Source organism: Streptomyces sp. NPDC043996 (assembly GCF_056435225.1).
This window is the reverse complement of sequence record NZ_JBWKEY010000010.1, coordinates 55716-106142: the sequence shown is the minus strand read 5'-3', so window position 1 is coordinate 106142 and position 50427 is coordinate 55716. Positions and strand designations below refer to the sequence as shown.

Genomic DNA, 50427 nt, shown 5'->3' with positions numbered 1-50427 from the left:
CCCCACCGTCCGCTCGGGTCCTCGCTGTCCGCCGAGCCGTCGGTGACCGCATCCGGTCCATCCGCATGCACGCGAACCTCACGCAGGAGACGCTGGCCGAGCGCGCGGGTCTAGACCGTCAGGCCATCGGAAAGATCGAATCGGCGCAGGCCAGCCCGCGGCTGGACAACCTCATCCGCATCGCTGACGCCCTCGGCGTCCCTCTCGCCGACCTCGTCCGCTGACGAGGCCGCGGGGTCTCTACTGCGGGCACGCTCCGGTGTGCATGTAGCTGATCTCCGGCCCGCGCGCGCTCTGCCAGAGATGCGGCCGCCACACCTCAAGGGGCGTCATCGTGTTCAGGCAGTGCAGGCACCACACCTTCGGCCGCCCGGCCCGGCGCCGCGCCTCCACGTGCGCCGCGCGCAGCGCGGCCGGGAAGGGGCAGGGCTTGTCCTCGCGGCATTCCGGGCAGCGGAGGAGGTGGTCGTTCCAGTCGGTGTACGTCGCCATGGCCCGGGTGTGGGCGGTGTGGCAGGCCCGGCAGGCGCGGGGGCACCAGTAGGGGTCGCCGCCGAGGCTGACGGCGTCGCCGCTGTGCAGCGCTCGTGGGCACCAGACGCAGGCGTTGCCCTGGGCTTGCGTGATGGTCAGGGCGGGGCCGCGCGCTACGACGGTCAGGAGCAGGCTCGCGACGACGGCGGGGTCGCTCACCGGGCCGCCCGGCCCGTGCGGCGGTCGAGGAGTGCGGCCTTTCGGGCGGCGCGCAGGTCGCGGCGCAGGTAGTGGGCCCCGCGGCAGGGTGGCGGCCCTGTCCATCCCGTGCCGCATGAGGGGCAGGTGCGCAGGTGGTCCAGCAGCCTGAGGTACGCGCGCTCGGCGCGGGCCTCCAGCGGGGACAGTCCGGCGGTCATCATCGGCCCACCACCCGCAGAGAGGTGGCCAGCGCGAGCAGGGTGCGCAGGTGCCGGACGTCGCACACGTTGCCCGGAGCCTTCGGGTGGACGATCCAGCCCGTGCTGCGCGGGACGCTGACCAGGCACGGGACACCGAGGTAGGCGCCCTCTCCCAGCCTCTCTTCCGGGCCGCTGTCCCAGGCGGCGCCGGGCGCGATGAGGACGTAGTACGGGCCGAGCGGGCTGCGAAGGTCCCGGATCACCGGGCCTTCGAGCCAAGCGTGCAGTGCTGTGGCCACGACCTCCGGCTGGTCGCTGCCGACGGCGGCGTGGATGCGCTCGGCCGGGACGCGCACCACGTCGAAGTGGCGGCCGAGCGGGAGCAGGGCGAAGCCCTGTTCTGCCCAACCTGCCCACACGCTGGCCGGGTTGGGGTCGGCCTCGGCGAGCCACGCGGCGATGGCGGCACGGTAAGAGTTGGATGTGACGGGCGTCATATGTTGAACGCTAGAGAGCGGGCGTGCGCCTCCTCAATGAGAGTTTGGCCCGCGCCCGCCCCGAAGTACCACACACCGTGACGCAGTGATCACACAAGAACGCCCATGCGGTCCGCCAGCTCCCGCATCTCAGGCGTCAACGTACGACGCCGCTCCACCACACGCCCCACGATGTCATGGGCATATCGCTGCGCCCCCAGCCACTCCGGCGCCGCCGCCCCGATGTCATGGAGCGTGGCAACGCACTGGCTCTCATCCCGCAGCCTCAGGTGGGCATCAGCGACATCGAGCAGGTGGCGGTACCGCCCCGATCGGCCGCCGCCGGTCACCGGCGTCCACTGCCGCACTGCCTTGTGCAACTGCAGGACTCGTTCCGGGCGCCGCTGGATCGCCGCGTGCTCGGCGCGCTGCTGCGTCACCGTCGCAGGGCCGAAGTGCCGCAGGTGGTCCGGGCCCGTGAGGACCTCCCGGCCGAGCGCCACGGCAGCGACCCGCGCCAAACGCAGCGCATCTTTCGCTTCCGGCTTGCGGTTGTCGCGTACCGACGCCGCGCCGATACGCAGATGCAGCCCGCCCCACACCGCCAGCTCCTCCGGCCGGGCCTGGGAGATACGCGGCTCGACGTCGCTAGCCCATCGCGTCGCCAGCTCGGCCACCACATGCAACTGCCCTTGCCGGAGCAGTTGCTGGCAGCGCGCAACCACAGCAGCGCCGCCGTCCAACTCGTCGGTCGCCGCGTCGAGGGCGTACTGCGCGGCGTCCGCAGCAGCGCCGTACTGCCGCACCTGGCCCAGATAGGACACGCACAGGCTCATGACCTGGTAGCGCAGGCGGCGGCCGCTCGGGGCATCGTCCAGCGCGGAGACGTCCCGGACCAGCGCGGGGAGCAGGTGCCCGAGACTGTCGTACTGCTCGGTCGCAAACAGCGCGCGCCCGCCTGCGAGAGCGCCGTGGACCCCGTCCAGGGTCGGTGGTTCCGGTAGCTGAGCGGGTGCCGCCTTGAGGGCTGCGACGACTGCCTGCCAGGTGGTCGACGACAGCGGAGGCTGCCACGCCGGGGTCTCCTGGGGGATGAGGTGGCTCGTCGTGATACCGAGTGCACGCGCCAGTGCGTGCGCGGTTTCCAGGCGGATGTCGGTGCGTTCTCCCTGCTCTACCTTCTGGATGAGGGACGCGGACAGGCCTGCGGCTGTGGCGAGCTCGCGCTGTGAGAGGCCTGCGATTTTCCGGGCGCGGCGCAGACGGCCGCGGAGGGTGTCAGGGTTCTCGGGCATACTGGGCTCCGTTCTGACGTAGACACTCAGGACGGTACCCCCACTGGACCGGGCGTCACGTGGGGCCCGCGGCCCCTTTCCCCCTGCGGGGGAGGGGCCGTTGACCGTCAGGAGAGCAGGGCTGGCGGTGTCGGCGCGGACCCGTACGCTTGTCGCATGTCCCCCACCCCCAGCCCTCGGGCCGCCGTGCGCCCTGCTGCGGCCGTGAACGAGGACATCCGCGCACTCTGGCGCCGCCACGACCCCCGCGTCCGACTCACCACCGCCCAACGAGCCCTATACGAACGCCTCCTCGGCGAATGGACCGCCGCCGTCCACGCCGACATCGCCACCGCCGCCTGACCCCAGACACGACGAAACGCCCCAGCCCCCGCACAAGGCGGAGACCGGGGCATCGATCACGCGTACTGGCGTCGAGAAGGATCGAGCGCCGCCTGGGGGCCACGACGCTCGGGACTGGGGTCGGGACTGGGGGCGCCGTCGCGGCGGCACACCAGCGCATCCGGATCATCAGGCGGCGGCTGCAGGCTGTACCCGTCCGGGCACGTCTGCCCATCCCGGCCATCCTCACCGGCTGGTCCTTGCTCCCCCTGAGGACCCGCAGGCCCCGGCTCACCCTGCGGCCCCTCCGGACCAGGCGGACCCGCCGCGCCGTCCGCCCCATCCGAGCCGTCGGCACCCGGCTCTCCCGGAACCCCGGCCGCGCCGCTCGGGCCCGGCTCCCCGGCGTTCCCATCCCGGCCCGCAGCCCCATCGCTCCCATCCCGGCCGTCGCCGCCCGGCCGCCCCGACGCCCCCTGCCTGCCCGGCTCACCCGCAGGACCCCGCGGCCCCGGAATCGGCACCGGCACCTCCGCCCGCTCCGGCAAATCCTCCACCGCCCGCGTCGGATCTGGCGCCACCGGCGTCTTCCCCTCGGCCTTGACCTGCTCCCGCAGCGCCCGCACGTCACCCGCCAGCGTGCTCACCGCCTCGCCTCGGAGGTTCGCCTCGGAGATGGCCTCCTCCCGCGCGCTCGTCTCGCGGTGGATGAGCACCAGCGACAGCAGCACGCCGCCGCCGATGATGAGGAGCGCGGCGGTGATCCACAGCAGCGTCCTCCGGCGATACAGGATGCTCTCCGCGCGCGTCACGGCGTCCCCCCGAGCTGCTGCACGAGAAGCCGAAGCCGCGCCGACTCCAGCTTCTCCGCAGCCAGATCCGTACGCAGAGCCGCGACCTCGGCCCGCAGCTCCGTCCGCTCCTCCTGGAGCTGGTCCGTCAGGCTGTTGAACCCGTTCACCGCGTTGCCCTCCCGAGCCGCCCGGTTAGCGCCGCGCTGGCCGTACATGGCGGCCGCCGCAGCCACCGGCCCCGCCACCAGGGCAGCTATGGCCGTGACCATGGCGGCGTCCATGCCACCTCCCCGACGCTCGCATGGGGCAGGATCAGGCTCCCTGGACAGTGCCGCCGCGCGGGCCGAGCGGGCCCTTCTCCTCCGACGGCAGCGACCGCACCGGCGCCGTCACCTCACGGTGCTCGAACAGCGCCAGCACCGCGGCGACGAACGACATCCAGCCCGCCTGCTCCTCGGCGGACAGGTCCAGGCCGAAGCCGAGGAACAGCGCCAGCAGCGCGGAAGCGAGCTGGAGGATCGCCGCGCCGACGGCGCCGTTCCTCAGCACGACTGCCGAGGCCACCGCCACGGCGCAGGCCAGCACGGCGTTGATCAGGGTCTGCTGCTCCTCGCTGACGTCGAGGCCGTACGCGGCGCCGAGCTTGAGGCCGATTGCGACGATGGCGAGGATGTACACGGGCTCTCTGCCGAAGATCTTCATGGCGTTCTCCTTGGTGATTTGGGCTACGCGCCGACCGCGAAGCCGTACTTGGCACCGAGCCGACGCAGCGAGTTCGAGCCCGGTATTCCGTCGGCGGCCGCCCCTGAGTAGCCGCACAGCTTCTGCCAGCGCGCGTACGCAGTGAGCGTCGCCGTGCCCCAGTGACCGTCTGAGCGAGCCTTCGCGAGCAGTCCGGCGTCGACGAGCGCGGTCTCCACGACCGCCACCCCGCGGTACGTCACCGGTGCGCCCGACTTCGCCGGGTCTGTCTTGGCCGCCTTGATCAGCTTCGACAGCGACACCTCCGGCGGCCGCGGCGCCGGCAGCGACGGCCCCGGCCCCGTCCCCTCCAGCCGGTCCGCCACCCGAGCCCGCATGTACGCCATCCCGAACCCGCGCGGGTCGATCTTCCCCGGCTGCCACTCCAGGTGCCCGACCACCGAGCGCGCCGACCAGCCGTGATGACGGCATATCGCCGCGGCCACCCGCTCGATCGCGAGCAACTGCGGCGCGGGCCACGGGTCCGAGCCGTTACCGAGGTTCTCGCACTCGAAGCCGTAGAAGTGCCGGTTCCCGTCGACGCTGGCCTCGTTGTCCGCGGGCAGCGCGCGCTCGTCGATGACCGCGCGCAGCACGTCGTCGTCACCCAGGCCCGCATGATTCGCCCGGCCGTAGCCGACCAGGTGCACGCGGCCGTCCTTGGCTATGACGCCGTGGCACAGCGGGCCCGGCAGCGCCGAGTGCCCGGTGCGGCAGAGCTGCACGGTGCGGTCGGTGCCGTACGTGACGGTGTGGTGGATCATCACCCCGTGCACGGGCCCCCAGGGGCCCTTGTGGTTGCGGTTGTGGTGCTCCCAGTCGCCGACCTCGACGACGGTGACGCCCTCGTCTTGGAGCACGTCGGCGAACTGCGCGGGGGTCATCGGCTTGGCCATCTCACGGCCTCCTCGGTCGTGCTGGTGGGGCAGGAGCGCGGCGCGCGGGTCATGGCGAGACCACCACCCACCGGGTCCCGTACGCGGCCGCAGGCCCGTACCAGACCAGCGAGCGGCCCGAGTCCCGCACGACCCAGCCGTTCAGCGGGATCGTCTTGCGGGACCCCTCGCCGTCCCGAAGGACGAGCGCGCTCCCGTCGTCGGCGAACACGGTGTAGCCGTCGAGGAACTCGGTCGCCAGCGACGCGCCGTTGGTGCCGTCGTACTGCGCGCTCTCCCGGCGCTCGGTCACGATGGGCATAGGGGCCTCCTCAGGCGATCCGCTGGAACGTCAGCCAGCTGTCGGTGTAGAGCGTGGTCGCGGTCGCGTTCGAGGTGTTCTGAGCCCACTGGAGCGCGATGTTCCCCGCAGTCGAGGCCATCCGGAACAGGCCACTGACCGGGGTGAAGTGCGTGCTGTCGCTGGTGCCGTAGCCGGTCCGGAACGCCGCGACGTCGTTGGTCTCGGTGCGGATCGAGTAGCCCCCCGTCCCGCTCGCACCGGTGCCGGAGCCGGGCATGAGCCACGCCCACTCGCCGAGGCAGCCCGACGGCACCGCGAACTGGATCTTGATATCCGGGGTGGGGTCCGTGAAGTACTTGATCCAGCCCACCATCGTGTAGACGGCGGCGGCCTCGGCGGGGAAGACCAAGTGCGTGTCGTCAGCGAACGTCGTCGTCGCTGACCTGCTCTCATCCGCGGTCTTCCGCACGGTCTGCGGCTGCATCGACCGAATCAGCGACGCCCTGATCCGCTGGCCAGCGAGCGGTGTCGGATAGGACTCAGGCACAGTGCAGCCTCCTTACAGGGCGAGGATCGTCGGGTTGGCCAAGCGCACGTCCGCGCCCGCGCTGTGGGCCTTGACGACGCCGTTGATGGACCGGGTCACGGTGAACGTCTGCGGATTCACGATCCGCGCGTTCTGGTAGCGGATCACTGGGTTGACGTTGGTGTTCGAGGACGACGAGATCGACCGCACCCCGGCGTACGTGGTCGTCGTGATCGACCCGTCCGTCACAGAGACCTGCCATCCGGGCATCTCCACGAGGTCCGTCGCAGGCCAGGCCTTGGCCATCAGCGACGCGCCGCGCGCCTGGAAACGCACCCGGTAGTACGTGCCCGCGACGTACGTGTCCGGCAGGGTGTAGGAGCCCAGCGCCGTCTCCACCGCGCCGACGCGCTTCCGGATTGTCAGGATGATCGTGTTCGACGTAGTGAACTCGACACGCGCCATGTACAGGTTGTCGCTGTCGATGTACCGGCCCGTCGGCCCGCCCGACAGGAAACCGCCCGTCGCCAACGCGCTGCTGGCGACGTCGACGTAGTAGTCGAAGTCCGTGAAGACCACCTCGGTGAAGCTGCGGCGCGACGCGTTCACCGTGGCCAGAGTGTGCGACCCCACATTGCTGCCGACGGCGTAGTCCGCCGCGGTCCCGCCGCCCGTCGACCACGCCTGCCCCGTGTCCGCGCTGCCCCAGCTGTTCGACACCGTCCGGTTGAACGTGTCCGACAGCCACGGCGACACCGCCGTCACGCGCATGACCTCGCCGCCCACCCGGATATCCCACGGCCCCTCAGCCGCGTCCGTCGTCCACAGCGTCGACTCCCCAGCCGACGGCACCACCACCAGCGACGTCGCCCCCGATGACACGGCCGACAGCAGCTCCGAGCCGTCGGTGTCGATGCGGGAGTCGGGGCTGTCGAGGTAGCCCACCGTGTACGGCGAGGCAGGCGCGCACGTGAAGGTCAGTCGGTGCTCGAAGTGGGTGATCGTCTCCTCGGCGCCGAGGATGAGCTGGTCGATCGTGTCCGGCGGCAGCCACGACGGCGGATTCTGGACCTGCACGCGGTCGCCCTGCCGCAGCGCGAGCACGGCCTGCTTCAGCGCCGGGTTCGCGACGAACGAGGCATGCGAGAGGTTCACCGAGATCTGCGGATGCCGGGCCTCGTCCACCGTGCCCAAGTGCACCCGCCACGCCGCCTGATCCCGCAGTACAGCAACGTCCGTGCTGCTCAGGTTCAGCTGGACGTCCGTCCCGTACACACCCACGCCCGCAGGCGGCAGCGCCGTCGACAGGGCGCCCTCGGTCTCCTCGTACGTCTGCGAGACCCCGTTCACCGTCACCGTGACGCGGTTCTGGGTCCGCTGGTCGTCCTCCACCGGTACCGGCACCTGAGCGAGCTGATACGCCGAGTAATCCAGCACCAGCGCCGGGTCCTGCGAGTAGAGCGACGCCCTGGTCCTGTAGCCCAAGCCGAGCACGGCCTGGTTCTCGTAGAGCATCCCGCCGTCGGCCTCGACGCACTCTCGCATCAGCGTCAACGGGTTGCTCCGGCCCTGCGCGCCCATCTCCACTGTGTCGTCCAGGTCCCCGACCCAGTCGACCGGGATGGCCTCCTCGCCGCACAGCCGCTGAATTCGGCGCCCCGCGGTCTCGCCGATCGGGTTCAGGCGCACGCCGAGCGCCGTTGTGGCGGTGATCGCGGTCTCGACGGTGACGTGCCCGATCGCCACGCCCGGCAGATACGCGCTGACGCCGACGTTCCACCGGCTGGCCAGCCCGAAGCTCACCCGCGTCACCCGGGACACCTGCGTCACGAACGCCGTGTCCGTGACGCTGTACACCGTCCCCGAAGCCACGTCCGTCAGCCGCAGCGCCCGCAGCACGTCCGCCCCCGACTCCGCCAGCTCGATCGACACGTACAGCTGCCGCCCCCGCACGTCGAACGTGTGCGGCAGAGACACACCGAGCACCAGGCCGTCGGAATCGAGCTGCGTCAGCTCCACGCTCTTCGTGCTCGCGATGTACGCCAGCTCCCAGGCCTGCGCCGAGCCCGGGCTGTAGTCGAACTGGTCGATCGTGCAGATGACCTTGCCGTCCGAGAGGCCATCCGCGGGGATCGACACCAGGAAGCGCACCTGCGTCGCCGTCGGCTCGTCGTAGCGGGCCACACCACCGGACAGCGACCCCGCCGTCAGATCCGGGAGCGGGTCGCTGGCCTTGATGCCGTCGTACACCGCGGGTGCCGGCGTGCCGGTCCACCGCATCGGCGACCCAGAGACGAGCGCCGATGCGAGCTGCGTCGACTCCGCCGGGTCCTCGCACGGCCAGTACGCCACCACCCGCGACGAGAGCGGGTCCGTGACCGCGTTGTAGATCACCGAGCGCTCCGGCGCCGGGCCCTGCGCGAGGCGCCGGATGATGCCGCTCACCTCGACGTCCGTCCACACGTCGTTGCCGCTGGTGTCCCAGCCCTGCGCCCAGTTGGAGACCTCGCCCCAGATTCGGTAGCCCTTGCCGCCGAGCCCGTCCGGCACTGAGACCCGCATCGGCGTGTTGCGCCCGATCAGCCCGTAGTACGGGCCCGCAGGGTTCCGCGGGGAGAACCGGCCATCGGTGTTCTTCAACTGGAGCTGCGCGATGGCGTGCTCCGTCTGTGATCCCTCATCCCGAATTCCACGCGTGATCCGGATCTGACCGCCGTCGTCGCGCACCAGGACGTGGCCCGTGACGGTGATGTCCACCCACTCGCCGCTCACCCACAGCTCGACCTGCACCGGCTCGCCATTCGACGCCTCCCCAGACGACCGCGCGGGCCCGGGCAGACTGACGAGACGACGCTTGAACGCCGCGACGAGCGGGGCAACAGGCACCGGTCAGCCCACCTCCTGGAAGATCACCCAGGAGCGCATGTCCACGCCCGCCGTCGGCGTCGTGGCCCGCACCCGCAGGAACTTGCTCACCGCGACGATCGGCCTGGTGTCCGGCATCCACTGGCGGGTGTACGTCAGAGGGGACTCACCCGACGTCGACGACAGCGCAACCGAGTCGAACACCCGGGAGGCGGTCGTCGTCCCCTCGGCCGAGGCGGTGTAGCCCGTCGCCGAAGTACCGAGCGTCAGCAGGCTGGCCGCGCCGTTGGGATCCAGGTTCTGCACCCCAGCAGCCACGTGCGCGGTCACGGTCGCCGCTACGTCCGTCTGGAGCAGCTCGATCACGCCGTCCGCGCCGGGCACATCGTCGAGGGTGAACCCCCATTCCAGCAGCATGATCTGCCGAGTTGACGGTGTGGCCAGCTGAAGCATCGTCTTGATGGCCGTGCCAGTCGACACTGCTGCCTGCGCGGCAGTGGTCGGGGCGGGCCCATTCCAGGTGATGAACGGCAATTCGGCTCCCTAGGCTGTGCGTCCGGCGAGGACGAGTTGGACGTCGTTGCCGCGCGTCTTGATGGCACGGCGCAAGACCTTCAGAAGGAACTCGTCGATGTCATTTCCGCTCGACCGCAGCTCCAGAACGATCGGCCCCTGACGCCCGCCCGACGCGGCGGCCAGGCGGCGCGAGTCCGGGTTCGAGCGCACCCGCGAGCCCACCGGCAGGTCCAGCAGCTCCGGACCCTCCTCGCCCACCCACGTCAGACCGCCACGCACACCTCCCGACGCGGCGGCGCCCACGATGCCCCCGGCGGCTTTCCGGCCCCGCAGCCCGCGCGCGATCGTCTTCTCCAATGCCTTCGCCAGCCGGGCCATGGTCTTCTCCAGCTTGTCCTGCTGCTTCTGAAGGCCCTTGACCAGCCGCTCCTGCGCCTTGATCGCCGCCCCGTAGAACGCGTCCGCCGCGGTCTTCCCGGAGGCCAGTGCTGCCTTCGCGATCTGAGCTTGCAGCGCGTTCATCGACTTGATCTCCGAGGGCGACGCCCGTAGCAGCGCCCCGGCCGTGTCCAGGCCGCCGCCCTCGATCCCGGCCTCCGCGATCTGCCGCAGCAGACCCTTGTCCAAGCCGCGCTTCTTCAACGCCGACAGGGCCCCGGCGAACGCGGTCGCCTTGTCGCGGCTCTGGACCAGGCCGCCCATGATGGACGCCGTCGTGATCGGCTTCCCATCCTGCTGCCCGCCCCCGCGGACGATGCCCGCCGACGAGAGCACCCCGGAGCGTACGGACTCCCGGAGCTGGGAGGCACTCGACCGCAGGTCGTTGAGCTTGTCCTTCGCCTTGTCCAGCGATGCGTTGACCTTCGTCAGCGCCTTCTCGTGCTTGATCAGGCCCTTGCCCGCCGAGTCCAGCGCCCGCAGCAGCCGCCGCTCCGTCCCGCCCTCCGTCGCCCTCTTGATCGTGCCCCGCGCCTGATTCAGCGACGACACCAAGCTGCCCAAGTCAGATGGTGCACCGAGGGCCTTTTCAAATGGATCCCGCTGGTATCCAGCTTTCCGACCGAAATGCGAGATCCCGAACTGATCCCAGAGCTGACCCCGCGCCTCACGCCGAACCCGCGCGGCCTCGCGCGCACGCTCCGCCCGCTGGGCCTTCGTGAGCCCGCCCTTCCGCAGGCCCGCGATCTTCAACCGGCCTTCATTCAGGGCGTCGAGGAGCTTGACCCCGTACTTCTGCACGGCGCGCGCCTGGATGACGTACTCGCTCGTCGACACGCCCGCCGCCGCACCGGACCCGAAGGTCGCAAAGATCGAATCCGACGTCGGAGTACCAGGACCCTCGACGAGACCACCACTGGGGAAGTGCTGGATCTCGCCCCCGCCCGCGTAGCCGCGCACCGGCCCGCCGCGGGCCCGGAAGCTGTCCGCCTGTCGCTTCACCGCGTCCGCCGTCGTGCGAATCTCCTTGCGGACGTGCTCGGAGATCGTCAACCGGCGCGTCGTGATCGTGATCGACTTCGACGACAGCCGGTCCCGCGCGCCCTGCACCTCACGGATGTTGGACAGCGCAGAGCCCGTCTGTGCAGTCACGGACAGGCGTCCGTCAGGGAGTCGGCGGACCTTGAAACCGACCGACTCCAACGCCTTGATCGCAGACGCGGACAACGTCTTGACCGTCACCGACTTGCTGCCCGGCGTTGCCTTGATCTTCCGGATCACCGAGTTCAGGCCCGCGATCGCGTCCTCGCGCTCCATCTGGATCTTCATCTTCTTGGATCCCGGAATGCGCATCATCGTCTTCGCGAGCGAACGAGCTTGCCCCTCTGACAGCCCCATCGCCTGCGCAGCCTTGATGAACTCCCCACGGCCCCGCGAATAGATCGCATTGACCCGCGACCACGGCTCACCCGCCTCACGCGCCGCCGACGTCGCCGCATCCGTGTTCTGCGCGAGCCCACGCAGCGCGGCCTCAGCGGCACGGGCCTGCTTCGAGTTGAGGTCCAGGTGGCCGCCGACCATCCGCAGCGCACCGCCGTTCTCCCCGGCCGCCTTCGCCGCATCGTCGATGGACTGCTCGAACGCCGCCATCGCACCCGAAGCGCCCCGCTGCACGTCGTTGAGAGCTTGGATGCTCTGTCGCAGGCCATCGGCGCTCTGCTTCTGCGCGTTCAGCTTCTCCTGCACAGCCAGCGCCTGCTGCCCGAACAGGCCCATCGACTGAGCCGCCAACTGCTGCTCGAACGCCTGATCCTCCAGGGCACCCCGGTAGCCTTCGAGCTTCTCCTTGAGATCAGCGACGTCTCCGCCGCCCTCGCGGTACTTCTTCTTCAGAATGTCGAACGCAGCCGCAGCCTGTTCCGCCTTGCCGCCCCGGACCAAGTTCGTCAGTGCCTCGTCGATCGCGGAGAGCTTCTCCTTAGCCTCCTCAACCGGCGTCGAATCCTTCATCCCCAGTGTGAAGAGCTTGACCAAGCCCTGCTGCACCGTGTCGATCAGGGCCGGGTCACTCACCGAGCGGATCGAGTCGTAGAGGCCATCCAGATCCGCCCCAAAGAGGCGGGCAGCCTCCCCACCGATCTTGCCCGAATTCCCCAGCTTGCCAAGAGATGTCGTGAGTCGATCCACATTGGGCGGCGCCTCACGGCCCAGGCTGGACAGCTTGTTCACCGCCACGACGACCGCCGCAATACCCGCCACAACCACCGAAGCACGCGCCGCCGCACCCAGCGACAGGAACGCCGCACGCAACCCCGCCGCACCACCGCCCGCGGCCACAAAAGCAGCCTGAAGGACCCCAACCCGCGCCGCCAGGCTGCCCGCAGCAACACCCGTGGCAGCGAGACCCGCACCAACCAGTGTGATCAACTTGAACGCGGCGTACACCTGCAGCAGCGTGCCGATCACCTCCGGTGGCACCGCTGCCACCATGCTCGCCAGCGCGTTCACCACCGTCAGCAGCCCCGGCCCCGCCTCCGCCGCACCCTGCGCCAGATTCCCGGCCGCCTGCGCCACGCTCGACAGCAACTCCCGGACCGCAGGACCCTGCTCGCGCGCGTACTCGAAGAACTGCGCCACCGGCCCGGACGCGTCGCCCTCCGACATCACCCGCATCAGGTGAATCGCCCGATCCGTCGCGTCCCGCAGGGCCGTGTTCGAGAACGCGGACACCTTCTCCGACAGCGCGTCGAACGCCGCGGTGTTCACGCCACCGCCAGCCACTGTGACCAGCCGGTCCAACTCCGTCGACGCGCCCTTGACCATCGGCGTCAGCTTCGGCACCACCTGACCCAGCACCGCGAACGACTTCTCGACCGGCGCCATCGTGAAACGCGCCATGTCGTCCGACCAGGCCCGCGTCTCCTCCCGCAACATCCCGTAGGCGACCGCCGCGCGCTGCGTCTCCTTCGGCATCGACCGCAGCGTCTGCGCGACCGCGTGCTGCGCCTCCATCGCCTGCTTGGACTGCTTGCCGTACTGGTCGACCGCGTCCGTGTACTTGTCCTGAGCCTGCGCCACATCCTGGAGATTCGAGATCTGCGGCTTCAGCGCCGCGCCGAACGCCACCAGCGCCAGCCCCGCCGCGCCCGTCTTCGCCGCGATCGGCGCCATCGCCGCCGCCACCGGCACCGCAGCAGGAGCCAGCGACAGCATCGACGCCTTCACATCCACGAGCGCCCGAGAGATGCCCGACGACGACCGCCGAATCCCGCCGGCCGCCGTGGCGAACCGCCCATCCAGCGTCCTGATCCGCCCGTTGATGTCGCGGAACCCGGCCGCAGTCTGGTCACCGACACGGACTGTGATCGTGACGTCGTCAGACATCCTCTACCTCCCCTCCGCGCTCATCGCGGCCGCCGAGTTCGTCGAGCGCCAGCAGGCGCAGCAGGTCGGAGTCCTCCTCGTACAGCTGGCTGGGCAGACACTTGAACCGGGTGCACAGATCCAGGACCCAGCGCGCGTGCTTCAGCTCGCGAGGCTCGGTGACAGTGCTTCCATCGGGACGGACTCCACCAGGGACGGCTCGCCAGAGGGCGAGCTCTCCGGCAAAGGGTCGGCCTTATGCACCCCCGCCAGCGCGTCCACGTAGGCGTTGGCGAGTGCGAGGACTAGCTCGTGGTCTTGCTCCTGCACGGCCGCGGGTGTGGCTGGCACCGGCGCGCCATCTTCGTCTTCGAGGTTCCAGGACACGAGGTGGTCGCCGAACCGGCCGATGAGCCCAGCGACGGTCTCGCCGTCGCCGCCGTCGTACCCGGTGAACTGGAGGTACTCGCCGATGCTCATGCCGCTCAGACGTACCTCCAGACCGTGCAGGTCGTGGCCTGCCTCGAACTGGAGGTTGATCGTCTTGCGCTTCGCCTTGTAGCCCATGCCGTACGCCCCTCAGGCCCAGGTCGGTACGGTGCCGTCGGCAAGTGCACCGGGCGCGGACCAGGTGAGTTCGCCGGAGTCGGCGCGGGTGATCTGGTAGTCGGAGAACAGCAGCTCACCGGCGAGAGTGACGCCGTTGACGGTGTTCGTGCAGGTCCGCGCCACGCTCGTGGACGGCACGGTCTTGAACACATCGTGCTGCCGGTTTGCCGAGGGGTTGAAGACGCCGTTGTACGTGACAGACATGTCCGCGAGGAGCAGCAGCCGCTCGTTCGCGCTCTTGTCGACGCCCGTGGTGTCCTGCACCCCGCGCGGTGTGGCCATCTGCCAGTTCGTGATGTCGTTACGGATGTCGCGCGCGGTGCCGCCCGCGTCATCGACCGAGAGTGTCGTCTGGCCCAATCCGGAGCTTTTCGCCAAAGCTACTGCCCTCCTTGATGAATGGAGGGCAGTTCCTTGCGCCCTCCGTTAAGGAACTCTGTTCTTGCGGTGGCGAAGCAGATAGCTGATCGCTTTCCGCATGAGCACCGGATCGTCTCCAAGGAGTCCGATCGCCCGGTTGCATTTCTGGCAAAGCAAGCCGCGCACTTCACCACTCTTGTGGCAATGGTCCACGGCCAGGCGGAACTGCTTCCCGGTCCGGCCGTGAGACTTCGGCTCGCCCTTACCGCAAACGGCGCATACGCCGCCCTGACTCTTGAGGAGGGCGTCGTAGTCCGCGACTGTGAGGCCGTAGTTCGCGGCCAGGTTCGCCTTACGCTTGGTCGCTTGGGCCCGTCCTGGGTTATCCCGGAACCACTGCTTCGTGCGCTCCGAGCAGCACACCTTGCAGTCACTGCGGTAGACGTCGTTCGTGGTCTCTGTGGCTTTTCGGGACAGGCTGAAATCGGCCAGAGGCTTTTCGGCGTCGCACTTTCGGCACTGCTTGAGCGCGGCCGGATCGAGGGGTGGCCGCCGGGGCTTTCGCCTACCGTCAGGGCGAGGCCCGGCTGCTTCGACGATCGCTCGATGCCGTACAGCATCGCATCCCTTGCAGGACGACTTGCGCCCGTGTAGCCCGCGGGGGGCTTTGGAGAATTCGAGCAGCGATTTGACGACGCTGCACTTAGAGCAGCGCTTCGACTCGGACGGCATGGCTCAATTCTATTGAGTTGCTTAGCCACTTGGACTCGCCTCCTCTCAATCCCCTTGTGGTGCTGGACACGTTCGCGCTTAGCCCTTTCCGACTTCTTCGGCGAGCCGCTGCTGGTGTTCGGCGAAGTCCTCGATCCAGTGCTCTGGCCGCTGGTGCAGCCGGGCCTTCGTGCCGCGCGGGTTCCCGCGGTGGTCGCCGTCGCGGACGAGGTACAGCGGCGGCCGGTCGACGCGTACGCGGTGCTGCGAAGCGCGGAAGCAGGCCTGTCCCGGTTCGAACACGAGGTAGGTGTGGCCCTCGGCGACGTGCTCTTCGCGGTACCGGCGGCCCGACGCGCGCGCGGCCCGGAGCAGGTCGGGCGTGAGCGCTTCGATATGTACGCGCCAGCCGTTGATGAAGTGCGGGCACTCGGCCTCCGCACACGTCCCGTGCCGGAAGTGGCTGGAGAGCGGGGAGCGCATCTCGTACGTCTTGTAGGCCTGCGGCGGCATGAGCGGCTCGGGCCGGAACAGTTCGGCGCTCATCAGAAGACCACTCCCGCTACCTCATTCTTGATCACGTTCACGGCGAAGGAGAGCGACGAGAACCCGCCGGTGGTCACCGTGACGGCGCGCACGTAGCGGCGGATCGTCGCCGTGTTGGAGAGCGCGATCCGCTCAGTCGTCGGCCCCGCAGTGATCTGCGTGAAGGCGAACGACGCGACGTCAGCGAACGACGCATCGTCCGCCGAGTCCTGGATCTTCACCGTGGCGTCCGTGCCCGTGAACCCGAACACCTGGAGATACGCCTGGCCCCCGAACGCGGCGGACGCGGCCGTGTCGATACTGGCGCCGTTGGTCGCGCCGGTGTCCGTCCGCACGCCTGCGGTCAGCTGGCGCCCCCACTCGATGCCGTAGCCGTTGGCCTGGGCTGACACCCCGAAAGTGAGCATGCCGTCGTCGCCGCGCGTCGGGTCATAGTTGACCTGCTTCCCGACGAGCGAGGCGGCCGGATCGCCGAGTGTCGTGCCCCGGCAGTAGGTGAGGATCACGTCCGTACGCGGCAGCGCCGACAGCGTCTCGTGTGTGGCCGGGGAGACCGAGTCGTGGTTGAAGAAGGTGGTCATCTCGAACGCGCCGTCGCGGAGACCGCCCTTGCGCTCGTACGCGCTCTTGTCGATGCCGGTGAAGTTGAGCAGGGCCGGGCCGCCGCCGATCCGGCCGAGCTGCTGGATGTCGCCGGAGGCGTTGTGCCCGGCGATGTACAGGTTGTCGCCCAACCCGCTGGACTTGGCCACCTATGCCACCTCTTCCCACAGGTCGTTGATGATCAGGGGCACGGTGAGTGTGGCCACCCGGTATGTCGCACCGCCGGTGAAGCTCGTGTAGCCGAACCGCGCCCGCAGGCCCGCGCCGTGCATGCCGAGCAGGTCGACGTTCTTGACGTTGCCGCCGAACTCGAAGTCCCCTGCGTACGCGGCAAAGAGCGCCGACACCGCCCCGGTCACGGCCGTATCCACCTCGCCCTGAGGCTCGGCGTCCGCCGGATGCAGGACCCGGCCCATCAACTCCAGGCGCCCCGAGAGCGCGTCCAGACCGGAGGCCGCCGCGACCGGGGCCACGTCGGACACCCACATCGCGTACGTCAGCCCGTTGCCCGGCTGGGACGTGGGCTCGTGGTCGAGGACGTTGCCGAACAGTCCGCTCGCCATGGCGTGGCTCAGAGCCCGGTCGCGGTAGGTGAGGAAGTCGAAGGTGGCCATGGGCGATCACATCCGCCCCGTGTACCGGCGCAGCAGCCGCTCGCCGATGCCGACCTTGCGCTGGTTCAGCTTGTCCCGGGTGATGGTCCAGTGGTCGTACCCCTTGAACCGGGTCACCGGGAAGTTCCTGCTGCCCACCCCGGCCAGCCAGGGCCCGTACACGACCCGGCTGTCCGTGATCCGGCGCCCGTCCTCGACCCGGCACCGGGACTCGTAGTAGCCCGTCGGGTTCCGGAACACGCGGTGCATCTCGCCGCGGAGGATGTTCAGGCCCTCCTCGGCGAGATGCCGCTCCAGGTGATCCACATACCGGTTCGCGAGGGCCCGCGCACGGCCGTCGAAGAGCGGCCCGGTCGCGCGCGTGGATACGTCGAGCAGCATCACACGCTCCTGACCCGGGCTTTGCGCCCGTGGCTGACGTACACGCGCTCCCGCAAGTCCTTGAGCCCGCGGGCGGTGGTCTCGCGCTCGTACTCCCCGCTCCCGGCCGTCCGCGCGTACCCGGAGCGGCCCTGGAGGAGGCTGGTGAGGGCCTCGGCCACGCAGAGCTGGCGGACGGGCCCGGGTGGGTCCCACCGCAGGACGCTCGCGGCGGTGGAGTGTGTGGAGGCGGTGGTGCCGAGCGCGCCGCGCTCCACAGTCAGGGTGCGCGGCGCGTAGATCGCGGCCCCGACGGTGTGGGCGGCGATGGTGGAGCCGTCCCAGGCCCGGGTCACGACGAGGCTGTTGCCTGCGATGTCGTCGACGCGCATGCGTTCGGCGTCGATGAGGATCGTCTCCCCGGCCGCGAACGCGGCGCCAGAGGCGACGGTGACGGCCACGGCGCTGTTCTGGTTGGTCAGGCCCGCGCCGCCGAGGGTCTGGCCGGTGTCGAGGTTCGCGCGGCCGGTGACGATGACACGCTCGCTGTCGATACGCAGCAGCGAGCCGACGCCGACCGCGGCCGAGGTGGCGGCGTCCACATCGATGCCCGTCTCCGACGCGTCGAGAGCCTCGACGATGGCCCCCGTTTGCGTCTCAGCGAGAGGGCAGCCTGCCCACACGCCGCTGATGCCGACGTCCCGCTGGTGAGTGTCCCCGCCGCCGAGCGCCGCGCTGGAAGCGAGGTCGATCTCGATCCGGTTGTACGGCGGCCCGTAGACGTTGGGTTCCAGGAAGTAGTCGGTCGGCAGGATCGTGACGCCGCCGGAGACGAGGGTGGTGACGGAGAGGATCTCACTGGCATCCAGCCACAGCCGCCACGACGTACCGGACTGGCTGTTGGGCCAGTCGAAGTAGCGGGTGGCCACGACCGGGTAGAAGATCCGGTGGCACAGGCCGTGTATGGCCTCGGTCGAGTCTGCGAGAACGCGGTCGATCCGGGCGTTGCTGCGCGCGGTCTCCCGCACGTCCAACTCCGCCTTGACCTCCTCGCGGGTGGCGTACCAGGGCTGCATCGTCACCACCTCCCCGTCAGGAGAGGGTCGACCTGACCGACCCGGCGGCCGCCCGCGGCCCACATCGAGCCGTCGAACCGGCAGTACAGCTCTCCGCGCGGGCCCGTATGCAGGGGCTCCCCGCAGTCGAGGCATGCTTCGGGCAGGCGATCGAGCTCCTCGCGGTACTGCCGCGCGCCCTCCCTCAGGATGTCGAGCAGCCCGTACCAAGACCCCGACCCCGGGACGGCCGGGACCCCGCCGCTGGCCGTCCCGGTGAGCGCGCCGAACTCGGCGCTGGCGGCGCCAGCAACGTGGGAGGGAGAGACCGCCGTGGCAGACATGCCTCCGAACTGCGCAGCCGCAGAGCCGACCACCTTGCGAAGACCAGCCGACACCCCACCAAGCGCGCCGAAGGCCGACAAGGCTGCACCCCGCACCGTGCGCGTCCCAGCCGCGGCGCCAGCGAGCGCGCCGAACGCACTGGCCGCGCTGCCGCTGACGGTGCGCACGCCTGCGACGGTGGCGCCGAGGCCGCCGAATGCCGCGAGGCCGCTGCCGGTGACGTTGGTCGTGAGCGGTGGATTGTCCTCGGTGGACACCGCCGTCGTGCCAGCGCTGAGGTTGCGGCCGTTGCCGGAGTGGTCGGTCAGATCGGTGGAGTCGGTCAGCGGCCAGTTGGCCCACAGGCCCGCGGTGCGGACGGGGGTGGTGCTCGCCCACTCGGCTTCGATGTCCGCCTGCGTCAGCTCGGCCGTCCACACCCGGACGTAGGCGAGGCGCCCGTTGAACGACTCGCCTGAGTCTCCTGGCGCGCGGCCGCCGAGGGTGATCCCGTCTGCTGTGCCGACGCCCACCGTGCCGGAGTCGGCCTCGGTCGCGCCGCCGACGGTGGCGATGTAGATCTTTCCGGTGGTCCCGGCGCACGAGATGGCGATCTTCCGCCACGCGCCGACCGCCATGCCGGTGGCGTTGGAGACCGTGCCTCCACCGGTGAAGTAGTTCGGGCCGCCTAGACCGTCACTGCTCGTCGCCCACGTCACGATCGTCGAGGCGCCCGATGAAGCGTGCAGGCGGCTGATCGTGGCGAAGTCGTTCGTGTCGACCGACACGTAGGCCCACGCGGTGATGGTGACCCCGGACCCGACCGCGAACATCGTTCCTGCGTAGGAGATGCGGTCGCTCGCGGCGTCGAATCGTGTGGACAAGGGTTCACCTCCTTCTCGTGCGGGGCTGCTGGCTGGTTACGAGGCGACGGGCAGGGTGAGGTCGAGGTCTCCGGCAGGGATCGTGAACGTGTCGGCCGCCGTGACCGCGTTCGCCGTCACCGTTCCGGACCCGCCGAAGTTCCCGGCGGTCGACGCGGACCAGAGCGAGAAGTGCGTGTAGTCCTCCGAGCCAGCGACGTTCGTCCAGACCAGGTCAGCGGTCGTCGTCTTCGCGGCCCCGGACGCGGAGCCCCACGTCGCCTGCTTACGGGTCGTCTCGACGGCGGCGTTCGCGGTGCCCGCAGCGCCGGGGTCCCCGACGTGCAACTTGACCCACGGGTAAGAGGTGCCCTGGTTGTCCAGGTGCGTGTTCGCCGCCGCGGTGGAGAATCCGACGGTCATGATCTACTCCGTGTCCTGCGCTGACGTGGAGGAGACGTCGGCGGCTGCGCGTGCGTCGTCGTCCTCAAGGAGCCGGAGCACGAGGTCGTCTCGCCTGCCCGCCTTCGAGAGGTTGCGCTCGCCGAGTTCCGTCTTGAGCTGCTCGACGGTCCAGGCCTCGCAGTACGGCGCCGGCGCCAACTCGGGCTGCTCGGGCGCCGACGAGGCGCTGTCCTCAGGTGACGGTTCCTCACTTCGCTCCTGCTCTGCCGCAGGAGCTGCGGACTCCTCCGCGGACTTCACAGGCCCGCTCTCTACCTCGGCGTCCTCAGGCTCCGGGGCAGTTTCGGCGCCCGCGACACTGGCCCCCGCGCTACGGCTGATCTTCGGCACGGCTTCGGCTCCGTCCTCGTGGAAGTCCTTCGAACTGCAGTGGGGACACCGCTTCAGCCCGACCGCGAACCGGGCCGTGCACCCCATGCACCTGTTGAGCGCCATCTCCAGCCCCTCGTTCGAGCCGCAGCGAGGGCACCGGGACAGCCGCGCGCCATACCGCGCGGAGCAGCCCCGGCACCTCCACTGCGCCATGGCTAAGCCGCCGCCAGCGTCGCGCCGTCGTCGAGCGGCACCCAGTTGACGACCCACGTGATCTCGCCGTCCGTGCCCGCAGACACGGACTCCACCTGGCCCACGGCCAGCACGATCGGAGCGCGGAGTGTCTCGACGGAGCCGCCACGGGTGACCGTGGCGTTGGCGGCACCGGTGAAGCCGAGGAGGTCACCGGCGGGGGTGTCGGTGGTGCCGATGTCGGTGGCGGCGCATAGGTCCACGGTGGTGCCGGTGGTGGGGTTGTGCTGGAGCTTGTAGCTGTTGGCGACGGTGATCGCGGTGCCGACGACGCCGTAGACCGCGGTGATGGCGACGCGCCCGCCTGCCACGGTGAACAGGGGCACCGTGCTCGCGGCGAGCGTGCCGGTGCTCTTGGAGGCGCGCTGCCCGAGGTTGATCAGCCGGAGCTGGTTCGCCTGAATCAGAACAGACATGTGTCGAGGCTCCTCAGGTGAGCAGGGCAGGGAGGTTGTGGGGGGCGCGCCCGACGTTCAGGTCGCGCATGAAGTACAGGACGGAGAGGGTCTTGTCGCCCGTGCCGAGGTCGGGGACGTTGACGCTGATCCACTCGTAGCCGTCGGACAGCTCGGTGGAGTCCACCTCGAAGACGAGGATGTTCTGCTCGATGTCGGTGGTCTCCGACGCAGCGACGGCGATCTCGGACGCGGCGGCCTGCGTGTACTTCGTCCACGTCTCGCTGTTGTCGATCGCGACAGCCGACTTCAGCCAGTACTCGGTGATCGTGTCGAGGTCGGCGGGGGTGCCGCCGGAGGCGACGGTGTGCTGCTGAAGGTCGACCTGGAGGTCGTCGCCGCCGGTGGCGACGCCGCCGACGAGGACGACGGTGACGCCGCCGCAGTTGCGGAGGTGGACGCGCTTGCCGGTGACGAGGCCGTTGGTGGCGGCCGGGGGCGCGCCGAGGCCGATGTCGAACAGCCTGCCGAGTGCCTGCATGATGTGCCCTCCTGGAGGGGGTTGATTGCCTCTTGGGATGTGGCCCGGGCGGGGGCGTTACTGCCCGCCCGGGCTGGCGGGTCAGGCGCGGGCGGCCAGCTGCACGAAGGGGCTGAGCGTCGGGCCGTTGTTCTGGGGGGTGACGGCGGACTGGAGCCAGGGGCGGCCGTCGACGCGCTGGATGATGCGGTAGGCCGTCTGATCGTTCTGGAACTTGAAGTGCGGGCTGCTCATGGCGGACATGACCTGGCGGTCGCCGATGAGGTAGAAGCCGAAGTCCACGAACGAGATGTCGCCGAGGTCACCGAGCAGGCCAGGAGCCTTCTCGGTGAAGATCACGGGGCGGCCGAGGATGGTCATCGGCGGCCCCTGCACGCCGTTGTTGAGCCAGATCGCCGACCCGCCGGTGCCCACGGACAGCGCCATGGTGGCCAGCTCGGGGAACGTGTCGATGCTGCAGACCCACACCGCGCGGTCCAGCGAGCTGGGCAGCATGCGGGCGTACATCTTGACGATGTTCTCCCACACGATCGTGTCCGCCGCCTGCCCGGATTCCTTGGGGACGGAGATGGTCGCGGCGTTGTTGGCGTCGAGGGCGCCGAGGGGCTCGCCGACGCCGGAGCCCTTGAGGAAGGCGAGGTCCTCGTAGAAGGACAGAGCCTCGGGGAAGATCTGGTCGAGGAACGCCTGGAAGCTGATGGCGCTGTCCGAGATCAGCTCGTTGGGGACCTCGGTGTACGCCGTGAGCTTCTTCGCGTCCAGGACGATCCGGGAGAACGCCGCCTGCGACGCGGTGAGCGCCGCGCCTTCCTCGGTCCAGTAGCCGACCACACCGCCGTACACCGAGCTGACGTTGCTGGTGGAGTCGATCGCGGGGAACGGCACGCGCAGCGTCTCCATCGGGATGACGCGGGCCCGTTGACGGACGACCGAGGACTCCAGGGCGACCGCGAGCATCTCCGAGCGGAGCGTCTCCGGGATCAGGAACCCGCCCTCCGACGGCACCGTCGACGAGAACGCGTTGCGAACCCGGGACAGCTTCGCCTGCATGTCCGCGGTGCGGTTCGCGTTGTGCCAGATCGTCTGGAAGTACTCCGCGCTGTTCTTGAACTCGCGGTCCAGGACGGCGCCCATCGCCTTCGGGTTGTGCAGGTGATTGCGGGCGTTCCCGGTCTTCACCACGGCCTGCGGGGTGAGGTCGATCCGCTCGACGCCCTCGGGATGGTTCTCCCGCAGCCAGTTCGCGAGGATCTGCTCCGTCTGCTCCTTGACCTGCGTCGCGATGGACAGGTCCCGGTTGTGCACCGCCCTGGCGTAGTTGGTGATGAACTCACCGAACGCCCCGTTCTTGTCCGCGAAGACGCGCTGCATCTGCGCGGAGTCGGTGAGCATCGCCTCCAGCTCCGCCTGCCCGGTCGGGATGGCGAGCCGCTCGGGGTCCATGCCGCCGGCCGGGGCGGGCGGCTCCGCCAGGCGGTTGTAGGCCTTGCCGACCGCGCTGGGGTCGAGTCCGGCTCGCAGGATCATGCGCTGGCGCATGGCGGACCGGATGGTCTCGCGCTGCCCCGGGATGGTTGCTGTGCTCACAGTCGTGCCTCCTTGAGGCTGCGTTCGAACGCGGGTCTGTCGATCGCTGGGACCGGCTCGGCGGGTGCCGGGTCGGGTGCCGCAGCCGGTTCGGGGGCGGCAAGGTTCGTGGCGGCGTTGGCCAGGAGGGTGCGGAAGTAGTCGACGGCGACGTCGCTGTCGGACCGCGGGGGCTCCGGGGCGGGCGCGGCGGGCGCGTGCGTGGCGGCCGGGCCCGGGCGGGACGGTGCCGGAGTGGCGGGGGCGTCGGCGGCGACTCCGGCCATGAGACCGCGGAGCCGGTCGGGGTCGTAGTCGGGCATCGGGTCGAAGGCGGCGCGCGCGGCCGTCCGGAACGCGGCCGGGTCGAAGGCGGGCATCACGACCGCGGGTGCCGCAGGAGCAGGCTCCGGCTCGGCTGCGGATTCCGGCTCCGCTGGGAGGGCCGCGGGTGGACGCTGCTCGGGAGGCGCCGGAGCTGTGTTGGCGACGCTGCCCATGAGGTCGCGGAACTGGCCGCCCTCGAAGTGCGGCATGGGGCCCGGGTCGTGGGCGGCGGCGATGGCCGCGGTGAACGTGGCGCCGTTGAAGGTGAGCGTCGGGCCCGTCGGGCTGGCGGCGGGCGGCTCGGAGTCCGCCGGGGGTGTGGCTGCGGCGGGGATTTCCGGGGCGGGCGCCTCGTCGCGGCTGGTGTGTGCGTAGTTGTACACGCTCAGGTCCCACGCCGCCGCGAGGGCCCGGTCGTCCGGCTCTTCTTCGTCCGGCGCCCGCTGCGGCACGGTGACCTCGTCCGCGAGCCCGGCCTCCACGGCCTCGTCGGCGAAGTACCAGGTCTCGGCCTGCATCCGCTTGCGCCACTGCAGCTTCGTGCCGCCCGCGCGCTCGGCGTAGACCGCGGCAATGTTGTCGGACTGCCGGTCCAGGAAGTCGGCGTACTCGCGCAGCTCCTCCGGGCTGCCGCAGGACACGCCCTGCGCGTCGTGGATCATCATCTGCGAGTGCGGGGACATCACGATCCGGTCCCCGGCCATCGCGATCACCGAGGCGATCGACGCGGCGAGGGAATCGACCTGCACCATGACCCGCGCCCGGTGGGAACGAAGCGCGTTGTGGATGGCCAGCCCGTCGAAGACCTCCCCGCCGGGGGAGTTGATGAACAGGTGGATCTCGGCGGCGTCGACCGCCTTCAGCTCCTCCACGAACGCAGCCGCAGTGATGCCCCAGGACCCGATGTCCCCATAGATGTGCACCTGCGCGAGCGGCTCGCCGCTGGGCTCGTCCACCGCGTTGGTGATCCGGTACCAGGTCTCCTCGCCCCCGGGCGCGGGCAGTGCGGGCCGCATGGCGCGGCCGCGGGCGGCGATCTGCTCGGGGCTCGCGGTGTTCCAGCAGCGTCGCGTGCGGCCCATCGAGGCCTCCTCCGTGGTGTCCCAGACCGCTGTGACCGTGCCGCGGCAGCGGATTCCGCCCTCGCACTCCTGGTAGCCGCCCGCCCCGTACACGGCGCGCACGGCGTCGAGGTCCTCGAACTCCATGCCGTCGACCTCGTGGCACGGGCCGCAGGTATTCGTGTCGAGCCGCTCGCTGGCGAAGTACCGGGCCACCGGGGCGGCTTGCAGCGTTGCCACGCGCCCGGCGTTCTGTGCCCGGTGCAGGGCGCCGCCGAGTTGGTCGCGGCGGAACCAGTTCTTCAGCCCACGCAGGAACCCGCCGACCTTCTCCGCGACACTCGCCCCGGAGGCGCCCGGCACGAGCAGGCGCAGCGCCTCACGGCCCGCCGCCGCGGCCACGTCTGCAGCGAGGAGACCGGCGGTCGCGGCGGCGATCTCCACCAGCTCTGAACCGAACGCGTTGCGCAGGCCCTTGTCGAGCTTCGGCGGGCGGACCTTCACGCCCTGCTCGGCGGCCTCGGAGGCCATCTGCGCGGCTGCGGTCTCGGCCATGTCGGCGAGCGCCGCACGCAGGACGCGGGCTGCTTCGTCGGACGCTACTGACAGACCAGCCAGTTTGTCCGGGGCGTCGGAATCGACGGCTTCCTCGATCTGCCGCTCCAGCTCCGCGTACTGCTCCTCGGCGACCGGCTCCCACGCCTCCAGCAGGGCGCCGAGCGCGTCCTCGAACTGCTCGCGCACCGAGCCGAGATCCTGCTCGGCGGCTGCCGCGCGCGGCAGCGGGCGGGGCCGGGCCAGCACGGTGTTGTACGAGGGCAGGTGACGGGACGCAGGGGCGAACGGCACATGGTGGTGCAGGTCCAGACGCGCTGCGGCAGCGGGCGCCTGAGGGGCAGGCTCGGGAGCCGCGGGGGTGGGCTGCTCGGGCACGTCGAAGCCGAGCATCTTCAGGACCATCGGGCCGAGCTGCGCCGGGGCGCCCTTCAGCACCTCGATGAGCAGTTCGCGGTCCGGGTCGGCGTTGGGCTGACCGAACGCCATATCCGGCAGGCCCAGGGCCTCGCGGACGTCGGGCGCGTAGAAGCCGGCGTCGACGAGTTCCCGGGCGGCCGTGGCCTTCGCGGTGAGCTCCGCGTTTCTGGCCTCGGCGTCAACCGGTACCGGGTCGTCGTAGTCGAACTCCAGCATGCGGGCGGCGTCTGCCCCGTACAGCGGGAGGAGGTCGTTGTTCAGCGCCTGCTTGAAGCGCTCCAGGCGCGGGACCGTCAGCTGCTCGGCGAACAGGACCTTCGAGGCCTCGGCGGTGGCGCGGTTGACGTCGCCGACCTCGCCGAGGACGAACGCTGGCGCGCCGAACGCTTCGCGGATGACGTCACGCGAGATGGTGCGGAGTTCGGCGAACTGCATGTCGCGCTGGGTGTACTTGCGGTCCTTCCAGGTGCCGTGTTCCAGGAAGGCGACCCTGTGGGCGTTGGCGACGCCCTTGTGCTGCTCGGCCCACCGCGCTTGGAGCTGATCCCACTCGGGGTCCGAAAGGACGGTGGGAAGCTCGATGATCCCGCCAGGCTCGGCCGAGTTGAGGAAGAAGTTGCGGTTCCACTCGGCGGAGTACTTCGCCGCGTCGATCTCCGTCAGCACGCTCTGCACGGGCCCCATGCCCCGGTAGGGGTCCAGCGGGTTCGGCATGCGGATCTGGATGACGTCCTCGACCCGCAGCGCGATCTCCTGCCCGTCCGGGCCCGTGTACATGTAGCCGGAGATGAAGTCCACCGGATGCGGGACTGGCGCGATGCGGTCCGGGCGGACGGGCCACAGTTCCAGCGGGATCGGGGATCGGGGACTGCGGGCGATGACCAGCCAGCCCTCACCGGTCAGGTCGATGTGCTGCTGCTCGGACTCCACCAGCTCCTGGCGGGTGAAGAACTTGTTGGGCTTGTTCCACAGGTCGAGGGCCGCGTGCTGTGCGACCTCGGTGCGGTCCTCCGGCAGCCCGGACGGGGCCTTGCGGTACAGGCGCCAGTTGACCTGCGCGGTCGCGTTCGACGTGCGGTTGACGATGGCGAACAGCGTGCCCACCATGCCCATCGCCCGCATCTGCGCTTCAGCACCGGTGGGCTGCCGCCACGGAATGCTGATGTTGGAGCGGCTTGAGTACGGGACGGGGGCGCGGTTGCGGAGCTGCCGGGTGCTGGCGGCGAGGGAGCCGAGGAAGCTTCTGCCCACGGTTCCCTCCCTTGCATCAGTCCGGCCGGCTCAGGTGCCACTCGTAGGCGATCGCGCAGAGTCCGGCGGCGAGCAGGCCTGTCCAGAGACCGAAGCGCATGCCGAGCCCAGTTGAGACGAGTGTAAATCCTCCTGTCAACAAGCATCCTGAGAGGAGTTTCTTAATCTGTGGTGCGAGATGTGACCACTTCACCGCAAGACCTCCTGTTTTCATAGCCAGCGCACTCTCGGCCTGCCTACCAGATCCCGCGCCGCGACCATGTACCGCAGCGCGTCCATCCCGTGATCGTGCTCCTTCGCCGGCTCCTCCTTCAGCCCGCCGGCGTTCCCGGGCTTCACCGCCCACACATAGCCCGTGACCTCCTCCTCCGTGCACGCGGGCTTCTTCAGCGCATCCAGCTCCGGATCCCGCTCCACCAGCGCGCCGCGCACGATGAACAGCCGCGGCCGCCCATCACCCGCCGGCTTCAGGCGCGACTGCACGGCCTGGATACCTGGGCTCACGGACTTCTCCGCGGCCTGCGTGCCGAGCTGGAGATGCTTCTCCAGCGTGGCCCGGCCCTCGGCGTCGTGGTCGCAGATCACCCCGCGCGGCTGCGGCTCCCGCCACTGCCCCGACGGGTAGATCATCAAAGAGCGGGCCTGTCGGGCATGCTCCTCGACGAGGCGGCGGGTGCGGTAGATCTCGCGGTACAGGAACAGCCGCCCGTCGTCGTCCTCGGCCCACCACTGCATGACGAACGGGTTGGTGAACCCGAAGTCCACAGTGATCCACCGCGTCCACGTCGCGGGGATCTTGAACTGGTCGATGAGGTGGGCACTCTCGTCCCACTCCTCGTAGATCAGGCCCTCAGCGGCCGCCCACATGCCGTCACGCAGCCGCAGGCGCCGCACCCCGGTGAGGGCGTCGAGCTTCGCGAAGTAGTCGCGGCCCTGATCGGTGAGGGTGTCGTCGGCGTTGACGTACGCGGGGTTGTCGCGGTGCCGCGAGAGGAGCATCGTGGCCTGGCCCTGGTCGCACCGCTGCTTGATCCAGTGCGAGGGGTGGGCGGGGTTGCAGGCGCCCATCTGCTGCTGCCAGGACAGCACGCCGTTGCGCAGCCGGGTTCCGACGGACTCCCAGTCGGTGAGGGTGAGTTCCGTGGCCTCGTCGCCGAACACGAGGTCGTACTCCGCCGACATGATCTTCTCGGGCTTGTCCATGCCCGCGACGTCGATCTTCGAGCCGTTGGAGTACCGGTACCCGGGCGCCTCGCGCGGACTGCCGCCGAACCAGCGGACGATGCCGCGGGCAATCGCGTCGGCCGCGACCTTCTTCTCCCACGTGACCAGCGTCGTCGCACCCAGCGACACTGCGGTCTTCCGGAAAATCAGAAAGCGGGCGCCCGGGTTGTGCAGGGCCGTCAGGTGCATCCGGAACAAGCACGCCAGGCTCTTCCCCGTGCCCGCCGGCCCGGCCATGAAGACCTCGGAGTCGCGCGTCTTGAACAGCTCCCGCGCCGCGCCGCGGGGCTCGTACCGGACGATGGCGTCCTGGTCGAGCGCGGTCGTCACGTGAGGTCCGCGGGGTCGACGCCGACGACCTCGTAGCGGACGGCGCCGGAGACGGTGACCTGGGTGGGCTGGTCGAGGCCGTACAGCTTGCGGTAGGACTCGCGGAGCATGCGCATTTCGCGGATTGCGGCCAGTTTGGGGCCGTCGTCCTTCAGCGGCTGGCCGTCCTCGCTGCAGACGATCTTTCCGTGTGACACGACGATGTGGTCTCGCTCCAGGACTTCGAGTGCGGCGACGAACAGGTCGTCGAGCTGCGCGGCCTCGGAGGCGATGAGTTCGGCGCCTGCGGACTGGAGTACGGCTTGGCGGCACTTTTGCACCGCACGCCAGGCGTCGCCCTTGTTGCTGTAGCCGACGGCGTCCGCGATCTGTTGGTAGGTCATTTTCGGGTTGTCGGCGCGGAGTCGGGCGGCGTGGGCGGCGCGTTGGTCGTGGTCGATGGTGGTGGTCATGCGGCCTTTGGCGTCCCGGGCTTGGCCGGGTACGGGTGTGGGCCCGTCCGTGGGTGGGGCGTTACCGGTTGCCATGGTTTGATGGTAATGAGGTGCGCAACTGGCGGACGGTGGCGTGCAGCGCGGAGGCCCGCTCCCGGGCGGCGGGGGCGGGCCTGTGGCGGTCTGCGGGTGGTCAGTCGGAGGACCAGCCCGCCCACTCCGGCTCGATGAACGCGACGACACCGGACGTGTAGCGGACCAGGTCACCGTGCTTGTGCAGGTAGTGCACCGCGCCCCGGTCGTCCGTTACTCGCCATGCCGACCCCAGCGGGTCCTCGATGACGGCGATCGTCCGGCCGTCGGGCAGCGGGGCGTTGGGGGCGATGGCGAGACGGTCGTAACCCAGGAGGCACCCGTTGGCGGGCACGGTTTCCAGGATCTCCGGCGTTGGGGCGGGAGCGTCCGTCACCGGGATGACGGAGATGTCGATGCCGCCGAGGAACGTGGAGGTGGGGTCGGTGGTACGGACGATGCGCAGTGGGTTGCCGTCGCGGTCGGTCACGTTCCACTCGTCGATCGCGTGGCCCTGGGTGCGGGCCTGTGTGATGTCGGCCTCGGCCTTGGTGGCGGTGTCGTAGCCCCACAGGGTCCCGTAGTGGTCGTAGTTGGCGACGGCGGCAGGTTCGGTGACGGGTTCCGGGGTGGGCTCGGAGGGCGGGGTGGTGAGGTTGCGGAGGGGTTGGGGGTCGATGGGGGCGAGGACGGCGGCGGTTCCGGCCGCGACGATGGCGGCGAGTTCGATGGTGCGCAACGGGGGGCTCCGTTCCGGGGCGTGGTGCGTTGAGGTGCGGTCAGGCGGCGAGGGCGTCGGCGAGGAGGTCGACGCGGGCGAGGGCGGGGAGGTCGACGGGGTAGAGCACGGTGATGGTGGCGAGGCCGCGCGGGGAGCGGGGCTCGTCGCTGGCCGGGCGGGCGACGACGTACACGGTCCTGTGGATCGTGTAGGCCGCGATGCGATCCAGCCGCCACGACCGGGCTTCGCCGGTCTCGCGGTCCATGGCGCGGAGGACGATGTCGCCCGCCGCGCTCACGGTGATGTCGTAGAGCTCGATGGTGCGGACCGTCTCGGATCCGTCCGCCTTGATGTAGGTGATCGTGACGGGCTGTTTGGCGTCGAGGGCCTTGATGAGGCGAGTGAGGGTGGTGGTGCTGGTCTCGCGTGCGGTGTGCCTCATGGTGCCCCCTTGGCGCTCTGTGTATATACACAGCCTAGAGTGGCGTGTATATACACGTCAAGCCTCTCGGTGGACTCCATGCATATACACGCCTAGAGTTGCCGCCATGGCCAAGCAGCGCACCGAGGGGCATACACCCCTCCGTCAACTCCGTATCCCCGAGGAAGAGTGGAAGCCCTTCGGTGAGGCTGCGGGCGACCGCGAGCGCACCAGGGTCGTACGGGAGTTCATCCGCTGGTACGTGGGCAAGGAGGGCGCCGACCTGCCAGAGCGCCCGGTGAGCAGCGAGGAGAAGACCGCATGAGCGAGCCCCGGTTCTGGTTCCAACCCTTCCCCTCACGCCCGATCGGGCGCGCGCTGAGGCCATCTCGCACGGCTGGTCCGTGCTCCCGCACGACAACGGCGGCTTCTTCGCCCAACGCGGCCAGCACCGCATGATCGTGACCTTCGCCGAGGACGGCGCGTTCCGGCATGCTTCCGTGAGTGAAGGCCGCAGCGGGGTCGATGAGTCGTTGATGGAGGAGGGCGTGCTTCTCACGCTCGCGACCTACGGCGTGGGCCCGGTGCGCCCGGACGAGGAGCCCACACCATGAGCCTGACAGCGCTTCTCCGTCGCGTCTTCCGCCGCAGGGGCGGCACGATGCCCGAACCGCCACCGCTCGCGCCCGACGAGGAGCGCGTCATCCTGTCGCCAGGCTGGAACGGGCCAACGATGGAGACCTCGGCGAACTACACCGGGCGCGGCCTGAACGCCTACCGCAAGCCCACCGCATGACGAAGGCCCCGCCCGGACAACCGGAGCGGGGCCGCTGCGCGCTCGGCTACGGAAGGCCACCCAGCGCCTCGCGGTTGATCGCGTTGCGCTTCTGCAAGCCCTCCATGTACCGGTCCAGTTGATCGTCCTCCGGCAGGCCGTCGCACGCCTCAGGCTCCTGCTCCAACTCCGCGTCCTCGTCCTCCAGGAGGACGTCCGCCCACGCATCCACGCAGGCCCCCCGCTGCTCGGCGGCCGAGAGCTTGGGCGTCTTCGTGACGGTCGCGGTGGCCTTCGGGCGGTCGCTGTCGTCAGAGCTGGAGCAGCCGGCCAATGTGAGTGCGGCGGCTGCGAGTACGGCGATGCTGGTGCGGCGCATGGGTCCCCCCGAGGACGGTGTGGCCCCGGAGCGTAGCGGCGCACGTCCCGTGATCGTGCAGGAACGGTGAAGGCCCCGCCGCAACGAGGGACGCACGGCGGGGCCAGGATGCTCTGGATCAGGTGGAGGCGCGGCCGTTGGCCATCTCGGCGAACCGTGAGGCCGTGGGAGAGATGCGAGCGAGCACGGCCGGAGCGTTGAGGCACATCCGGAGCCGCGCTTCGGTGAAGGGCTGCATCGCTTGGCGGGCGCGTTCCAGGGTGGCGTTGGCTTCCCTGGCCAGCCGGAGCTGGAACTCGGAGGGCGGTGGCGCCGGGTAGTGGCGGTCGATCTGCCTCAGCGCCCGGTCGGGGTCGGGGTAGGGGCGGTAGCTCATGGGGCCAGTCTCGCAGCGGAAGGTAGTGGTAGGTGGGCAATCGGCGGTTCTGTCACCCTCATGTCAACTTCGCGGGCCTTGCCGGGGTGTGCCGGGTACGGGCTGGGGCTCGGTCGGGTAGTAGCCGCCTCGGCTGGCTTGGTAGTCGGTGGCGAAGTCCGGCTCGGGATCGGTGCCGTCGGGCGGCCGGATGGGCATGTCCTGGGGCAGCGGTGCCACGATGGTGCTCCTGTCTCGCGTGCGGGGCGGGTGGTCCGGGGCGGCCGGTTCTGCTGGCAGGCGGGCGGCTGCCCCGGGGTCTGGTTCGGTCAGCCGGTGCCGATGGCGTTGCCGGGGGCCATGCGGATGACGCCGTCCTCGGTGTCGGCGGCCACCCAGTCGTGGTGCGGGCGGCAGTAGTAGAGGCCGCGGGCTTTCGGTTCGGCGCAGTAGGAGGCGCGGCTGTCCCAGCTGTTGGTGGAGAGCTGGTAGCCGCAGGTCTGGCTGTTGCGGGCGGGTTCGGTGGGAACGGTTTTCATGGGTGATCTCCTTCAGTGGCCGACGCCTGCGCAGTCGGCGAGGACGAGGGCGAGCAGGATGAGCGCGGCGAGGCAACTCCCGGACGGCAGGAGGCCGTCGCCGCGTGCGGCGTGGTGGACGCGGTCGATGCGGTCGCCGTCGGCCGGGGCGTGGCCGCCGTGGGCGGCAGCTCGGTGCTCGTCGCGGTCGGCCTCGGCGTCCTCCAGGTGGTCGCGTCTGGCCAGGCCGAGGGTGTGGCACTGGAAGCACCGGTACAGGTACGGCATCACGCGCTCCCGCTCGGCGGGATGCGGTGGTAGCGGTGGGCGTCAGCAGGGTCCTTGATGATCGACATCCCCTCTCGGACGTGGACCACGGGCGTGTTGTTGGCGTTGGCGTTGGCGCTCTCATCTGCGGCAACACCCCCAACAGGAGGCCCGGGTGGGACAGCGGGGAGGGGCGGCAGATCGTCGCGGTGGACGCCGGGCCCGTTCCCGGCCCGCGTGCGCACCCCCTCGCGGACCGGGATGCCGGCCTCAGCGAGGGCCTCCCGCACGGCCCGGGTGGAGGGCTTGCCGAGGCGGTCACGGAGCACTGTGAGGAGGGCGCCGCGGTCGTCTCCGACGGCCTCTCGTGCGGCGGTCGGGATGTCCGCTCTGGTGTCCTCGGCGGGGGCCTCTTCGCGGGCCTCGTCGGTCTCGTCGGCGGGCAGGGGAGCGCGCTCGCGCGGCGGCCGGGCCGCGAGGTCCGCGGCGGCCTTGGCGGGGGCGTGCATCCACGCCGCTGCACACCACGGGACGGCGATGGCAGGGGCAGCCCAGGGCCGGTAGTACACGGCGGCCCACAGCACCACGGCGGCAGACCACCAGGTGGCCGCAGTGCCGATGCGCGCGTTGATGCGGGCCAGGAGAGTGCGCGATCCGACGATTAGCAGGCCGATCAAACCGGAGGGTTCATTCGGTGTGCGTCGCTCCCCTGCCTTTACGATCTTGCGGAGCTTCATCAGGACACGCCTGTGCGGACGTTGGCGATCGCATCGGCCACGTAGGACCAGCTGCCGCCTGCGCCTGAGGCGATGTACCAGAAGATGATGCCCAGGACCCCGACCTGCTTGGTAGTCAGCTTTCGCCAGAGGATGACGATGGCCAGGCAGAGCGCGAGCGCGGGCATCTGGAGGCCGGGGAGGATTTGGCGGGTGGTTGCGACCAAGCTGCCCACGAGATCCGGCACGATCTTGAAGATGCCGCCCGCAGCCGCGTACGAGGACCCGGCGAGCATGGAGAAGAAGAGGGTCCACCACCAGCCGAGGGGCTTGAGCTGGCCGCCGCCGGGGATGCCGACGAGCAGCAGGACGGTGAGGACCGCGGCGAGACCGACGGGGCCCAGGTTGCCGAAGATGGTCATGGTGGGGTCCTAGGTGGGGTTGCCGTAGAGGAGCACGCCGACGACGGCGGAGGACACGGGCACGGCGCCGAGCCAGGCCGCGGGGACCCACCAGCGCTGCGTGTTGCGGTACGTGCACACGCACGCGAAGCCGACGGCCAGCCAGAACACGGACTGCGCGTCGAGCAGACCGTGATCAGCGATCCAGGCGGCGACGTCGGTGGAGAAGCCGACGAGGCCGAGTTCCCAGCCGAGGTAGGCGGCGCTGGCGTGGTAGCCGAGCCACTTCAGGCGGGGCGGGACGCCTTCCCATGCTTCGATGAGGGAACGGCGGGGGCTGGCGATCGGCGGGGCGATGGGGGCCTGGTCGGTCGTACGGGCTGCCCGCCGACGGCCCGGCTTGCGGGGGGGCAGGGCGGCGGGCCGGGCCCGCGGCGCCTGTTCGGCCTCGACGGGGGGCGGGGGCTCCGGTGGGGCGGGTGGCGCCGGGGAGGGATCCATGCGGCCGTCGGTGACGTCGTCGAGCCAGTCCCGGGGGCGTTTGGCCGCGGGCTGGTCGGGGGCGGGAGCTTCGGCGTCCGTGCCGACGCCGAGGCGGCGCAGGATGCCGCGGACGCGGAGCTCGTCGGGCCCCGGCGCGGGCGGTGTGGGCATCGTGGGGTCCTAGTGGATGAGGTGGGCGGCGAGCGTGCTGGCGGTAGTGGCCGCGGTGAGGGTGGCGGCCGGGCGGTGGTGGCCGTGAGCCAGGGCCGCGGCGGCGAGGAGGAGGGCTGTGGCTTCGGTGAGGATTGCGGCGGTGGGGCTGGTGAGGCCGGTGATGACGGCGAGGTGCCAGGCGTCGGCTGCGTCCTTGAGGAGGCTGGTCTCGGTCATGGCAGTACCGACAGGAGGAAGGCTGCGGTGAGGCACAGGGCGGCCAGGGCGAGGCCGGTGGCGCGGGCGATGGTGAGGAGCCGGTGGGGGTGGCGCTCGCCCCAGGCCGCAGCGGTGGAAGTGAGAGTGAGGCCGAGCACGGCGACAGCAACGAGGACGAGGTCCACGGGCATCGCGATCACCCGACCGCGGCTGCGGACGGCAGCGTCTCAGGGTCGTACATCGCGCCCCGCTGCGGGTCGACGAACGCGGGCTGGATGCGGCCTCGGTCCTTCCACGTGCGGACCGTTGAGACGGCGACTCCGTGGCGCGCAGCTACCTCGCTCGTGGTGAGGAACCGGTGCGTCTCAAGGCTGGTCTTGGCCGTCTCAGCGTGCGGCGCAGGCACCAGCGCGAGCAGGCGGGCTCCGAGGGGTGGGGTGATCGGCCACGACGCGTGGGAAGGAGGGTTGGCGTGGGTGTCTCGCGGTGTCTCGTGGGTGGCCGGCGGGACGATGGGGAGCATCCGGGCGTGAGCAGGGACTGCCTGCGCCCAGACAGCTTTGGCAGTGGGCGTCGCGCGCGGCGAGACGGACCGGGCGGGGCGCGCAACGGGCGTTGCGGCGAGGTGGAGCAGGTGCCCGAACACCAGCGGTGGGACGCATGAGACGACCACTACGAGCTGCCACGGAGCCCGTGGGGTGGCGGACAGCCAGCCGGTGACAAACAGGTGTGAGACGGGCTGAGCTGCCATCGCCGCGCCGAGTGAGACGAACGCGCCGACGACGGCGGAGATCTTGCCGGGCGAGCCCTTGGGGCGGTTGCTGGCGACGGAGGCGGCGATGCCTGCGTAGGCGGCGAGGACGGCGGCCATGCCCCAGGCGAGACGGGTGTCCCATCCGGCGAGGACGGCGAGGTGGTGTTCGCCGGGGGCGCACATGATCAGGACGACGATGGCGACGAGGGGGCGGCCGCCGTTGGTGAACCAGCGGACCCACCATGGGACGTGGTGAGACGGGGGGTGAGACGGGCGTCCCGGCCGTGGGACGCGGTGGATGAGGCGGCGGAGACGGGTCTTCACGGTGTGGCTCCGGGTGGAGGGGCCGGGCCCGCGCGGTGAGGGCCCGGCCGGTCGGTGCGTCAGGGGCGGGGCAGCGCGCGGCACTTCTCGGCGTGGCCTTGGGCCCACGCGGTGGCCCCTTGCTTGACCCACGTCTCCATGCGGTGGCCGCTGCATGAGGGGTCGTAGTGGAAGCTGTTCGGCCACGTCTCCTCAGGGCATCCGGAGCAGGTGCCGGTGATCCAGTTCGGGCCGTCGATGAGTTCGACGGTGGCGCCTGCGACGGTGAGGTAGCGGGCGATGACGCCGTCGGGCCAGGGCTCGGCGAAGGTGGTGGTCACCTGGTGCCTCCGGGGGTGGTGGCCTGTTCGGCGCCGTGGGCGCGGGCGAGGGCGAGTTGGTCGCGTGCGGCGGCCTGGGTGGCGGGGTCGTGCGCGTGGGCGTAGTCCCTGGCGGCTGCCTGCTGGAGGGCGGCGATGCGCTCGGCTTCGGTGGGCTGCTGGTTCATCGGAGCCCCCTTGCGGCGCCGCGGAGGACTTGGGCCTGGACGTGGTGCGTGTTGCCCTCGACGCCTGCGGGGATCGCCTCCCACACGCGCTTCACGACCGCGTTGACGACGGCGGTGGGGAGGCGGTGGAGGCGGGCGGCGACGGCGACCGTCAAGGCGCGGCGCAGCGTGCGCTCGGTGGTGAGGGTGGAGGCGCCCATGCGCTCCAGCTCGGCGGCCGCGGTCGTGAGGACCTGCGCGGCGTACGACGGCGTGGGCGGGGCGGGCAGCGGGGCTTCAGGAGGCGCGGTGTGGTGGATACGATCCACGGCTAGGACCTGCCATTTCGTCGCTGTTGTGGTGGGTCCGCCCCCGGCCCATATGGCGTTCCAGCGCCGGGCCGGGGGCTTATTCGTTGGGCACGAGACCGAAGGGAGCGCGGCCTCACCGCACAAACCCTAGGGCTTGCCTTGCTTCAATGGCAAGCCCTAGGGTTGGGGTGTTCCGGTCGCGCTCTCAGGCAGGAGGGAGAGCGGACGTGGCAGAGACACCCAAGGAGGTGAAGAGGCTGTTGGATGCCATCGAGGCGTTCGAAGCCATCGAGGACCCGGTGCAGCGAACGTCTGCCGTGTCCGAGGCTCTGAGGGAGTGGCCGGACTATCACGCGCGTCTGCGCCAGATCCGAGAGAAGAGCGTCCAGACGCTACGTGACGAGCACAAGAAGACGTGGCCAGAGATCGCCAGCATCATCGGCAAGGTCACGCCTGAGCGCGCGCAGCAGATCAGCAAGGGGCTGAGCGGGGCGCAGCGCAAGAAGAACAAGGCCGAGGCCGACAAGGCCAAGCCGAACGAATGAGAGAAGCCCGAGCGGTGTCGAGACCGCCCGGGCCGTAAGCGCCGAAACCCAAGCAAGGAAGGCACTGCCTTGACAGTACCAACCGCTGCTGCGCCGGAACGCCGGGCGGCCGTGTACCGCCTGTTCGCCGATGACGGCACGCTGCTCTACATCGGGTCGGCGTACGACCCCAAGGGTCGGGCGAAGAAGCATCGTGCAAAGCCGTGGTGGCCGCAGGTCGCCCGCCGCGAGGACGAGTGGCACCCGAGTCGCGAGGCCGCTTACGTTGCAGAGACCGAAGCGATCGAGCAAGCCCGTCCGCTCGGCAACAGGATCAGCGGGCCGGGGGCAGTGGCTGTTCCCGAGCCGAAGCCGAGGGCGAGCGTGGAGGCGAACCCGCTGTTCGCCCTCGCCGAGCTGGATGCCTTCTTCGATGCGTTGGAGGCCGAGCCGCCCGCAGTCCGCTTCCGCAAGCTGACCGAGATGATGGATGCCATGGAGGCGGCGTACCGGTCCGAGCGCAAGGAGATCTTCCGGCGAATGCGGGCCGACGGCATGACCTACAGGGATATCGGTAAGGTGGTGGGGATCAGCTTCGGGCGGGTCCGGCAGATCCTTGCCGAGGACCTCGGGCAGGACCTGGAGGCCTAGCGGCTCCCGCAGGCCGCGCGATCGGCCCCGGCGTACCGGCCGGGGCTTTCGCGTGCCCCTCGGCGCGCGCGGCTGGCGTGGTGTGCGTGGCGGCTTAGGATCTGGCCACGTGGCTGATAGAGATCTCCCCGATGACCTGATCATGCTGGAACGTTCCTCCGAGGAGGCCCGAGCCAAGCTGGCCGGACTCGAAGGCGAGGCGTACGACGCGCAGTGGCGCGCCTGGCGGGACGCCGCCGAGCGCTTCCAGGCCGCAGTCACCGAGCACGCCGCCCGCGAGGACGTGGCCATGTCGCGATACGAGCTGGAGCAGGCGGTCAAGGCCGCGGTGCGCCACGCGGAGGAGGACCCGGCCGAGTAAGGCTCGGCGTGCCGGAGCGCCCGGTCCGGCGCACGCTGGAGGTATGACCGCTGCCCCGATCGTCGTGCACCCGCCGTCACCGACGGGCGGCCGGCGGGTGACGGCGCGCGGGGAGATCCTCGGCCTGGCGTTCAGCGTGCGCGATGTCGCCGCGTTCATGCAGGAGGCCGGGCTCCAGGGGTGGGACGAGATGGACGTGGTCCGCTCCCCGCTGATCGAGTGGCGCGGCGGCGGACCCGAAGTCTGGACGCACTGACCAGGGCGGGCGTACGGTCGTGTCGCGTCACTGTGAGGGGGGCACTCACACCTGGGCCCGCTGTTCCCGTTGGGAGCGGCGGGCCGTGTGCTGTCAGGCTGCGGTGAGCCGGTCGCCGGTCGCGCCGGGCTGGTAGTGCCGGAGGGCGAGCCACCGGTCTGGGGTGTACACGCACAGACACCACTCGCACTGCACCGTCCGGTCCGGGTAGGCGTACAGCGGGCGCCCGCACACTCCGGATGGGCTCTCGGCGACGCACCGGCCGAGGTACTGCGGTTCGTCGGGGTCGCGGCCGGGCTGGATGACGCCGTACGCCCGCCCGACGAGTTCGCGGACGCCGCTCGCGAGGTCGGGGCCGGCGTACCAGCGGGCGATCCACGGGAGGTGTCCGTCGAGAGCGGTGGCGGCGATGGTCACGCGGTGCTCGATGCCGACGGCGCGGGTGGGCGGGGCCATGCCGCGGGCGTCGTGGACGGCGGCGCGCCAGTCTTCGAGGACGGCGACGATGCCGCCCTCGGCGCGCAGATCCAGGACCTCCTCCCGGAGAGGCAGCGGGGCTTCGGCGCGCGGGGTGCGGCCGCTGATGAACGGGGTGGTGGGGCTCGGTGCGAGGAACGCGGCGAGTGCGGACCACAGGGCGGGGAGCTGGGTGAGTCGGCGGCTGGTGGTGTGGATGCAGGGGTCGCAGAGGAACCCGCCGTGGTCGAGGTCGCGGTCGGTGCAGTGCGGGCAGGTGGTCATCGGTCGCCGCCTTTCTCGACGTCCCAGTTGCGGTCGGCGGTGGAGCATTCGCGGACGCTCGGGCCCTCGTCGTGGGTGGGCCGGGGCGGCGGGACGATCGTGACGGGTGTGCCGGTGGCCATGGCGTGGTCGATGTCGGCCTCGCTCATGTCTGTGTCGTCGGGCTCGGTCGCTTCGGTCGCTGCCGGGCCGGTCTCGGCGTGCTCCTCGGACACGTGCCGGTCACGGGCGCGCTCGGCGGATTGCTGGCTGAAGTGGTCGAGGGACAGCCAGCCGTCGCAGGTGTCGGTGCCCCAGCAGCGGAAGCACCAGGCGATCTCGCCCCGGTCGGTGCGGTAGCGGTCGATGATGAGGCCAGTGTGAGGCTCGGACGTTGCCGGGCCGGGCTGCTCATCGAGGGCGGCCTCGGTCGCTTCGACTGCTCCCGGGCCCGGCCTGTCGAGAGCGCTGCGCAGGATCCGAGCCCAGTGCCGAGCACCGGTGATCCGCTCCATCTCGTCGACAACGTCGCGGATCCGGGCGACGATCACCCACGCCTTGCGGTCATCCCTGAGCCGCGTGTCGTGTTCCATGAGGAAGCACTCGCTGCCCCGCTGTACCTCGCGTCGCATGTCACCGATGGCTTCCAGGCGTCGGGCGGGGTCGAGCCGGTTGAAGCCGTATAGCCACTGGCCGTTGCTCGGCTCGACGCGCGGGTCCTCGTAGGGTTCCTCGCCCTCGTGGAGGCGGGCGGCCGCGGCCTCGGCGTGCTCGACGCGGGCGTTGTGGTGGGCCAGCCACTCCCTGATCCGAGGTGCGATGTCGGGGCCGATCTCGGTCCAGTCGAAGTACCCGTCCCGAGCCAGGGCCTCGCGGGCGAGGCGGAGGCAGGCCTCGGCGGTCTCGGCTCGGGCGTGTAGGGCGTCGAGGGCGTCGTCGGTGAGATCGTCGAGGCGGATGCGTTTGGTCACAGCTGCTCCAGCACGTAGCCGGTGCGGCGGGGCTTGCCATCGCGGGTGAGCGGGCTGTCGTGCAACTGTCGGACGAGGATCTGCCGGGGCCGTTTGCCGGTGGTGGCGTCGACGACGTGGGCGCGCCCGGCGCCGGGGCGGTAGGCCTCGATGCGGAGGCGGATGGAGTCGCGGGGGTTGCAGGAGCGGTAGGTCTGGCCGGGCTTGATCATGCTGCGAGGTCCTTTCGGGTGCAGTGCGCCCCGTCGTGCTCGGCCCCGCGGGACAGCCACGCGGGCAGGCAGCAGGCGGTGGTGAGCTCGTCCCAGCCGCGGTGGATGTCGGCGATGAGCTCGGGGCCGAGCGGGGGCGCAGGGCTGGGGCGGGCAGCGAGGCATTCGCGCTGCGCCTCGACGCGTGCGCGCCGGTCGACCGCAGCCTCCCGGCGGCCGCACCACGCCAGGAGCACGGCGCCGTAGGTGCAGCCGAGGACGGGCAGTACCTCGTGGTGGTGGCCGGTGTACGCGGCGCCCGCGGCGCAGAGGAGGGCGCCGGCGCGGCAGGCGAGCGCGACGCGGCGGTGGCCCGTCATGGCTGACTCCCGTTGATCGCGCGAGCCACGGCGAGGGGGAGACGGCCGTACGTTTCCTGGTCTTCGGGCTTGTGGTCGGAGATGATCACTTCGGAGTCGCGGAGCCAGTGGGCCAGGGCGCGCGCTGCCTCAGGCGGGAACAGTCCGGCGAGCTTCCCGGCAGAGCCGCCGACTGCGTTCGCGATGCCGTTCGAGTACCAGTGTGGGCGCGGCACGAGCTGGGAGTGCCAGTAGGTGTTGATCTCGATCTCGTGGCTGGTCTCGTCGGCGGTGTCGAGGAGGGTCTGGGCTGCGGTGCGGATCTCTTCGGCGGGGCTGCTCATGGGTGGACCTCGATCTCTGCGAGCGGTCGGCGGGCGGCGAGTTGGGTGTGGAGCTGGCGGATGCGGGTCGTGGCGTTCCGGTCGAGGTGGCAGAGGGCGTGTCGGGTTTGGTGGGGGAGTTGGTTCCAGCAGGTCCAGCAGAGGTATTCGCCGGGGCCGCGGGCGCTGTGGCAGCGGGGGTTGGGGCAGGGGGTGCTTAGGGTCATGGCTGGTCTCCGCGTGGGTGGATGTCGGTGGGGTTGAGGAGGCCGGTGGTGAGGGCGAGTGCGACGGCGTGGGTGCGGTCGCGGGCGCCGAGATGCTTGCGGATCGCGGCGAGGTGCTTGCTGATGCAGTCCTCGGAGACGCCGAAGTGGCGTCCGACCTGGGCGTTGGTGTGCCCGTTGGCGACGAGGGTGAGGGCTTCGCGCTGGCGGGTGGTGAGGCGGGGGCGGGTCATCGGTGGTGGGCCTTTCGTGGTACAGGAGGACGTAGAGGGGCTGTGTGGCCGTCTGGGGCTCGCGTGTGACGCCGGGCGTGGATTCGGGCGCGGAGGCGTCCGCGAGCCCAGGACGGGCCCCTGGGGCGGCTCCTGACGGCATCCCAGGCCCACGAGGCGAGCTTCGAGACGAGAGCGGTGGCGGCGGCCGTGAGGAGCGCGGCCGTGGCGGCGCCGAGGATCACCCAGACCGCGAGGGCTCGGAGCAGGAGGAACGCCGTGCTCAGGGCCTCGCCGATCACGACGGCCCCTTTGGTGCCTGAAACGTCCACCAGCCGTCGAACCCGTCAGGTATCGCGGGGTAGTTCGCGAGCATCGGCCGGAGGATCGCGAGGTGCCGCTGCTGGATGTCCAGCGTGACGTTGCCCCAGTAGGACTCGCCGTCCCACCGGCCGTGGCAGTCGCCGCCGTACCGGCCGTCGTCGTGCTGTTCCAGGAACTCGCGGCCGTCGGCAGGCTCTGGGTGCTGGAGGTCCCACAGCTCGCCGACACAGGCGACCGTCACGCCTTTGCGGCGCCGGAACCAGACGGCGCAGATCCGGCCGTCGAAGTAGTACTCGTTGCGCCCTTGCGGTGTCTGGGTGCGGCTGCCGCGCAGGCTGCCGAGGTCGACGGCGAACGGCTTGCGGGAGATCAGGAACTTGTCATCGCGGATCACCGGCTGTCTCCTGCCTGCTGCGCCTCGTCGGCCGTGCGGCGGAGCTCGTCCTCGATGAGGCGGGCACCACGGATCGCCCCGAGGAAGTCGGCTGACTCGCGGGGCGTCCGGCGCAGGAAGCGCGCGGCGTCTCGCCAGCCCTCGGCGGGGGTCCCGAAGGGCTCCATGCCGCAGGCGTCGCAGAAACCGCACTGGGCCGCGCAGACCAGTTCCGCTCCCTCGCGGTCGAGTTCTGCCAGTTCCTCGGCGTCTCGCAACGCGGCAGCCCGGTCGGCGGGCGCGGGGAGGACGGCCAGGACGGCGTCGGCGGCCTTGCGGTACTCGGCGTGGATCTCTTTGGGCTGTGAGTCCCAGGCGACGCCAGGGAAGCGCTCGTGTTGCAGCGCCTGCGCCGCCCTCTCGCGGAGGTCGGGCTCGACCTGCTCGTCGGCGGCGAGCGCGGCGGAGGGCAGCGGGGTGACGTTCAGGGCGGGGTGGGTCTCGATCTCGGCGGCGCCCGGCAACGTCTCGGCCCGGTCGGCGGGCGGCTGCACGGCGGCGCCACCGACGGACACCACCTCGGGCACGGCCGTGGCCTCGGCGAGCATCCCGGCAACCACCCGGCACACCCGCTCGTGCTGCTGCGGGAACGACGGCCCCGGGGCGCCGGGAATCGCGACAGCGTCCCAGAGGGCGTCGGTCTGCTGCACGGACAGGCCGAGCGCCGCGTCGGCAGGCAGCTGCACGGCTGAGGGCGCAGCGCCGTCGAGGGCGCGCACCGTGGCGCACGGCCACGCACCACAGCCCGCCGTGCAGCTGGCGCCCGGCTGGTCGGGGTAGGCGTCGCGGTGCAGAGCGCGGGCGCGGGCTATGGCTGCTCGGGCGGCGAGGTAGGCGTCGAAGTCCTGGACGGCCTGGCGGTCGCCGTCGGCGAGGTGGGCATTGGGGTTGTTGCCGCAGGCGAGGCCGGTCGGCGTCTCGTGCATGGCCAACTCCGTTCGGTTCGTGATGAAGTGGGTGGTGCGCTCGCCCGTGGCTCCAACACGGGCGGGCGTCCTGTCAGACATGCCGGAACGTCAGCTCCGCCAGCTCGGCGCGCGCGTCGGCGAGCGTGGTGCGGCCGTTCGCGAGGTCGTAGATCAGGCCGACGGCGTGGTGCTCGCCGCTGTCGGTGGCGTCGCGGAGACGGCTGGCGATCTCGGAGATCAGCTCGAACACGTCGCTGTCCGAGTCGCTGCCGTCGCCCGGAGCGAGCTCGTCGAGCGCGGCGTCCGCCTCGGCAAGCGCTTGGCCGAGGCCCTCGACGAGATCGGTGCGGATCTCGTCCGGCATGTCGGGCGAGAACGCGAAGTGCACGCGGGCGACGGGACGGTGGCCGCCGTTGATGGTGATCCCGTGTACGTCGGACGGCTCCAAGCCGTCGGCGGCGAGGTGGACGGCCCATGCGGACACGTTGGCCGCGCCGGAGACGAGCTCGACGACGGACTCGCGCAGCGTGTCCTGCTCCTCGCTGCCGACCTCGACGTGGACCCAGGCCGGGTGGTCGGACAGAGCGTTGTCGGCGTCGGCCGGGTTCGGCTCGATGGTCAGGGCGTAGTGCATGAGCGCAGCGGCGGCGCGGAGGTCGGCGTCGGTGTACGGGCGGTCGGGCACGGTGTGCTCCTTCGTGGTGGCGGGACGGTCGGTGCTGCTGCTCACTGCCGGGTCTCGTGCACGCCCCACGCTTCACAGGCCGCGTCGAGGACGGCGGCGTGCTCCCACCGCTCGCGCGACAGGTCCCCCGTGTGCTGCCGAGTGATCGAGCGGACGCACGCCACGATGTGGGCGGGCGAGGCGTAGCCGTCGAGGGTGAGCAGCTCGCGGCCGCCGTTCTGCCCGTGCTCGTCGACGAGCGGCGCCCACTCCCACGAAGGGCCGCCCTCCGGCTCGCCGAGGTCGGCCTCGGCGCCGGTGTGCCATTCCCAGATGAGGATCAGGCCGTGCTGCCAGCGAGCCGGGTCGAGGCCAGAGGCGTTGGTGTCGAGGGTGATCACGGACCGCAGGAAGCAGTAGCTGCCGCGAGTGTCGGAGTCGTCGGTGAAGTCGTCGGCCGGCTTCAGGCCCGCGGCGGTGAGGGCGTCGGTGATGGCGGTGATGTACGGGTCGTGGGGCAGGGGGCGGTTGGTCATCGTGGCTGCTCCTGGGGTGTTGGGGTGGTGTGTGGTTGGGGTGTGGTGTGGGCTGTATCCGGATGCGCGCGGTCAGGAGGCGGCTCGGTCGCGGGCGCGCCAGCGATGAACGCTGCGTCGACTGACGCCGCAGATGCGGGCGATCTCGGCGGCTGAGATCCCGAGGGTGGTAAGCCGCTGGCTGACGGCGCGTTGTTCGCGGGGGCGGAGGCCGGGTGTGGGGCGTCGGGTTTGTATGGCGGTGTAGATGGCGAGTTCGTCGAGGCGGGCTCGTGCGGCGCGGCGGCGGTTGTTGCGGCAGGTGGGGCAGCCGTGGGATCCGCGGGGGATGTGGTGGGTGGGGCAGAGGCTCATCGGGTGTCTCCGGTGCGGTCGGCTCGGGTGACGGCGTCGAGTTCGGCCATGCGTTGGGCGAAGGACGGCGGGGTGGGGGTGGGGGTGGACTCGGCGCCGCCGGGGAGGCCGACGAGGAACGCGCCCTGCGTCGGGGTCGGGGTGTCGGGGCGTTCGCGAGCGAGCCAGGAGACCCAGAGGGGGCCGAAGTCGGCGACGCGGGTGGCGCGTGCCTGGTGGTGGCGTACGAACTTCGCGGTGGCCGCTGCTGCGGCGGCGGGTCCGAGGCGTCGGATGTCGGCGGCGGCCGCGGTGTGGTCGGCGGCGGTGGGTTGCCAGTCCGGTGTGATCAGAGAGAGAGCGGGTTCGCCTCGCGCGTCACTACGGTCACTTCTCTCTCTACCTGCACCACTAGATGGGGAGGGGAGGGGAGGGGAGGGGACACCCGTTGCACCCTCATGGGTGTCACGCCGTGACATGTCCTCCTGACCTGCGGAGGTGGCCTCAAACTGGGGGTCATTTCGGCGACGATTCGGCGCGGAATCGTCTTCGAAACGGCCGCGATTCGCGCGCGATTCGGCGTCGTTTCCGGGCTGATTCCGGTTCCGGCGGGCGTTCTCCCGGCCACGGTTCTGCCTCTTCCGGGCTGCCTCGCGGGCGGCTTCGATCTGCGCGCGGGACTTGTTGTAGTCGAGGTAGTCGTGGATGACGAAGTCGCCCTCGGCGGGCTGCGGGCAGCGCGGGCAGGCGTGGCCGTGTTCGTGGAGCATGCCGACGGCGAGGAGCTTGCGGATGTTGGGGCCGGTGCCGTAGCTGCGGACGATGTCGCCGTCGAGGTGGCCTTCGGTGAGGTGCCTGGTGGCGTGAACGCCGAGGCGCACGAAGACGCCGACGGCGGCGTTGCCCGCCTTGCGCACCTTGGGGTGCGTGTCGAAGCCGTCGTCGAGGGCGAACCAGGCCATTAGACGCGAGCCCCCTTGCTGCTGTTGCAGGAGCGGCACAGGGTGCGCAGGTTGCTGTCGCCGTCGCCCCCGGCACGTGCTCGGGGGTGGATGTGGTCGAGCGTGAGGTCGTTGGGCGTGCCGCAGAGGACGCACTGGAAGCCATCTCGTGTGTAGATCCGCTCCCGCTGGCCGGGGGCGTACGTCGGCTCGCGGTCGACGGTGAACGCGTCGTGTGTGATGAGGAAGTCGCCGTCCCCGCGTTCCTGCCAGAGCCCGGCCGCGACGAGTTCGGCGGCCGTCTGCGCTGCCCGCCTGATGCTTGCGATCTGAGCCAAGCCTCGGCGCGGGATGACACCCGCAGTGCTGTACCTGGCGGTCCAGCAGATGCTGGCGATATGGAGCCGGAACGCTCGGTCGCTGAGCAGCATCACGGCTGGTGCGTGGATGAATCTGGTGTCGAGCTTGACCTGCGCCATGTGCGGCTTCTTTCGGTCGTACTGGATCAGGGCATGGCGGATAAACCCCCAGTTCAGGGCGGCCTGAGGGGCGCCCTCCCTGCTCCAGATTCTACCCATGGGTGTATAGTCACCCGCAACACATTCGCAATACAGGCACATTGCTCGGGGTGTGTGGCTAGTGAGAGGTCAGCTAGCCTGACGTCATGACGTCGAAGGGAACCCCCGGCCGCATGGTCCGCATCGAGGACGAGATGTGGACCGCGTACGGGCAGCTGTGCGACGAGGAGGGCACCTCCCGTGCCGACGACATCCGCCGGCACGTGCACGCGCGCGTCAACACCTGGCGTCGCAAGCAGCGGCCTCAGCGTGATGCTGATGCCGCGGCCAACGCGGCCAAGGGCTGACCTCACGGCCCCCTCCCTCCCCTTCTCCTCCGGGCCCCGCACCGTGCTGGTGCGGGGCTTCGTGATGTTGCGGAACCGTCACGCCTTGATCGCGGTCAGAGGCTGCGGACCGTCTTGGCGGACACGCCGTACTCCGCCGCGAGATCGATCGCCCGCTCCCCCTCCGCGCGGCGTCTGCGGATCTCGTCGCGCTGGCTGGGGGTGAGCTTGGGCAGCTGGTAGTGGGGCGGGCGGAGGGTCTGGCCTCCGTTGCTCCAGGCGCGCTGTGTGGGGCTGGCCATCACGGAGCCGTCTTCCTGGCGTGTCCGCCGCGCTTGCGCAGCGTGACCCCGGCCTCCAGGAGCAGCGCGTGGGTGAGGCCGTACGAGCGGCCGATCTGCCGGGCCACGGACAGGACCGTGCAGCCCTGCGCGTACAGCCCGGCGGCGCGGTGGGCGGTCTCGGCGCGCTCGGTTCCCTTGAGACGGGTGCGGGGGTTCTCGCTCATGTGCAGTGCCTTTCTGGGTGGTTGGGGTCCGGGCCCGCCCGCCCGGGGGGATGGTGTGGGCGGGCCCGGGTGGCGGCCGCTGGGGCGTGGAGCAGGGGCGCGGCCGCCGGTCTCAGGGGCGGTTCAGCCCGTCAGCGGAGAACTCCCGCCGCCTGCGCGGCCTTCAGCCAGCCTGCGAACTCGCCGGTGATGCCGTCGTACAGCTCGGCGTCGCTGACGTGGTGCGGGTCGCGGGCGTGGAAGAAGCTCGCGTTGTCCACGGCCCGGCCGGTCAGGGTGTCGAGTTGCTCGAGGAACTGGACGCGGCCGCCGAAGCCGACGAACGCCCAGAAGATCGGCAGAGCGGAGGCGTGGCGGAGGACGCGTGCTGTGGCGGCGCGGTCGTCGGGTTCGCCGTCGGTCTGGAAGATCACCAGAGCGGGGTCCATCGCCCCGGAGGCCCGGTACTCGCTGACCGCGGCGTTCATGGCGGCGACGTAGTTCGTCGAGCCCCAGCGGATGCGCTGGTGGGCGCGGTCGATGAGCCCGTGGTAGTTGTCCAGGCGGACGTCTTCGTGCTGTTCGGCCTGGGAGCCGAAGAAGATGACCGGGACGGAGCCGTCGTCGTCGAGGTTCACGGACAGGCCGAGAGCCTGCTCGGCAAGGCGCTGGACGCTGCCGTCACGGTAGAAGTCCCGCATGCTGCCGGAGTGGTCCAGGACGAGCTGGACGGCGGCGCGCTGCTCGGCGAGGCCCTGCTTCTGGAGGCTGATAGCGGCGGTCTTGGCGAGGCTGATCAGGCCGGGTGCCTGCTGCTCTACTGTCGTGAGTGCGATGGACACGTGTTCTCCTTGTGGGTGGTTCCCCGCCGGTTTCCGCCCGGCGGGGTGCTCGTGGGCGGGTGGTCAGTCGCAGTCGTCGAAGTCGACGTCCACGCGCTTCGGCTTGGACTTCGGCTTCGGGCGGGGCTTGGCGGGCGCCTTCGCGGCCCCCGGGCGCGGGCCCGGCTTCGCGACGGCGACCGCGGCGAGCGCGTCGCCCTCGCAGTCGTCATCCGGGTCGTCGCCGCAGGCGGCCAGCAGGCCGAGCACGAGGACGGTTCCGACGGCTGCTGCGGCGGCCCGGCGGCGGGCGGGGTGGTTCATCAGGGGTTTCCGATCTGGTAGGCGTCGGCGGCCTCGGCGTGCTGCCGGGCCAGCGCGGTTTCGGCGCAGACCTTGTCCGCGGCCTTGCCGCGGGAGTCGCGCAGGTGGGTGGGTGATCCGCAGTAGCGGCACGGGAGTTGCTCCCAGGACCAGTGCTCGGGTCCGCGCCAGTCGAGGAGCGTCCCGGGCACGTACTCCGGCTCCGGCGGCGCGCGACGGCGCTTGCGGCCGGTCACGACGTCGCCCCCGCAACCGCCCTACGGCGCGCGGCGGCCAACCGCTGACGGGCCCGCCAGCCCAGGCCGCCACGTACGCCGTGCCTCACCTCGCCCGTCCTCAGCGCGTCGTCGAGGCAGGCCATCCGGACCGGGCACGCACGGCAGACCTGCTTGGCGTACTCGATGCCTGCGGGCGATTCGTCGTCCATGAGGTCCCAGTGGCCGATGCAAGCGGCCTGGTGGATCCACTGCCCCCGGCTGGTGAGGGTGTCGGGGGCGTAGCGGGAGGCGCGGCTCATGACCGGGTCACCGCCTCGCGGTCGGGCCACGAGACCTTGGCCAGGCGCTCCAGCTGTGCCCATGACTCGCCCCGGTGGAGGAGCGAAACGTGCGACTGTGAGATGCCGACGGCACGAGCGATCAGGTGCTGCGGGACGTCGGCGCTGGCCAACTCGCGGATGGCGTCAACCTGTTCTGGTGAGAGCTTCGCGCTGCCGTGCTCCTCGCCTCGCAGGGCCACGTGGCGTCCCTTTGCGTCACGGTCGGCGTTGTTGTCGGCGACGGTGCCGAGGAATAGGTGGTCGGGGCGGACACAGGGCGGGTTGTCGCAGCGGTGCAGGACGCACAGTCCTTCAGGGATCGGCCCGTTCTCCAGCTCCCAAGCGACCCGGTGCGCCTGGTGCATGCGCCCCTGGTCCCAGATCTGGCGGTGTCCGCTCCGAGTCTCGGCGCCTCCATGGAAGATCCAGCAGTCGTTAACCGCCAACTTGTCTACCTTCTGCTCGAACCTCTCTCGCAGGGGAAGCCGCTTACCCACGGCGCACCGCCCGGGGGAGAACCACCTTGTCCAACCGGGCACGCTGGGCGGCCGGAAGTTGGAACTCGGGTTGTCCGAGCAGGTCCAGGCATGCCCACCGCAGCCACGCTGCGTCGCAGGCGTTATCGTCGGCGAACTCCCGCCCGCTGCGCTTGAGTGCGGCGATGGCCATGGCGGTTTTGTCCGCGTTGCCCTTGCCTGTGGCGTAGGCCTTGAGCGTGGCCGGGGTGATCAGGGCGTACGGGACCTCGTGCCGGATCAGCAGCTCCCGTACGACGCCGTGGACCATGCCGATGGAGACTGCGGCGCTGCTACGGACCACCGGGCCTTCGATCACGGCCAGGTCGATCCCGAGGAGTGCCGCGTGCATGATCCGGTCGGCGATGCTGATCAGCCGCCGGTCGCCGTCCTTGGCGTTGGTGGTGATCGTGTGGGTGGTGCCGTCGGGGAGGCACAGGCCGGTGGCGGTGATCGATAGATCGAGGCCGAGGATCCGCAGAGGCCGGGGCCCGGCCGCCGCGGGGGCGGCCGGGGTGCCAGGGCTGATCAGCGTCACGCTGCACCGCCGATCCGGTCCCGCACGACCACGTCGTACGGCACCAGCCCCAGCGCCTGCAGCAGACCGCGGCAGTCCTCCACGCCGTCGGCGAGCGCAGCCACGGCCGCGGCCGCGCGCCGTTCCTGGGCTGACCAGGCCGTGGGCACGTCGGCATAGTGCCGGGACTCGTGAGCAGCACGCGGCCTGCCGTGAGCGTGGTAGCGCTCCAGCACGTTGTCGTTGTGCGCTGCGCGGCACGGGGCACACGGATCGGTGCCGCGGCGCATGTGCAGGTCCCAACCCCGTGGAGTGCCCGCCACGTCGCGGTGCCGCAGGAGCCGTACGGGCGGCGGGCCGTCGGCGGGGCGCCCGTAGTAGCTCCACCGGCGGTAGCAGCACTTGCACCAGCCGTGCGCGGCGTGCTCTCCCGGGTGGCCGCATGCCTTGCAGATGATGGTGGGGCGAGGCATCACGCACCCCCAGCCGGGGTGTCGGTCTGGCACGTCCAGCAGCGGCGGGCGCCGCCGCGGAACACGGCATGCAGGGTCGCGCGCTCGCAGCAGGGGCACGGGGCGGACTCGTTGGCGGCGACTTCCTCCGTGTCGAGGAGTTGCTCGAGCTCGGCCTCGGTGAGGACGCCGTGCATCAAGGGCCCGTCGACGGGCGGGAGTGGCGCGTCCGGCAGGAGTACCGCCCGCCGTCCGGTCCGGTGCCGCCCGGACGAGGTGATCAGGCGCTGCAGGGCTCTGAGGGGGCTCGTCATGGCGTCGTCGTCTCCTTCGCCAGGCGGGGCTTGTCGCTGCGTCGGGTCTGCCAGTGCTGGCCGTCGTCGACGGCGGGGTGGGTGAGGCCGACGGCGTCGTCGAGGCGGGCCTGAAGCCGGGCCACCTGCCCCTCGGCGCGGGCCAGATCAGCCTGGTAGCGGGCGCTGGCGCGGGTCAGGCGCCCGATCTGCTCGGCCAGGGCCGTGTTGCGGCCTGCGGTGCGGACGGCAGCGGCCCGCTGGGCAGCGGCCTCGGTGCGGGCCGCGTCGCGCTCAGCGGTCAGGCGGCGCACGGAGTGCTGGAGCGTGTCGACCAGGAGGTCACGGCGGCGGAACCATCGCATCAGCCCTCACCTGCCTGACGCGGGCGAGGGACGAGCGGCCATTCGGCGCGGACGCTGTCGGCCTGATGCTCCTTGCCGGGCGTGCGCCGGAAGTACGACGCCAGGCTCTCGGCCTGGCGAGCGGCCCACTTCACCTGGAGCTCGTGGAGCTCACCGAGCGGCAGCTTCCCCAGATCGGGGACCGTGGAGCCGAGCCGCCAGGCGACCCGGCACGCGGCGATCGCGTCCCCGTCCGCACTGTGCGCACCGTCGAGCGGCACCTTGTAGTGGCGGCACAGGTCCGTCAGCTTCCGCCCGCCGCGCCGGTACGGGTCGAGGTGCTTGTCCAGCACGCGGGGATCCAGGACGAGCGGAACGGCCTGCTCCCACAGGGAGGTGACGCCGTAGCGGGCGCACTCGCGGTCAAGCAGCGTGAAGTCGAAGCTCGCGTTCATC

At 70.7% G+C, this 50427-nt stretch carries 81 protein-coding genes (2 of these 81 running past the window's edge); 10 read left to right on the top strand and 71 right to left on the bottom strand.

Going from position 1 to position 50427, the window contains the following annotated elements; all coding sequences use genetic code 11:
• On the top strand, window positions 1-224 hold the 3' portion of the coding sequence (locus AC07A4_RS25850; RefSeq protein WP_478602710.1) for a helix-turn-helix domain-containing protein. It extends 7 nt beyond the left edge of the window; the window shows 224 of its 231 coding nt (coding positions 8-231); the start codon falls outside the window, past its left edge; its stop codon occupies window positions 222-224.
• Window positions 225-240: 16 nt separating this feature from the next.
• Here the strand turns inward: AC07A4_RS25850 and AC07A4_RS25845 are convergent, their stop codons facing one another.
• From AC07A4_RS25845 to AC07A4_RS25830, 4 genes are all read right to left on the bottom strand, one after another.
• Window positions 241-693: a hypothetical protein gene (locus AC07A4_RS25845; protein ID WP_478602708.1), complete on the bottom strand. Its 453-nt coding sequence runs from the start codon at window positions 691-693 to the stop codon at window positions 241-243.
• Window positions 690-896, bottom strand: a complete 207-nt coding sequence (locus tag AC07A4_RS25840; RefSeq protein WP_478602707.1) for a hypothetical protein — start codon at window positions 894-896, stop codon at window positions 690-692. Before AC07A4_RS25840 ends, AC07A4_RS25845 begins: the two co-directional genes overlap by 4 nt.
• Window positions 893-1372 (bottom strand): hypothetical protein, encoded by a 480-nt coding sequence (locus tag AC07A4_RS25835; RefSeq protein WP_478602705.1) that lies wholly within the window; start codon window positions 1370-1372, stop codon window positions 893-895. Before AC07A4_RS25835 ends, AC07A4_RS25840 begins: the two co-directional genes overlap by 4 nt.
• Window positions 1373-1461: 89 nt before the next feature.
• On the bottom strand, window positions 1462-2646 hold the full coding sequence (locus tag AC07A4_RS25830; RefSeq protein WP_478602703.1) for a helix-turn-helix domain-containing protein: 1185 nt from the start codon (window positions 2644-2646) through the stop codon (window positions 1462-1464).
• Between the two features lie 156 nt (window positions 2647-2802).
• On the opposite strand from AC07A4_RS25830, the gene AC07A4_RS25825 reads away from it, so the two are divergent.
• The gene (locus tag AC07A4_RS25825; RefSeq protein ID WP_478602701.1) at window positions 2803-2988 is read left to right on the top strand and encodes a hypothetical protein; all 186 of its coding nucleotides are present in this window, start codon (window positions 2803-2805) and stop codon (window positions 2986-2988) included.
• A 56-nt stretch (window positions 2989-3044) separates the two neighbouring features.
• On the opposite strand, the gene AC07A4_RS25820 is transcribed toward AC07A4_RS25825, so the two are convergent.
• The 28 genes from AC07A4_RS25820 to AC07A4_RS25685 all read right to left on the bottom strand — a co-directional run bounded on the left by AC07A4_RS25820 (window position 3045) and on the right by AC07A4_RS25685 (window position 29802).
• A complete protein-coding gene (locus tag AC07A4_RS25820; RefSeq protein ID WP_478602699.1) occupies window positions 3045-3779 on the bottom strand; it encodes a collagen-like domain-containing protein in 735 nt (244 codons plus the stop codon).
• Window positions 3776-4042, bottom strand: a complete 267-nt coding sequence (locus tag AC07A4_RS25815) for a hypothetical protein (protein WP_478602697.1) — start codon at window positions 4040-4042, stop codon at window positions 3776-3778. Before AC07A4_RS25815 ends, AC07A4_RS25820 begins: the two co-directional genes overlap by 4 nt.
• 31 nt (window positions 4043-4073) lie before the next feature.
• Window positions 4074-4463: a hypothetical protein gene (locus AC07A4_RS25810; protein WP_478602695.1), complete on the bottom strand. Its 390-nt coding sequence runs from the start codon at window positions 4461-4463 to the stop codon at window positions 4074-4076.
• 23 nt (window positions 4464-4486) lie between these two features.
• Window positions 4487-5398 (bottom strand): N-acetylmuramoyl-L-alanine amidase, encoded by a 912-nt coding sequence (locus AC07A4_RS25805; RefSeq protein WP_478602693.1) that lies wholly within the window; start codon window positions 5396-5398, stop codon window positions 4487-4489.
• A 49-nt stretch (window positions 5399-5447) separates the two neighbouring features.
• A complete protein-coding gene (locus tag AC07A4_RS25800) occupies window positions 5448-5699 on the bottom strand; it encodes a hypothetical protein (RefSeq protein WP_478602691.1) in 252 nt (83 codons plus the stop codon).
• Window positions 5700-5709: 10 nt separating this feature from the next.
• Window positions 5710-6228 (bottom strand): hypothetical protein, encoded by a 519-nt coding sequence (locus AC07A4_RS25795; protein WP_478602689.1) that lies wholly within the window; start codon window positions 6226-6228, stop codon window positions 5710-5712.
• A gap of 12 nt (window positions 6229-6240) precedes the next feature.
• The gene (locus AC07A4_RS25790) at window positions 6241-9093 is read right to left on the bottom strand and encodes a hypothetical protein (protein ID WP_478602687.1); all 2853 of its coding nucleotides are present in this window, start codon (window positions 9091-9093) and stop codon (window positions 6241-6243) included.
• A gap of 3 nt (window positions 9094-9096) precedes the next feature.
• Entirely contained in the window at window positions 9097-9606 is a 510-nt protein-coding gene (locus tag AC07A4_RS25785) for a hypothetical protein (RefSeq protein WP_478602686.1), read from the bottom strand.
• A gap of 9 nt (window positions 9607-9615) precedes the next feature.
• A complete protein-coding gene (locus AC07A4_RS25780) occupies window positions 9616-13410 on the bottom strand; it encodes a phage tail protein (protein ID WP_478602684.1) in 3795 nt (1264 codons plus the stop codon).
• A 141-nt stretch (window positions 13411-13551) separates the two neighbouring features.
• The gene (locus AC07A4_RS25775) at window positions 13552-13956 is read right to left on the bottom strand and encodes a hypothetical protein (RefSeq protein WP_478602682.1); all 405 of its coding nucleotides are present in this window, start codon (window positions 13954-13956) and stop codon (window positions 13552-13554) included.
• A gap of 12 nt (window positions 13957-13968) precedes the next feature.
• Window positions 13969-14358 (bottom strand): hypothetical protein, encoded by a 390-nt coding sequence (locus tag AC07A4_RS25770; RefSeq protein ID WP_478602680.1) that lies wholly within the window; start codon window positions 14356-14358, stop codon window positions 13969-13971.
• A 66-nt stretch (window positions 14359-14424) separates the two neighbouring features.
• On the bottom strand, window positions 14425-15090 hold the full coding sequence (locus AC07A4_RS25765) for an endonuclease VII domain-containing protein (RefSeq protein WP_478602679.1): 666 nt from the start codon (window positions 15088-15090) through the stop codon (window positions 14425-14427).
• Between the two features lie 78 nt (window positions 15091-15168).
• Entirely contained in the window at window positions 15169-15615 is a 447-nt protein-coding gene (locus AC07A4_RS25760; RefSeq protein ID WP_478602677.1) for a hypothetical protein, read from the bottom strand.
• Window positions 15615-16367 (bottom strand): hypothetical protein, encoded by a 753-nt coding sequence (locus tag AC07A4_RS25755; RefSeq protein ID WP_478602675.1) that lies wholly within the window; start codon window positions 16365-16367, stop codon window positions 15615-15617. The genes AC07A4_RS25760 and AC07A4_RS25755 overlap by 1 nt, the downstream gene beginning before the upstream one ends.
• Entirely contained in the window at window positions 16368-16832 is a 465-nt protein-coding gene (locus tag AC07A4_RS25750) for a hypothetical protein (RefSeq protein ID WP_478602673.1), read from the bottom strand.
• A gap of 6 nt (window positions 16833-16838) precedes the next feature.
• Window positions 16839-17213, bottom strand: a complete 375-nt coding sequence (locus tag AC07A4_RS25745; RefSeq protein WP_478602671.1) for a hypothetical protein — start codon at window positions 17211-17213, stop codon at window positions 16839-16841.
• A complete protein-coding gene (locus AC07A4_RS25740) occupies window positions 17213-18274 on the bottom strand; it encodes a hypothetical protein (protein WP_478602669.1) in 1062 nt (353 codons plus the stop codon). The genes AC07A4_RS25745 and AC07A4_RS25740 overlap by 1 nt, the downstream gene beginning before the upstream one ends.
• The gene (locus tag AC07A4_RS25735; protein ID WP_478602667.1) at window positions 18271-19455 is read right to left on the bottom strand and encodes a LamG-like jellyroll fold domain-containing protein; all 1185 of its coding nucleotides are present in this window, start codon (window positions 19453-19455) and stop codon (window positions 18271-18273) included. Before AC07A4_RS25735 ends, AC07A4_RS25740 begins: the two co-directional genes overlap by 4 nt.
• 36 nt (window positions 19456-19491) lie before the next feature.
• Window positions 19492-19857 carry a phage tail fiber protein gene (locus AC07A4_RS25730; protein WP_478602665.1) on the bottom strand — a complete coding sequence of 122 codons (366 nt, stop codon included), beginning with the start codon at window positions 19855-19857 and terminating at the stop codon, window positions 19492-19494.
• Window positions 19858-19860: 3 nt separating this feature from the next.
• Window positions 19861-20334 (bottom strand): SAP domain-containing protein, encoded by a 474-nt coding sequence (locus AC07A4_RS25725; RefSeq protein ID WP_478602663.1) that lies wholly within the window; start codon window positions 20332-20334, stop codon window positions 19861-19863.
• Between the two features lie 92 nt (window positions 20335-20426).
• A complete protein-coding gene (locus tag AC07A4_RS25720; RefSeq protein ID WP_478602661.1) occupies window positions 20427-20879 on the bottom strand; it encodes a hypothetical protein in 453 nt (150 codons plus the stop codon).
• A 13-nt stretch (window positions 20880-20892) separates the two neighbouring features.
• The gene (locus AC07A4_RS25715; RefSeq protein WP_478602659.1) at window positions 20893-21399 is read right to left on the bottom strand and encodes a hypothetical protein; all 507 of its coding nucleotides are present in this window, start codon (window positions 21397-21399) and stop codon (window positions 20893-20895) included.
• 81 nt (window positions 21400-21480) lie between these two features.
• Window positions 21481-22986 (bottom strand): phage major capsid protein, encoded by a 1506-nt coding sequence (locus AC07A4_RS25710; RefSeq protein WP_478602657.1) that lies wholly within the window; start codon window positions 22984-22986, stop codon window positions 21481-21483.
• Window positions 22983-26579: a head maturation protease, ClpP-related gene (locus AC07A4_RS25705; protein ID WP_478602656.1), complete on the bottom strand. Its 3597-nt coding sequence runs from the start codon at window positions 26577-26579 to the stop codon at window positions 22983-22985. Before AC07A4_RS25705 ends, AC07A4_RS25710 begins: the two co-directional genes overlap by 4 nt.
• Window positions 26580-26789: 210 nt before the next feature.
• Window positions 26790-28133, bottom strand: coding sequence for a phage terminase large subunit (locus AC07A4_RS25700; protein WP_478602654.1), 1344 nt, complete (start codon window positions 28131-28133; stop codon window positions 26790-26792).
• Complete coding sequence (locus AC07A4_RS25695) at window positions 28130-28660, bottom strand: hypothetical protein (RefSeq protein WP_478602652.1); 531 nt, start codon at window positions 28658-28660, stop codon at window positions 28130-28132. Before AC07A4_RS25695 ends, AC07A4_RS25700 begins: the two co-directional genes overlap by 4 nt.
• Window positions 28661-28760: 100 nt before the next feature.
• The gene (locus AC07A4_RS25690) at window positions 28761-29378 is read right to left on the bottom strand and encodes a hypothetical protein (RefSeq protein ID WP_478602650.1); all 618 of its coding nucleotides are present in this window, start codon (window positions 29376-29378) and stop codon (window positions 28761-28763) included.
• A 40-nt stretch (window positions 29379-29418) separates the two neighbouring features.
• Window positions 29419-29802 (bottom strand): WYL domain-containing protein, encoded by a 384-nt coding sequence (locus AC07A4_RS25685; RefSeq protein WP_478602649.1) that lies wholly within the window; start codon window positions 29800-29802, stop codon window positions 29419-29421.
• Window positions 29803-29908: 106 nt separating this feature from the next.
• Here AC07A4_RS25685 and AC07A4_RS25680 point away from each other — a divergent pair, with 106 nt between their 5' ends.
• From AC07A4_RS25680 to AC07A4_RS25670, 3 genes are all read left to right on the top strand, one after another.
• The gene (locus AC07A4_RS25680) at window positions 29909-30106 is read left to right on the top strand and encodes a hypothetical protein (protein WP_478602647.1); all 198 of its coding nucleotides are present in this window, start codon (window positions 29909-29911) and stop codon (window positions 30104-30106) included.
• Window positions 30107-30185: 79 nt separating this feature from the next.
• On the top strand, window positions 30186-30395 hold the full coding sequence (locus AC07A4_RS25675; RefSeq protein WP_478602645.1) for a hypothetical protein: 210 nt from the start codon (window positions 30186-30188) through the stop codon (window positions 30393-30395).
• Window positions 30392-30577: a hypothetical protein gene (locus AC07A4_RS25670; RefSeq protein ID WP_478602644.1), complete on the top strand. Its 186-nt coding sequence runs from the start codon at window positions 30392-30394 to the stop codon at window positions 30575-30577. The genes AC07A4_RS25675 and AC07A4_RS25670 overlap by 4 nt, the downstream gene beginning before the upstream one ends.
• Window positions 30578-30623: 46 nt before the next feature.
• Here AC07A4_RS25670 and AC07A4_RS25665 read toward each other — a convergent pair whose 3' ends face one another.
• From AC07A4_RS25665 to AC07A4_RS25600, 14 genes are all read right to left on the bottom strand, one after another.
• Entirely contained in the window at window positions 30624-30935 is a 312-nt protein-coding gene (locus AC07A4_RS25665; RefSeq protein ID WP_478602643.1) for a hypothetical protein, read from the bottom strand.
• 118 nt (window positions 30936-31053) lie between these two features.
• Window positions 31054-31311 (bottom strand): hypothetical protein, encoded by a 258-nt coding sequence (locus AC07A4_RS25660; protein WP_478602641.1) that lies wholly within the window; start codon window positions 31309-31311, stop codon window positions 31054-31056.
• Between the two features lie 63 nt (window positions 31312-31374).
• The gene (locus AC07A4_RS25655; RefSeq protein ID WP_478602640.1) at window positions 31375-31530 is read right to left on the bottom strand and encodes a hypothetical protein; all 156 of its coding nucleotides are present in this window, start codon (window positions 31528-31530) and stop codon (window positions 31375-31377) included.
• An 89-nt stretch (window positions 31531-31619) separates the two neighbouring features.
• Window positions 31620-31829, bottom strand: a complete 210-nt coding sequence (locus tag AC07A4_RS25650; protein WP_478602638.1) for a hypothetical protein — start codon at window positions 31827-31829, stop codon at window positions 31620-31622.
• A gap of 12 nt (window positions 31830-31841) precedes the next feature.
• A complete protein-coding gene (locus tag AC07A4_RS25645; protein ID WP_478602636.1) occupies window positions 31842-32096 on the bottom strand; it encodes a hypothetical protein in 255 nt (84 codons plus the stop codon).
• Window positions 32096-32752: a hypothetical protein gene (locus AC07A4_RS25640; protein WP_478602634.1), complete on the bottom strand. Its 657-nt coding sequence runs from the start codon at window positions 32750-32752 to the stop codon at window positions 32096-32098. Before AC07A4_RS25640 ends, AC07A4_RS25645 begins: the two co-directional genes overlap by 1 nt.
• A 59-nt stretch (window positions 32753-32811) precedes the next feature.
• Window positions 32812-33213 carry a hypothetical protein gene (locus tag AC07A4_RS25635; RefSeq protein ID WP_478602632.1) on the bottom strand — a complete coding sequence of 134 codons (402 nt, stop codon included), beginning with the start codon at window positions 33211-33213 and terminating at the stop codon, window positions 32812-32814.
• A gap of 9 nt (window positions 33214-33222) precedes the next feature.
• Window positions 33223-33846, bottom strand: coding sequence for a hypothetical protein (locus AC07A4_RS25630; protein WP_478602630.1), 624 nt, complete (start codon window positions 33844-33846; stop codon window positions 33223-33225).
• 9 nt (window positions 33847-33855) lie between these two features.
• Complete coding sequence (locus AC07A4_RS25625) at window positions 33856-34065, bottom strand: hypothetical protein (protein ID WP_478602628.1); 210 nt, start codon at window positions 34063-34065, stop codon at window positions 33856-33858.
• Window positions 34062-34238 (bottom strand): hypothetical protein, encoded by a 177-nt coding sequence (locus AC07A4_RS25620; protein ID WP_478602626.1) that lies wholly within the window; start codon window positions 34236-34238, stop codon window positions 34062-34064. The genes AC07A4_RS25625 and AC07A4_RS25620 overlap by 4 nt, the downstream gene beginning before the upstream one ends.
• 5 nt (window positions 34239-34243) lie before the next feature.
• Entirely contained in the window at window positions 34244-35125 is an 882-nt protein-coding gene (locus AC07A4_RS25615; RefSeq protein WP_478602624.1) for a MerR family transcriptional regulator, read from the bottom strand.
• Window positions 35126-35184: 59 nt separating this feature from the next.
• Window positions 35185-35445, bottom strand: coding sequence for a hypothetical protein (locus AC07A4_RS25610; RefSeq protein ID WP_478602622.1), 261 nt, complete (start codon window positions 35443-35445; stop codon window positions 35185-35187).
• A complete protein-coding gene (locus AC07A4_RS25605; protein ID WP_478602620.1) occupies window positions 35442-35612 on the bottom strand; it encodes a hypothetical protein in 171 nt (56 codons plus the stop codon). Before AC07A4_RS25605 ends, AC07A4_RS25610 begins: the two co-directional genes overlap by 4 nt.
• Window positions 35609-35920, bottom strand: a complete 312-nt coding sequence (locus AC07A4_RS25600) for a hypothetical protein (RefSeq protein WP_478602618.1) — start codon at window positions 35918-35920, stop codon at window positions 35609-35611. Before AC07A4_RS25600 ends, AC07A4_RS25605 begins: the two co-directional genes overlap by 4 nt.
• Before the next feature lie 209 nt (window positions 35921-36129).
• On the opposite strand from AC07A4_RS25600, the gene AC07A4_RS25595 reads away from it, so the two are divergent.
• The 4 genes from AC07A4_RS25595 to AC07A4_RS25580 all read left to right on the top strand — a co-directional run bounded on the left by AC07A4_RS25595 (window position 36130) and on the right by AC07A4_RS25580 (window position 37694).
• Entirely contained in the window at window positions 36130-36447 is a 318-nt protein-coding gene (locus AC07A4_RS25595; protein ID WP_478602616.1) for a hypothetical protein, read from the top strand.
• A 69-nt stretch (window positions 36448-36516) separates the two neighbouring features.
• Window positions 36517-37077: a sigma factor-like helix-turn-helix DNA-binding protein gene (locus AC07A4_RS25590; RefSeq protein WP_478602614.1), complete on the top strand. Its 561-nt coding sequence runs from the start codon at window positions 36517-36519 to the stop codon at window positions 37075-37077.
• Between the two features lie 109 nt (window positions 37078-37186).
• On the top strand, window positions 37187-37438 hold the full coding sequence (locus AC07A4_RS25585) for a hypothetical protein (RefSeq protein ID WP_478602612.1): 252 nt from the start codon (window positions 37187-37189) through the stop codon (window positions 37436-37438).
• A gap of 43 nt (window positions 37439-37481) precedes the next feature.
• Window positions 37482-37694 (top strand): hypothetical protein, encoded by a 213-nt coding sequence (locus AC07A4_RS25580; RefSeq protein WP_478602610.1) that lies wholly within the window; start codon window positions 37482-37484, stop codon window positions 37692-37694.
• 93 nt (window positions 37695-37787) lie between these two features.
• On the opposite strand, the gene AC07A4_RS25575 is transcribed toward AC07A4_RS25580, so the two are convergent.
• The 13 genes from AC07A4_RS25575 to AC07A4_RS25515 form a co-directional block, all read right to left on the bottom strand.
• Window positions 37788-38435, bottom strand: a complete 648-nt coding sequence (locus AC07A4_RS25575) for a hypothetical protein (RefSeq protein WP_478602608.1) — start codon at window positions 38433-38435, stop codon at window positions 37788-37790.
• Window positions 38432-39385 (bottom strand): hypothetical protein, encoded by a 954-nt coding sequence (locus AC07A4_RS25570; RefSeq protein WP_478602606.1) that lies wholly within the window; start codon window positions 39383-39385, stop codon window positions 38432-38434. The genes AC07A4_RS25575 and AC07A4_RS25570 overlap by 4 nt, the downstream gene beginning before the upstream one ends.
• On the bottom strand, window positions 39382-39597 hold the full coding sequence (locus tag AC07A4_RS25565) for a hypothetical protein (RefSeq protein WP_478602604.1): 216 nt from the start codon (window positions 39595-39597) through the stop codon (window positions 39382-39384). The genes AC07A4_RS25570 and AC07A4_RS25565 overlap by 4 nt, the downstream gene beginning before the upstream one ends.
• Window positions 39594-39956, bottom strand: a complete 363-nt coding sequence (locus tag AC07A4_RS25560; RefSeq protein WP_478602602.1) for a hypothetical protein — start codon at window positions 39954-39956, stop codon at window positions 39594-39596. Before AC07A4_RS25560 ends, AC07A4_RS25565 begins: the two co-directional genes overlap by 4 nt.
• Complete coding sequence (locus AC07A4_RS25555) at window positions 39953-40279, bottom strand: hypothetical protein (RefSeq protein WP_478602600.1); 327 nt, start codon at window positions 40277-40279, stop codon at window positions 39953-39955. The genes AC07A4_RS25560 and AC07A4_RS25555 overlap by 4 nt, the downstream gene beginning before the upstream one ends.
• 202 nt (window positions 40280-40481) lie before the next feature.
• Window positions 40482-40718 (bottom strand): response regulator transcription factor, encoded by a 237-nt coding sequence (locus tag AC07A4_RS25550; RefSeq protein ID WP_478602598.1) that lies wholly within the window; start codon window positions 40716-40718, stop codon window positions 40482-40484.
• A gap of 277 nt (window positions 40719-40995) precedes the next feature.
• Window positions 40996-41415, bottom strand: coding sequence for a hypothetical protein (locus tag AC07A4_RS25545; RefSeq protein WP_478602596.1), 420 nt, complete (start codon window positions 41413-41415; stop codon window positions 40996-40998).
• Window positions 41412-42380 (bottom strand): hypothetical protein, encoded by a 969-nt coding sequence (locus AC07A4_RS25540; protein ID WP_478602594.1) that lies wholly within the window; start codon window positions 42378-42380, stop codon window positions 41412-41414. The genes AC07A4_RS25545 and AC07A4_RS25540 overlap by 4 nt, the downstream gene beginning before the upstream one ends.
• A 73-nt stretch (window positions 42381-42453) precedes the next feature.
• The gene (locus AC07A4_RS25535; RefSeq protein ID WP_478602592.1) at window positions 42454-43092 is read right to left on the bottom strand and encodes a hypothetical protein; all 639 of its coding nucleotides are present in this window, start codon (window positions 43090-43092) and stop codon (window positions 42454-42456) included.
• A complete protein-coding gene (locus tag AC07A4_RS25530) occupies window positions 43089-43562 on the bottom strand; it encodes a hypothetical protein (RefSeq protein WP_478602590.1) in 474 nt (157 codons plus the stop codon). Before AC07A4_RS25530 ends, AC07A4_RS25535 begins: the two co-directional genes overlap by 4 nt.
• A 72-nt stretch (window positions 43563-43634) precedes the next feature.
• On the bottom strand, window positions 43635-43916 hold the full coding sequence (locus AC07A4_RS25525; RefSeq protein ID WP_478602588.1) for a helix-turn-helix domain-containing protein: 282 nt from the start codon (window positions 43914-43916) through the stop codon (window positions 43635-43637).
• Window positions 43913-44857 (bottom strand): hypothetical protein, encoded by a 945-nt coding sequence (locus tag AC07A4_RS25520; RefSeq protein WP_478602586.1) that lies wholly within the window; start codon window positions 44855-44857, stop codon window positions 43913-43915. Before AC07A4_RS25520 ends, AC07A4_RS25525 begins: the two co-directional genes overlap by 4 nt.
• On the bottom strand, window positions 44857-45414 hold the full coding sequence (locus tag AC07A4_RS25515) for an HNH endonuclease (RefSeq protein ID WP_478602584.1): 558 nt from the start codon (window positions 45412-45414) through the stop codon (window positions 44857-44859). Before AC07A4_RS25515 ends, AC07A4_RS25520 begins: the two co-directional genes overlap by 1 nt.
• An 86-nt stretch (window positions 45415-45500) precedes the next feature.
• Here AC07A4_RS25515 and AC07A4_RS25510 point away from each other — a divergent pair, with 86 nt between their 5' ends.
• A complete protein-coding gene (locus AC07A4_RS25510; protein ID WP_478602582.1) occupies window positions 45501-45701 on the top strand; it encodes a hypothetical protein in 201 nt (66 codons plus the stop codon).
• Between the two features lie 95 nt (window positions 45702-45796).
• Here the strand turns inward: AC07A4_RS25510 and AC07A4_RS25505 are convergent, their stop codons facing one another.
• The 12 genes from AC07A4_RS25505 to AC07A4_RS25450 form a co-directional block, all read right to left on the bottom strand.
• Window positions 45797-45982, bottom strand: coding sequence for a helix-turn-helix domain-containing protein (locus AC07A4_RS25505; protein WP_478602580.1), 186 nt, complete (start codon window positions 45980-45982; stop codon window positions 45797-45799).
• Complete coding sequence (locus AC07A4_RS25500; RefSeq protein ID WP_478602578.1) at window positions 45982-46188, bottom strand: helix-turn-helix domain-containing protein; 207 nt, start codon at window positions 46186-46188, stop codon at window positions 45982-45984. Before AC07A4_RS25500 ends, AC07A4_RS25505 begins: the two co-directional genes overlap by 1 nt.
• A gap of 131 nt (window positions 46189-46319) precedes the next feature.
• Window positions 46320-47009 carry a VWA domain-containing protein gene (locus AC07A4_RS25495; RefSeq protein WP_478602577.1) on the bottom strand — a complete coding sequence of 230 codons (690 nt, stop codon included), beginning with the start codon at window positions 47007-47009 and terminating at the stop codon, window positions 46320-46322.
• A gap of 63 nt (window positions 47010-47072) precedes the next feature.
• On the bottom strand, window positions 47073-47312 hold the full coding sequence (locus AC07A4_RS25490) for a hypothetical protein (protein WP_478602575.1): 240 nt from the start codon (window positions 47310-47312) through the stop codon (window positions 47073-47075).
• Window positions 47312-47548, bottom strand: a complete 237-nt coding sequence (locus tag AC07A4_RS25485; RefSeq protein WP_478602573.1) for a hypothetical protein — start codon at window positions 47546-47548, stop codon at window positions 47312-47314. The genes AC07A4_RS25490 and AC07A4_RS25485 overlap by 1 nt, the downstream gene beginning before the upstream one ends.
• Window positions 47545-47829: a WhiB family transcriptional regulator gene (locus AC07A4_RS25480; protein WP_478602572.1), complete on the bottom strand. Its 285-nt coding sequence runs from the start codon at window positions 47827-47829 to the stop codon at window positions 47545-47547. Before AC07A4_RS25480 ends, AC07A4_RS25485 begins: the two co-directional genes overlap by 4 nt.
• The gene (locus AC07A4_RS25475) at window positions 47826-48215 is read right to left on the bottom strand and encodes an HNH endonuclease (RefSeq protein ID WP_478602570.1); all 390 of its coding nucleotides are present in this window, start codon (window positions 48213-48215) and stop codon (window positions 47826-47828) included. Before AC07A4_RS25475 ends, AC07A4_RS25480 begins: the two co-directional genes overlap by 4 nt.
• 124 nt (window positions 48216-48339) lie before the next feature.
• A complete protein-coding gene (locus tag AC07A4_RS25470; RefSeq protein ID WP_478602568.1) occupies window positions 48340-48903 on the bottom strand; it encodes a Holliday junction endonuclease in 564 nt (187 codons plus the stop codon).
• Window positions 48900-49355 carry a hypothetical protein gene (locus AC07A4_RS25465; RefSeq protein WP_478602567.1) on the bottom strand — a complete coding sequence of 152 codons (456 nt, stop codon included), beginning with the start codon at window positions 49353-49355 and terminating at the stop codon, window positions 48900-48902. The genes AC07A4_RS25470 and AC07A4_RS25465 overlap by 4 nt, the downstream gene beginning before the upstream one ends.
• A complete protein-coding gene (locus AC07A4_RS25460; RefSeq protein WP_478602565.1) occupies window positions 49355-49648 on the bottom strand; it encodes a hypothetical protein in 294 nt (97 codons plus the stop codon). Before AC07A4_RS25460 ends, AC07A4_RS25465 begins: the two co-directional genes overlap by 1 nt.
• Window positions 49645-49992 carry a hypothetical protein gene (locus AC07A4_RS25455; protein ID WP_478602563.1) on the bottom strand — a complete coding sequence of 116 codons (348 nt, stop codon included), beginning with the start codon at window positions 49990-49992 and terminating at the stop codon, window positions 49645-49647. Before AC07A4_RS25455 ends, AC07A4_RS25460 begins: the two co-directional genes overlap by 4 nt.
• Window positions 49992-50427, bottom strand: the 3' portion of a protein-coding gene (locus AC07A4_RS25450) for an exonuclease domain-containing protein (protein ID WP_478602561.1). It continues 293 nt past the right edge of the window; only the last 436 of its 729 coding nucleotides appear in the window; its start codon lies off the right edge, out of view; the stop codon is at window positions 49992-49994. Before AC07A4_RS25450 ends, AC07A4_RS25455 begins: the two co-directional genes overlap by 1 nt.

Excerpts from the sequence above, each read along its gene's own strand:
- AC07A4_RS25840 (WP_478602707.1), bottom strand. The coding sequence starts at position 896 with ATGATGACCGCCGGACTGTCCCCGCTGGAGGCCCGCGCCGAGCGCGCG.
- AC07A4_RS25835 (WP_478602705.1), bottom strand. The coding sequence starts at position 1,372 with ATGACGCCCGTCACATCCAACTCTTACCGTGCCGCCATCGCCGCGTGG.
- AC07A4_RS25830 (WP_478602703.1), bottom strand. The coding sequence starts at position 2,646 with ATGCCCGAGAACCCTGACACCCTCCGCGGCCGTCTGCGCCGCGCCCGG.
- AC07A4_RS25825 (WP_478602701.1), top strand. The coding sequence starts at position 2,803 with ATGTCCCCCACCCCCAGCCCTCGGGCCGCCGTGCGCCCTGCTGCGGCC.
- AC07A4_RS25815 (WP_478602697.1), bottom strand. The coding sequence starts at position 4,042 with ATGGACGCCGCCATGGTCACGGCCATAGCTGCCCTGGTGGCGGGGCCG.
- AC07A4_RS25810 (WP_478602695.1), bottom strand. The coding sequence starts at position 4,463 with ATGAAGATCTTCGGCAGAGAGCCCGTGTACATCCTCGCCATCGTCGCA.
- AC07A4_RS25805 (WP_478602693.1), bottom strand. The coding sequence starts at position 5,398 with ATGGCCAAGCCGATGACCCCCGCGCAGTTCGCCGACGTGCTCCAAGAC.
- AC07A4_RS25800 (WP_478602691.1), bottom strand. The coding sequence starts at position 5,699 with ATGCCCATCGTGACCGAGCGCCGGGAGAGCGCGCAGTACGACGGCACC.
- AC07A4_RS25780 (WP_478602684.1), bottom strand. The coding sequence starts at position 13,410 with ATGTCTGACGACGTCACGATCACAGTCCGTGTCGGTGACCAGACTGCG.
- AC07A4_RS25775 (WP_478602682.1), bottom strand. The coding sequence starts at position 13,956 with ATGGGCTACAAGGCGAAGCGCAAGACGATCAACCTCCAGTTCGAGGCA.
- AC07A4_RS25765 (WP_478602679.1), bottom strand. The coding sequence starts at position 15,090 with ATGCCGTCCGAGTCGAAGCGCTGCTCTAAGTGCAGCGTCGTCAAATCG.
- AC07A4_RS25760 (WP_478602677.1), bottom strand. The coding sequence starts at position 15,615 with ATGAGCGCCGAACTGTTCCGGCCCGAGCCGCTCATGCCGCCGCAGGCC.
- AC07A4_RS25750 (WP_478602673.1), bottom strand. The coding sequence starts at position 16,832 with ATGGCCACCTTCGACTTCCTCACCTACCGCGACCGGGCTCTGAGCCAC.
- AC07A4_RS25745 (WP_478602671.1), bottom strand. The coding sequence starts at position 17,213 with ATGCTGCTCGACGTATCCACGCGCGCGACCGGGCCGCTCTTCGACGGC.
- AC07A4_RS25730 (WP_478602665.1), bottom strand. The coding sequence starts at position 19,857 with ATGACCGTCGGATTCTCCACCGCGGCGGCGAACACGCACCTGGACAAC.
- AC07A4_RS25725 (WP_478602663.1), bottom strand. The coding sequence starts at position 20,334 with ATGGCGCTCAACAGGTGCATGGGGTGCACGGCCCGGTTCGCGGTCGGG.
- AC07A4_RS25720 (WP_478602661.1), bottom strand. The coding sequence starts at position 20,879 with ATGTCTGTTCTGATTCAGGCGAACCAGCTCCGGCTGATCAACCTCGGG.
- AC07A4_RS25715 (WP_478602659.1), bottom strand. The coding sequence starts at position 21,399 with ATGCAGGCACTCGGCAGGCTGTTCGACATCGGCCTCGGCGCGCCCCCG.
- AC07A4_RS25695 (WP_478602652.1), bottom strand. The coding sequence starts at position 28,660 with ATGGCAACCGGTAACGCCCCACCCACGGACGGGCCCACACCCGTACCC.
- AC07A4_RS25685 (WP_478602649.1), bottom strand. The coding sequence starts at position 29,802 with ATGAGGCACACCGCACGCGAGACCAGCACCACCACCCTCACTCGCCTC.
- AC07A4_RS25680 (WP_478602647.1), top strand. The coding sequence starts at position 29,909 with ATGGCCAAGCAGCGCACCGAGGGGCATACACCCCTCCGTCAACTCCGT.
- AC07A4_RS25670 (WP_478602644.1), top strand. The coding sequence starts at position 30,392 with ATGAGCCTGACAGCGCTTCTCCGTCGCGTCTTCCGCCGCAGGGGCGGC.
- AC07A4_RS25665 (WP_478602643.1), bottom strand. The coding sequence starts at position 30,935 with ATGCGCCGCACCAGCATCGCCGTACTCGCAGCCGCCGCACTCACATTG.
- AC07A4_RS25660 (WP_478602641.1), bottom strand. The coding sequence starts at position 31,311 with ATGAGCTACCGCCCCTACCCCGACCCCGACCGGGCGCTGAGGCAGATC.
- AC07A4_RS25650 (WP_478602638.1), bottom strand. The coding sequence starts at position 31,829 with ATGAAAACCGTTCCCACCGAACCCGCCCGCAACAGCCAGACCTGCGGC.
- AC07A4_RS25645 (WP_478602636.1), bottom strand. The coding sequence starts at position 32,096 with ATGCCGTACCTGTACCGGTGCTTCCAGTGCCACACCCTCGGCCTGGCC.
- AC07A4_RS25635 (WP_478602632.1), bottom strand. The coding sequence starts at position 33,213 with ATGACCATCTTCGGCAACCTGGGCCCCGTCGGTCTCGCCGCGGTCCTC.
- AC07A4_RS25630 (WP_478602630.1), bottom strand. The coding sequence starts at position 33,846 with ATGCCCACACCGCCCGCGCCGGGGCCCGACGAGCTCCGCGTCCGCGGC.
- AC07A4_RS25625 (WP_478602628.1), bottom strand. The coding sequence starts at position 34,065 with ATGACCGAGACCAGCCTCCTCAAGGACGCAGCCGACGCCTGGCACCTC.
- AC07A4_RS25620 (WP_478602626.1), bottom strand. The coding sequence starts at position 34,238 with ATGCCCGTGGACCTCGTCCTCGTTGCTGTCGCCGTGCTCGGCCTCACT.
- AC07A4_RS25605 (WP_478602620.1), bottom strand. The coding sequence starts at position 35,612 with ATGAACCAGCAGCCCACCGAAGCCGAGCGCATCGCCGCCCTCCAGCAG.
- AC07A4_RS25580 (WP_478602610.1), top strand. The coding sequence starts at position 37,482 with ATGACCGCTGCCCCGATCGTCGTGCACCCGCCGTCACCGACGGGCGGC.
- AC07A4_RS25575 (WP_478602608.1), bottom strand. The coding sequence starts at position 38,435 with ATGACCACCTGCCCGCACTGCACCGACCGCGACCTCGACCACGGCGGG.
- AC07A4_RS25565 (WP_478602604.1), bottom strand. The coding sequence starts at position 39,597 with ATGATCAAGCCCGGCCAGACCTACCGCTCCTGCAACCCCCGCGACTCC.
- AC07A4_RS25560 (WP_478602602.1), bottom strand. The coding sequence starts at position 39,956 with ATGACGGGCCACCGCCGCGTCGCGCTCGCCTGCCGCGCCGGCGCCCTC.
- AC07A4_RS25555 (WP_478602600.1), bottom strand. The coding sequence starts at position 40,279 with ATGAGCAGCCCCGCCGAAGAGATCCGCACCGCAGCCCAGACCCTCCTC.
- AC07A4_RS25550 (WP_478602598.1), bottom strand. The coding sequence starts at position 40,718 with ATGACCCGCCCCCGCCTCACCACCCGCCAGCGCGAAGCCCTCACCCTC.
- AC07A4_RS25540 (WP_478602594.1), bottom strand. The coding sequence starts at position 42,380 with ATGCACGAGACGCCGACCGGCCTCGCCTGCGGCAACAACCCCAATGCC.
- AC07A4_RS25530 (WP_478602590.1), bottom strand. The coding sequence starts at position 43,562 with ATGACCAACCGCCCCCTGCCCCACGACCCGTACATCACCGCCATCACC.
- AC07A4_RS25525 (WP_478602588.1), bottom strand. The coding sequence starts at position 43,916 with ATGAGCCTCTGCCCCACCCACCACATCCCCCGCGGATCCCACGGCTGC.
- AC07A4_RS25520 (WP_478602586.1), bottom strand. The coding sequence starts at position 44,857 with ATGGCCTGGTTCGCCCTCGACGACGGCTTCGACACGCACCCCAAGGTG.
- AC07A4_RS25515 (WP_478602584.1), bottom strand. The coding sequence starts at position 45,414 with ATGGGTAGAATCTGGAGCAGGGAGGGCGCCCCTCAGGCCGCCCTGAAC.
- AC07A4_RS25510 (WP_478602582.1), top strand. The coding sequence starts at position 45,501 with ATGACGTCGAAGGGAACCCCCGGCCGCATGGTCCGCATCGAGGACGAG.
- AC07A4_RS25505 (WP_478602580.1), bottom strand. The coding sequence starts at position 45,982 with ATGGCCAGCCCCACACAGCGCGCCTGGAGCAACGGAGGCCAGACCCTC.
- AC07A4_RS25500 (WP_478602578.1), bottom strand. The coding sequence starts at position 46,188 with ATGAGCGAGAACCCCCGCACCCGTCTCAAGGGAACCGAGCGCGCCGAG.
- AC07A4_RS25490 (WP_478602575.1), bottom strand. The coding sequence starts at position 47,312 with ATGAACCACCCCGCCCGCCGCCGGGCCGCCGCAGCAGCCGTCGGAACC.
- AC07A4_RS25480 (WP_478602572.1), bottom strand. The coding sequence starts at position 47,829 with ATGAGCCGCGCCTCCCGCTACGCCCCCGACACCCTCACCAGCCGGGGG.
- AC07A4_RS25475 (WP_478602570.1), bottom strand. The coding sequence starts at position 48,215 with ATGCACCAGGCGCACCGGGTCGCTTGGGAGCTGGAGAACGGGCCGATC.
- AC07A4_RS25465 (WP_478602567.1), bottom strand. The coding sequence starts at position 49,355 with ATGCCTCGCCCCACCATCATCTGCAAGGCATGCGGCCACCCGGGAGAG.
- AC07A4_RS25460 (WP_478602565.1), bottom strand. The coding sequence starts at position 49,648 with ATGACGAGCCCCCTCAGAGCCCTGCAGCGCCTGATCACCTCGTCCGGG.
- AC07A4_RS25455 (WP_478602563.1), bottom strand. The coding sequence starts at position 49,992 with ATGCGATGGTTCCGCCGCCGTGACCTCCTGGTCGACACGCTCCAGCAC.